At 66.3% G+C, this 57540-nt stretch carries 51 protein-coding genes (1 of these 51 only partly in view); 25 read left to right on the top strand and 26 right to left on the bottom strand.

The genetic code is table 11. The features are described 5' to 3' along the window. Window positions 1-327, bottom strand: partial view of an alpha/beta hydrolase gene (locus tag QN358_RS09685; protein WP_323512216.1) — the start only. Its footprint begins 708 nt before the window's first position; 327 of the gene's 1035 nt are visible here — the first part of the coding sequence; its start codon is at window positions 325-327; its stop codon lies beyond the left edge, outside the window. Window positions 328-444: 117 nt separating this feature from the next. Between QN358_RS09685 and QN358_RS09680 the strand changes: the two genes are divergently transcribed. Continuing rightward, window positions 445-1389 carry a hypothetical protein gene (locus tag QN358_RS09680; RefSeq protein WP_323512215.1) on the top strand — a complete coding sequence of 315 codons (945 nt, stop codon included), beginning with the start codon at window positions 445-447 and terminating at the stop codon, window positions 1387-1389. Window positions 1390-1413: 24 nt separating this feature from the next. On the opposite strand, the gene QN358_RS09675 is transcribed toward QN358_RS09680, so the two are convergent. The 5 genes from QN358_RS09675 to QN358_RS09655 all read right to left on the bottom strand — a co-directional run bounded on the left by QN358_RS09675 (window position 1414) and on the right by QN358_RS09655 (window position 6875). Then, complete coding sequence (locus QN358_RS09675) at window positions 1414-2241, bottom strand: 2-phospho-L-lactate guanylyltransferase (RefSeq protein ID WP_161580427.1); 828 nt, start codon at window positions 2239-2241, stop codon at window positions 1414-1416. Further along, window positions 2238-3032, bottom strand: coding sequence for a coenzyme F420-0:L-glutamate ligase (gene cofE, locus QN358_RS09670; protein ID WP_136642429.1), 795 nt, complete (start codon window positions 3030-3032; stop codon window positions 2238-2240). The genes QN358_RS09675 and cofE overlap by 4 nt, the downstream gene beginning before the upstream one ends. Then, window positions 3032-4033: a TIGR03557 family F420-dependent LLM class oxidoreductase gene (locus QN358_RS09665; protein ID WP_136642430.1), complete on the bottom strand. Its 1002-nt coding sequence runs from the start codon at window positions 4031-4033 to the stop codon at window positions 3032-3034. Before QN358_RS09665 ends, cofE begins: the two co-directional genes overlap by 1 nt. A 101-nt stretch (window positions 4034-4134) precedes the next feature. Then, complete coding sequence (coaD, locus tag QN358_RS09660; RefSeq protein ID WP_136642431.1) at window positions 4135-4620, bottom strand: pantetheine-phosphate adenylyltransferase; 486 nt, start codon at window positions 4618-4620, stop codon at window positions 4135-4137. A gap of 29 nt (window positions 4621-4649) precedes the next feature. After that, complete coding sequence (locus QN358_RS09655; protein ID WP_136642432.1) at window positions 4650-6875, bottom strand: ATP-dependent DNA helicase RecG; 2226 nt, start codon at window positions 6873-6875, stop codon at window positions 4650-4652. A 127-nt stretch (window positions 6876-7002) separates the two neighbouring features. Between QN358_RS09655 and QN358_RS09650 the strand changes: the two genes are divergently transcribed. The 3 genes from QN358_RS09650 (at window position 7003) to QN358_RS09640 (ending at window position 10023) form a co-directional block, all read left to right on the top strand. Further along, window positions 7003-7632 carry an RsmD family RNA methyltransferase gene (locus tag QN358_RS09650; RefSeq protein ID WP_136642433.1) on the top strand — a complete coding sequence of 210 codons (630 nt, stop codon included), beginning with the start codon at window positions 7003-7005 and terminating at the stop codon, window positions 7630-7632. Between the two features lie 151 nt (window positions 7633-7783). Next, window positions 7784-8431: a TetR/AcrR family transcriptional regulator gene (locus QN358_RS09645; protein ID WP_136642434.1), complete on the top strand. Its 648-nt coding sequence runs from the start codon at window positions 7784-7786 to the stop codon at window positions 8429-8431. Next, complete coding sequence (locus QN358_RS09640) at window positions 8428-10023, top strand: MDR family MFS transporter (RefSeq protein ID WP_323512214.1); 1596 nt, start codon at window positions 8428-8430, stop codon at window positions 10021-10023. The genes QN358_RS09645 and QN358_RS09640 overlap by 4 nt, the downstream gene beginning before the upstream one ends. 99 nt (window positions 10024-10122) lie before the next feature. Here the strand turns inward: QN358_RS09640 and QN358_RS09635 are convergent, their stop codons facing one another. Together QN358_RS09635 and QN358_RS09630 are read right to left on the bottom strand one after the other, a co-directional pair. Further along, the gene (locus QN358_RS09635) at window positions 10123-10452 is read right to left on the bottom strand and encodes an ATP-dependent DNA ligase (RefSeq protein ID WP_323512213.1); all 330 of its coding nucleotides are present in this window, start codon (window positions 10450-10452) and stop codon (window positions 10123-10125) included. Window positions 10453-10558: 106 nt separating this feature from the next. Beyond that, window positions 10559-11686, bottom strand: a complete 1128-nt coding sequence (locus QN358_RS09630) for a thiamine-phosphate kinase (RefSeq protein WP_323512212.1) — start codon at window positions 11684-11686, stop codon at window positions 10559-10561. A gap of 23 nt (window positions 11687-11709) precedes the next feature. Between QN358_RS09630 and QN358_RS09625 the strand changes: the two genes are divergently transcribed. Both QN358_RS09625 and QN358_RS09620 read left to right on the top strand, forming a co-directional pair. After that, a complete protein-coding gene (locus QN358_RS09625) occupies window positions 11710-12369 on the top strand; it encodes a DUF3515 family protein (protein WP_323512211.1) in 660 nt (219 codons plus the stop codon). Window positions 12370-12398: 29 nt separating this feature from the next. After that, entirely contained in the window at window positions 12399-12938 is a 540-nt protein-coding gene (locus QN358_RS09620) for a DUF2809 domain-containing protein (RefSeq protein ID WP_323512210.1), read from the top strand. A gap of 86 nt (window positions 12939-13024) precedes the next feature. On the opposite strand, the gene QN358_RS09615 is transcribed toward QN358_RS09620, so the two are convergent. Then, entirely contained in the window at window positions 13025-15064 is a 2040-nt protein-coding gene (locus QN358_RS09615; protein ID WP_323512209.1) for a M3 family metallopeptidase, read from the bottom strand. A 142-nt stretch (window positions 15065-15206) separates the two neighbouring features. Here QN358_RS09615 and QN358_RS09610 point away from each other — a divergent pair, with 142 nt between their 5' ends. Continuing rightward, window positions 15207-16040, top strand: coding sequence for an aldo/keto reductase (locus tag QN358_RS09610; RefSeq protein ID WP_136642439.1), 834 nt, complete (start codon window positions 15207-15209; stop codon window positions 16038-16040). Between the two features lie 89 nt (window positions 16041-16129). Here QN358_RS09610 and QN358_RS09605 read toward each other — a convergent pair whose 3' ends face one another. From QN358_RS09605 to QN358_RS09570, 8 genes are all read right to left on the bottom strand, one after another. Next, window positions 16130-17215, bottom strand: coding sequence for a D-alanine--D-alanine ligase family protein (locus QN358_RS09605; protein WP_136642440.1), 1086 nt, complete (start codon window positions 17213-17215; stop codon window positions 16130-16132). Continuing rightward, entirely contained in the window at window positions 17118-18287 is a 1170-nt protein-coding gene (locus QN358_RS09600) for an NAD(P)H-dependent glycerol-3-phosphate dehydrogenase (RefSeq protein WP_323512208.1), read from the bottom strand. The genes QN358_RS09605 and QN358_RS09600 overlap by 98 nt, the downstream gene beginning before the upstream one ends. Then, on the bottom strand, window positions 18287-19015 hold the full coding sequence (locus QN358_RS09595) for a lysophospholipid acyltransferase family protein (RefSeq protein WP_323512207.1): 729 nt from the start codon (window positions 19013-19015) through the stop codon (window positions 18287-18289). The genes QN358_RS09600 and QN358_RS09595 overlap by 1 nt, the downstream gene beginning before the upstream one ends. Before the next feature lie 10 nt (window positions 19016-19025). Further along, entirely contained in the window at window positions 19026-20426 is a 1401-nt protein-coding gene (gene murA, locus QN358_RS09590; protein ID WP_136642443.1) for a UDP-N-acetylglucosamine 1-carboxyvinyltransferase, read from the bottom strand. 11 nt (window positions 20427-20437) lie between these two features. Next, entirely contained in the window at window positions 20438-21034 is a 597-nt protein-coding gene (leuD, locus tag QN358_RS09585) for a 3-isopropylmalate dehydratase small subunit (protein WP_323512206.1), read from the bottom strand. Window positions 21035-21037: 3 nt separating this feature from the next. Continuing rightward, window positions 21038-22543: a 3-isopropylmalate dehydratase large subunit gene (leuC, locus tag QN358_RS09580; RefSeq protein ID WP_323512204.1), complete on the bottom strand. Its 1506-nt coding sequence runs from the start codon at window positions 22541-22543 to the stop codon at window positions 21038-21040. Window positions 22544-22663: 120 nt separating this feature from the next. Beyond that, window positions 22664-23362 (bottom strand): PadR family transcriptional regulator, encoded by a 699-nt coding sequence (locus QN358_RS09575; RefSeq protein ID WP_136642446.1) that lies wholly within the window; start codon window positions 23360-23362, stop codon window positions 22664-22666. Then, complete coding sequence (locus QN358_RS09570; protein ID WP_136642447.1) at window positions 23359-24258, bottom strand: DUF4097 family beta strand repeat-containing protein; 900 nt, start codon at window positions 24256-24258, stop codon at window positions 23359-23361. Before QN358_RS09570 ends, QN358_RS09575 begins: the two co-directional genes overlap by 4 nt. Window positions 24259-24569: 311 nt before the next feature. On the opposite strand from QN358_RS09570, the gene QN358_RS09565 reads away from it, so the two are divergent. From QN358_RS09565 to QN358_RS09550, 4 genes are all read left to right on the top strand, one after another. Next, window positions 24570-25910, top strand: a complete 1341-nt coding sequence (locus tag QN358_RS09565; RefSeq protein ID WP_136642448.1) for an LPXTG cell wall anchor domain-containing protein — start codon at window positions 24570-24572, stop codon at window positions 25908-25910. Window positions 25911-25955: 45 nt separating this feature from the next. After that, the gene (locus tag QN358_RS09560; RefSeq protein ID WP_323512203.1) at window positions 25956-26885 is read left to right on the top strand and encodes a ferritin-like domain-containing protein; all 930 of its coding nucleotides are present in this window, start codon (window positions 25956-25958) and stop codon (window positions 26883-26885) included. A 105-nt stretch (window positions 26886-26990) separates the two neighbouring features. After that, window positions 26991-28043, top strand: a complete 1053-nt coding sequence (locus QN358_RS09555) for an ATP-dependent DNA ligase (RefSeq protein ID WP_323512202.1) — start codon at window positions 26991-26993, stop codon at window positions 28041-28043. A gap of 49 nt (window positions 28044-28092) precedes the next feature. Continuing rightward, window positions 28093-29364: an acyltransferase gene (locus QN358_RS09550; protein WP_323512201.1), complete on the top strand. Its 1272-nt coding sequence runs from the start codon at window positions 28093-28095 to the stop codon at window positions 29362-29364. A gap of 16 nt (window positions 29365-29380) precedes the next feature. On the opposite strand, the gene ligD is transcribed toward QN358_RS09550, so the two are convergent. Further along, the gene (gene ligD / locus QN358_RS09545; protein ID WP_323512200.1) at window positions 29381-30412 is read right to left on the bottom strand and encodes a non-homologous end-joining DNA ligase; all 1032 of its coding nucleotides are present in this window, start codon (window positions 30410-30412) and stop codon (window positions 29381-29383) included. Window positions 30413-30607: 195 nt separating this feature from the next. Further along, window positions 30608-35212, bottom strand: a complete 4605-nt coding sequence (locus tag QN358_RS09540; protein WP_323512199.1) for an ExeM/NucH family extracellular endonuclease — start codon at window positions 35210-35212, stop codon at window positions 30608-30610. Between the two features lie 394 nt (window positions 35213-35606). On the opposite strand from QN358_RS09540, the gene QN358_RS09535 reads away from it, so the two are divergent. Continuing rightward, window positions 35607-36548, top strand: coding sequence for a helix-turn-helix transcriptional regulator (locus QN358_RS09535; RefSeq protein ID WP_323512198.1), 942 nt, complete (start codon window positions 35607-35609; stop codon window positions 36546-36548). Here QN358_RS09535 and QN358_RS09530 read toward each other — a convergent pair. Next, on the bottom strand, window positions 36490-36903 hold the full coding sequence (locus tag QN358_RS09530; RefSeq protein ID WP_323512197.1) for a hypothetical protein: 414 nt from the start codon (window positions 36901-36903) through the stop codon (window positions 36490-36492). The genes QN358_RS09535 and QN358_RS09530 overlap by 59 nt on opposite strands. Window positions 36904-37218: 315 nt before the next feature. Here QN358_RS09530 and QN358_RS09525 point away from each other — a divergent pair, with 315 nt between their 5' ends. After that, window positions 37219-37971 carry an HAD family hydrolase gene (locus QN358_RS09525; protein WP_323512196.1) on the top strand — a complete coding sequence of 251 codons (753 nt, stop codon included), beginning with the start codon at window positions 37219-37221 and terminating at the stop codon, window positions 37969-37971. On the opposite strand, the gene QN358_RS09520 is transcribed toward QN358_RS09525, so the two are convergent. Together QN358_RS09520 and QN358_RS09515 are read right to left on the bottom strand one after the other, a co-directional pair. Further along, window positions 37929-38963 carry a dipeptide ABC transporter ATP-binding protein gene (locus QN358_RS09520; protein ID WP_323512195.1) on the bottom strand — a complete coding sequence of 345 codons (1035 nt, stop codon included), beginning with the start codon at window positions 38961-38963 and terminating at the stop codon, window positions 37929-37931. The two genes, QN358_RS09525 and QN358_RS09520, sit on opposite strands and share 43 nt — an antisense overlap. After that, entirely contained in the window at window positions 38947-39954 is a 1008-nt protein-coding gene (locus tag QN358_RS09515) for an ABC transporter ATP-binding protein (RefSeq protein WP_323512194.1), read from the bottom strand. Before QN358_RS09515 ends, QN358_RS09520 begins: the two co-directional genes overlap by 17 nt. A gap of 149 nt (window positions 39955-40103) precedes the next feature. On the opposite strand from QN358_RS09515, the gene QN358_RS09510 reads away from it, so the two are divergent. From QN358_RS09510 to QN358_RS09480, 7 genes are read left to right on the top strand one after another with little or no spacing between them, the layout of a single operon-like run. Then, window positions 40104-41312, top strand: coding sequence for a dipeptidase (locus QN358_RS09510; protein WP_323512193.1), 1209 nt, complete (start codon window positions 40104-40106; stop codon window positions 41310-41312). Next, a complete protein-coding gene (locus QN358_RS09505; RefSeq protein ID WP_323512192.1) occupies window positions 41312-42928 on the top strand; it encodes an ABC transporter substrate-binding protein in 1617 nt (538 codons plus the stop codon). The genes QN358_RS09510 and QN358_RS09505 overlap by 1 nt, the downstream gene beginning before the upstream one ends. 41 nt (window positions 42929-42969) lie before the next feature. After that, window positions 42970-43932 (top strand): ABC transporter permease, encoded by a 963-nt coding sequence (locus tag QN358_RS09500; protein ID WP_323512190.1) that lies wholly within the window; start codon window positions 42970-42972, stop codon window positions 43930-43932. Further along, a complete protein-coding gene (locus tag QN358_RS09495) occupies window positions 43929-44843 on the top strand; it encodes an ABC transporter permease (protein ID WP_323512189.1) in 915 nt (304 codons plus the stop codon). The genes QN358_RS09500 and QN358_RS09495 overlap by 4 nt, the downstream gene beginning before the upstream one ends. A 29-nt stretch (window positions 44844-44872) precedes the next feature. Further along, window positions 44873-46084, top strand: a complete 1212-nt coding sequence (locus tag QN358_RS09490) for a Xaa-Pro peptidase family protein (RefSeq protein WP_323512188.1) — start codon at window positions 44873-44875, stop codon at window positions 46082-46084. A gap of 50 nt (window positions 46085-46134) precedes the next feature. After that, window positions 46135-47052: an alpha/beta hydrolase gene (locus QN358_RS09485; protein WP_323512187.1), complete on the top strand. Its 918-nt coding sequence runs from the start codon at window positions 46135-46137 to the stop codon at window positions 47050-47052. A 2-nt stretch (window positions 47053-47054) separates the two neighbouring features. Then, window positions 47055-48128, top strand: a complete 1074-nt coding sequence (locus QN358_RS09480) for an Lrp/AsnC family transcriptional regulator (RefSeq protein WP_323512186.1) — start codon at window positions 47055-47057, stop codon at window positions 48126-48128. Between the two features lie 18 nt (window positions 48129-48146). Here the strand turns inward: QN358_RS09480 and QN358_RS09475 are convergent, their stop codons facing one another. From QN358_RS09475 to QN358_RS09460, 4 genes are all read right to left on the bottom strand, one after another. Next, window positions 48147-49160 (bottom strand): adenosine deaminase, encoded by a 1014-nt coding sequence (locus QN358_RS09475; protein WP_323512185.1) that lies wholly within the window; start codon window positions 49158-49160, stop codon window positions 48147-48149. Between the two features lie 4 nt (window positions 49161-49164). Further along, the gene (locus tag QN358_RS09470) at window positions 49165-50589 is read right to left on the bottom strand and encodes an amidohydrolase (RefSeq protein ID WP_323512184.1); all 1425 of its coding nucleotides are present in this window, start codon (window positions 50587-50589) and stop codon (window positions 49165-49167) included. Next, on the bottom strand, window positions 50586-51983 hold the full coding sequence (locus QN358_RS09465) for an NtaA/DmoA family FMN-dependent monooxygenase (protein ID WP_323512183.1): 1398 nt from the start codon (window positions 51981-51983) through the stop codon (window positions 50586-50588). Before QN358_RS09465 ends, QN358_RS09470 begins: the two co-directional genes overlap by 4 nt. 82 nt (window positions 51984-52065) lie before the next feature. Continuing rightward, on the bottom strand, window positions 52066-52668 hold the full coding sequence (locus QN358_RS09460) for a TetR/AcrR family transcriptional regulator (protein WP_323512182.1): 603 nt from the start codon (window positions 52666-52668) through the stop codon (window positions 52066-52068). Window positions 52669-52835: 167 nt separating this feature from the next. On the opposite strand from QN358_RS09460, the gene QN358_RS09455 reads away from it, so the two are divergent. Genes QN358_RS09455 through QN358_RS09435 form a run of 5 tightly spaced genes read left to right on the top strand, consistent with a single transcriptional unit; the run spans window position 52836 to window position 57478 of the window. Then, on the top strand, window positions 52836-53978 hold the full coding sequence (locus tag QN358_RS09455) for an ABC transporter substrate-binding protein (protein ID WP_323512181.1): 1143 nt from the start codon (window positions 52836-52838) through the stop codon (window positions 53976-53978). A gap of 45 nt (window positions 53979-54023) precedes the next feature. Continuing rightward, the gene (locus tag QN358_RS09450) at window positions 54024-54866 is read left to right on the top strand and encodes an ABC transporter ATP-binding protein (RefSeq protein ID WP_136642469.1); all 843 of its coding nucleotides are present in this window, start codon (window positions 54024-54026) and stop codon (window positions 54864-54866) included. Then, a complete protein-coding gene (locus QN358_RS09445; protein ID WP_323512180.1) occupies window positions 54859-55758 on the top strand; it encodes an ABC transporter permease in 900 nt (299 codons plus the stop codon). The genes QN358_RS09450 and QN358_RS09445 overlap by 8 nt, the downstream gene beginning before the upstream one ends. After that, window positions 55758-56651, top strand: coding sequence for an ABC transporter permease (locus QN358_RS09440; protein WP_323512179.1), 894 nt, complete (start codon window positions 55758-55760; stop codon window positions 56649-56651). The genes QN358_RS09445 and QN358_RS09440 overlap by 1 nt, the downstream gene beginning before the upstream one ends. 41 nt (window positions 56652-56692) lie before the next feature. Continuing rightward, on the top strand, window positions 56693-57478 hold the full coding sequence (locus QN358_RS09435) for a nucleoside phosphorylase (protein WP_136642472.1): 786 nt from the start codon (window positions 56693-56695) through the stop codon (window positions 57476-57478). The last annotated feature ends 62 nt before the right edge of the window (window positions 57479-57540 follow it).

The following is a 57540-nucleotide window of genomic DNA, read 5'->3' as shown; positions in this document are numbered from 1 at the left end:
GCCGGGCAGGTCGGGGATGACGAGGTCGCCGAGATCGAGCCCGGCGCGGCGGGCGGCCTGCAGCAGCGGGGTGAAGGTCGACCAGGATCCGGCGGCTCCGTGCAGCAGCACGAGGGCGGTTCGCGGCAGCGCGGCGGGCGGCAGCGAGGTGGGCGGTGCGGGAAGGCTGGGCGCGACAGATCCGGTACGAGGTACCAGAGTCGCAGGTGTCGCGGTGTGCCGCACCGTGACAGCGCCAGCACCGGTGGCGATGACGGAGGTCTTGAGGCCGAAACATCCGGGGTCGGCCACAATACCGAATGGCGCGTACCCCCTGTCGCCCGTCATCACTGTCACTCCCTCTCTTCGCAGCGGAAACCTCTTGGGTTTGCCTTTCCCGCCCCGCCTTACAGTCGCGCGCCCATCGAGGGGGCGGCTGGTGAGGTGGGTTCGTACGATGGGAGGGTGAGCGAAGCAGAGCGGTTCCAAGAGGCCGTGCAGTTGGAGGAACGGGCGCAGTTGGAGGAACGGGCGCAGTTGGAGGAACGGGCGCAGTTCGAGCAGAGGGTGCGGCGGGCATCCGGAGACCTGACGGGCGCCGGGAGCGCGGCGGAAGCCGAGCGAGTGCTCCGGGAACTGCTGCCCGATCTGGTGCGCGAGCTTCAGTTCGACCGCGCGGCCGGGAGTTTCGGGGCGTGGGGGCTGTCGACGGTGATCGACGAGAACCTCGGGGTGCCCGTGATCGGGCGGGCGCTGTTCGAGGCGCTGCACGCGCTGGCCGGGGTGGGTGCAGCGTGGCCGGTGGGCAACGCCGGGCTGCTGCACGTGTACGGGTACCTGCTGTCGACGGTTCAGACTCCGTACGGGTTGAAGCGCGAGCGGTGGCTGAGCGTCGAGCTGGGGCGGGCGCTCGGGCAGCCGGGCGGGTTTCTGGGGCCTCTCACTGCATCGGCAGACACGAATACGACGCTGCCGTCGGTCGGTGCGAGTGCGGGTGCAGGTGCGGGTGCAGCTGAGAGTGCAGGTGCTGGGAAGAGTGCGACGGCGGGCGGGGTGGATGCTCCGCGGGGGCTCGTGGCCGGCATAACATCGGCCGTGCATCCGGTGCTCACGGCTCCCGGGCACCAGTCTGCAGCACAAGCGTTCATCGACGAGCTGGCCGGCGAGGAGCGCGAGGATGTGGCGCGGGCCGTTCTCGTATCGGCGGCCGGATGCCAAGCGGTGGTCTACGGCATCACGACGGGGTCGACGATGCGAGTGATCACGGCGTTTCCGATCGCGGCTTCGACGTCGGTCGCTGAGTGGATCGAGCGATTCACCGCAGAACCTCCGCGCCTGCGGTTCAACGCAGTGGGCCACGAGCTGCCGGCGCGCTCGGCGCTTGCCGAACGGGTCGTGACGCGCCTCTGATCAGAAACTGCAGCGGGGCGCGGGTCAGAGGGCCGCATCGGTCACGCGACCGAGCAGCTCGGCCGTGCGGGGCCCAAGTGCACCCGACGCCACAGCGGCCACGTCGGCCGGGGTGTCGACGTCGCGGCGGAGGCTCGACGTGAGTGGCACGTCGAGCGGCACGAGCCCAGCCGCCGAATGACGGGCCGCCGAGGCGCCACCGAACAGAGGCCGCAGTGGTTCGCCCGGGCGAGCCGCAATCGTGGTGGTTCCGGTGCCGTCGGCGTCGGCGACGAAGGAGCGCGGATGCCCGGCCGCGCGACCGAGCGCGTCGACGACGTCGGCCGTGTCGAGCGTGGGCAGGTCGGCGGTCATCACGGCGACCCCGGCCGCGGGCCAGCTCCCTCGAGCGAAACGCAGTCCGTCGGCGATGGCGGCGTTGAGACCCGAACCAGCGTCGGGAATCACCTCGACGCGCAGAGGGGACTCTTCAGCGCCCCGACCGAACGCCCCGCCGGCATCGCGCGCACCGGCGCGAAGCGGAAGAGGTATTGCGTCGATCACGGCGCCACGGCCGAGCGCCTTGGCCGAGCCGGACTCGGCGTCGCGCCCGCTGCCCTTACCACCGCCACGCACGGGCGCCGCGTCGAGCCCCGCCAGGGCCGCCGCCGAGGCGGGGTCGTTCGTGACGATGACGACGGCGAGAACATCCGGGGCCCGCAGAATGGCGTCGACAGTGTCGAGCGCAAAGGCGAGCGCCAGGTCACGGCGCTCTGCGACGCTAAGGGGAAAGCTTGCGAGGCGCGACTTCGACTCGTTCGAGCCTTTGACGGGCACGACGACGACCCAGCGGAGGGCAGCGAAGGCTGTCACTGGCTCGCGGCCAGCCCGGCGAGGTATCCGGCCTCGTAGCCGTCGGCGAAGCCCTGCGCGAGGGCTTCGTCGGTGCCGAGCCGAAACATGTCGGTGGGCCCGGTGCGGTTCAGGGCGCGCGCCGGGGTGTCGAGCGACTCGGTGACGAAGTGCGCGAGCCCACGCACGAGCGCCACGGGAACACCCGTCGCCTTGCCCTTGACGAGGTCTGCGGCGGCCGCGATCTCGTCGCCGACAGCCATCTGGGTCACCTGCAGCGTCTGGCCGAAAGTGTCGACGCCGCCACGCAGGTCGTCGACCACCGAGACCCCGGCCGAGCCGATGGCGGCGTCGGTCTGGCCTTCTCGCCAGGCGCGGCCCAAGGTGTCAGAGACGACGATTCCGAGGCGCACGCCGAACCTCTGGCGAAGAGCGGTGGCGAGGCGACGGGCCGACGCGTCGGGGTCGATGGGCAGCAGCAGCACGGTTCCCGCGGGGGTGTTGCTGGCGTCGACTCCGGCCGCGGCCTGAACGATGCCCTGGCGATTCTCGACGATGCGGGTGATGCCGCCCGGATGCTCGCGGGTGGCCACCACGCGCACGGTTTCGGCGGTGATGGCGTCTTCGCGGTCATCCGCTCGCACAGACCTGCCCTCGGCCTTGGAGACGATCTTGCTGGTCACGACAAGAATGTCGCCGTCGGCTGGAGCAACGTCGCCCGCTGCCACGGCATCGCCGATGATGACGTCGAGCGCGTCTCCCGCGCTGATCTCGTCTATGCCCTCAACGGCATATATCGATACCGAGCCCATCAACGCACCACCTTCGGCAGTACGTCGCGCCCGAAGGTCTCGATCCATTCTGCTTGGTTGCGCCCCACATTATGCAGGTAGATGCGATCGAACCCGAGGTCGGCGAATCGCTGGATGTACGCCCTGTGCTCATCGGGTTCACTCGACACCAGCAGCCGCCCCTCGAAGTCTTCGGGGCGAACCATCTTGGCCATCTGCTCGAACTCGAACGGTGAACGGATGTCGGCCTTCGCGAACCGCATGCCGCCATTCGGCCACTCGACCAGCGCGTTCGTGAGCGCTTCTTCATAGGTGGGCGCCCACGAGAGGTGCAACTGGAGCACCTTCGGCATACCGGCGGGGTCTTTGCCCACCTCGCGAGCGCCGTCGGCGAACCGGCTGAACAGCCCGGCGATCTTCTCGATGGGTGCGCCGACGGTGATGAGGCCGTCTGCGTGACGACCGGCTCGGCGCGCCGTCACCGGGCCCGAGGTTGCGACGAGAATCTCGGGAGCGACGAGCGGCATGGTCCAGAGCCGGGTCGACTCGAGAGTGAAGTAGTCGCCGCGGTGTTTGACGTCGCGGCCGGCGAGCGAGGCAGTGAACAGTTTGCTGATGATGTCGACGGCCTCGAACATCCGGTTGATGCGTTCGGGGGCCTCTGGCCAGTACTGGCCGACGATGTGCTCGTTCAGCGCTTCTCCCGAGCCGAGGCCGAGCCAGTGCCGGCCGGGGTACATCGCGCCCATCGTCGCACTCGCCTGCGCGATCATCGCCGGGTGCCAGCGAAACGTCGGAGCAGTGACTCCGGGGCCGAAATCGCCTGACGTTCGCTCGCCGAGCGCGGTGAGAACGTTCCAGACGAATGAGCTCTGGCCCTGCTGGGGCACCCACGGTTGAAAGTGATCGGTCGCCATGGTGCCCGAGAAACCGTGCTTCTCGGCGAGAGCGGCGAGCGCCACGGCCTCTGTCGGGTGAAACTGTTCGAGCATGGCGGCGTAGCCGATCGACAGTTCACTCATACGTCAATCCTGCCATCCCGTCGCACAGTGACGCCCCGGCAGCCCTACAGCACTGCAACCTGCCAGCCCCGCCACGCGGCAGCATGGAAACCGATCCGCCCTCAGGCGTGCGACGCCAGAAACTCAGCGACCGCAGCGGGAACGTACGGCGACACGTCTCCGCCGAGCCCCGCCACCTGCCGCACCAACGAACTCGACACGTGCGCGTGCGCCGGGTCGGGCAGCAGAAACACGGTCTCAACCCCGGCGAGGTTACGGTTCACGATCGCCATCGGTGTCTCGTACGCCACATCGACCTGCGAGCGAATGCCCTTGACCAGCACTGTCGCCCCCACCTCGACGCAGTAGTCGACCAGCAGCCCCATGCTCCATGACGTGACGACGATGTTCGACGGCAACCCCCCGTCGGCGATGGCCTTCTGAATGAGCACCACCCGCTGGGCAATGGGCAGCAGCGCGGTCTTCCCGGGGTTGTGCACCACGACCACGTGCACCTCGTCGAAGATGCCGGCTGCGCGGGCAATCACATCGAGGTGCCCGAGGGTCACCGGATCGAAGGAACCTGGGACAACCGCAATGGTGCTCATGCCCTCAGGCTACCAACCCCGGCCGACCACTAACTCTTCGCGAGAAACGCACGGTCACTCTCATCGAGGCGTCGCGCCAGTGCGGCACGCAGCTCCGGATGCCCGGCCAACCCCGTGTCGTCTGCGAGTACCTCTGCTGCCGCCTGCCTCGCCTCACCGATGAGGTCGCCGTCGCTCACCACACGAAGCAGCCGCAGCGACGACCGCCCGCCCGATTGGCTGCTGCCGAGCACATCGCCCTCGCGGCGAAGTTCGAGGTCGATCTGCGCGAGCTCGAACCCATCGAGCGTCGACGCCACGGCTTCGACCCGCTCGCGGGCGAGCGTCTCGGGTTCGGCGTAGGTCACGAGCAGGCAGAGCCCCGGAACACCGCCGCGACCGACCCGGCCCCGCAGCTGGTGCAGTTGCGAGACGCCGAAGCGGTCAGCATCCATCACCACCATCGTCGACGCATTGGGCACGTCGACACCGACCTCGATGACGGTCGTTGCCACCAGAACGTCGATCTCACCGGCGGCGAAGGCGAGCATGGTGTGCTCTTTCTCCTCGCTCGTCATGCGGCCGTGCAGTGGCTCGATGCGACGGCCGGCCAGCATGGGGTTGGCGCGGATCTCGGTGAGCATTCCGAGCACCGTGGTCAGCGGCCGGGCGGGGCCCTCTTCGCCGTCGACCGGCTCGAGCTCGTCGGCCGGCTCGGCGACGCTCGGCTCGATGGCCGGGCACACCACGAAGGCCTGCCGGCCCTGCTCGAGCTCTTCGGCGGTTCGCTGCCAGATGCGATTCACCCAGCCGGGCTTGTCTGTGAGCGGCACGACGAAGCTCGAGATGCCCTGGCGACCGGCGGGCAGCTCGCTGATGGTACTGATGTCGAGGTCGCCGAACACCGTCATCGCCACCGTGCGCGGGATGGGCGTGGCCGTGAGCACCAACACGTGCGGCGGCTGAGCGCCCTTCGCCCGCAGCGCCTCGCGCTGTTCGACACCGAATCGGTGCTGCTCATCGACGACGACCAGCCCGAGATCGTAGAACTGAACGTTGTCGCTCAGCAGCGCGTGTGTTCCGACGACGATCTTCGCCTGCCCCGACACCATACGAAGAAGCGCCTTGCGGCGCTGGGCCACCGGCGACTGGCCGGTGTGCAGCGTGGGAACCAGCTCGGCCGCGAGGTCGGGGCCCAGCACCTTCACGATGGAGCGGAGGTGCTGCGAGGCGAGCACCTCCGTCGGCGCGAGCAACGCCGACTGGCCGCCCGAGTCGGCTACCGCGAGCATCGCCCGCAGCGCCACGAGTGTCTTGCCCGAGCCCACCTCACCCTGCACCAGCCGGTTCATCGGCTCGGGCTTCGCGAGGTCGGCCGTGATCTCGCTGCCGACCAGCGACTGGTCGCCAGTGAGGGTGAACGCGAGAGCGCGATCGAACCGCTCGAGGTAGCCACCCTTCTTCGCGACCCGTGGCAACGCCTTCTGGGCGTGGGCGGCCTGGCGCTGCTGAAGCAGCGCCGTCTGCAGAACGAACGCCTCCTGAAACTTCAGGGCGTCTCTCGCACGCCGCCAATCGCTGTCTTTCTCCGGCCGATGGATGCCCTCCAGCGCGGCCTCGAACGACTCGAGCCCGCGCTCTGCCCTGACTGCTGCGGGCACCGGATCTCCGATGTCGCCGAGCGCATCGAGCACCAGCGCCATCGACTTCTGGATCTGCCAGCTCGCCATCGACCCGCTCGCCGGGTAGATGGGAATGGGCATCTCCGCGAACTTCTTGGCCTCTGCAGTGCCAGTGTCGAGCGACAAGTCGTTGAAGAGCTCGTAGTCGGGGTGAGCCAGCTGCAGGGCGCCGCGGTACTCCCCCACCTTGCCGGTGAAGATGCCCCGCACGCCCGGCCGGAGCTCGTTCGAGCGCCACGCCTGGTTGAAGAAGGTGAGCGTGAGAATGCCGTGGCCGTCGGAGATCGACACCTCGAGAATCGACCCACGCCGCGCCTTCATGGGCCTCTCCCGCACGGTGCGCACCTCGGCCACGATGGTGACCGATTCGTTCAGGGGCAGTTCGCCGAGCGCGGTGAGCTCGCCCCGGCGGGCGTACCGGCGCGGGTAGTGCGCGAGCATGTCGGCGACGGTGACGATGCCGAAGGCCTTCTGCAGAGCACCCGCCGTGCGGCCGCCGAGCACGCCCGCGACTTTGGCGTCGAGCGGTGAACCCGCGCCGGTGCCGATGATGACGACCGGGCGGCTCGTCGAAGGCACGGGAGACGCGTTCATATGCCCGATTGTAGGCGCGGGCACTGACACCGCGCAGGCGGTGGCCGAGCATCCATCGCCTGACAGCACGCTAGGGTGCTGGAATGCGCACAACGACCACTCCCCTTCTCGCCGCCGGGGTCACCCGATGACCCGCATCATCGCCGGGTTCGCCGGCTCGCAGCGGCTGGCCGTGCCGCCCGCCGGCACGCGCCCCACCAGCGATCGTGTGCGGGAGGCCGTCTTCTCGGCGCTCGACTCCCGCGGCATTCTCGGGGGCTCGTCGGTGCTCGACCTGTACGCCGGCTCTGGCGCGCTCGCGCTCGAAGCCGTGAGCCGGGGCGCCGCCGAAGCATCGATCGTCGAGCGAGCGCCCGCGGCTGTTCGCGTGATCAAGGCGAACGTGGCGCTGGTTCAGAAGGCCGCGATGGCCACGCGGCCCACTCCGCGCGGCGGCCCGAACGCGCCGGCCAAGCGCGGCGTCGGCAGGCCGCCGAGCGCGAGCCCGCGCATCCATGTGGCAACCCAGTCGGTGGTGGCCTTTCTCGGCCAGACCGTCTCGACGTTCGACGTGGTCTTCATCGACCCGCCCTACGACCTCAGCGAGGCGGAGATCACCGAGGCGCTCACGCTGCTCGCTCCGCACCTGACACCCGGTGCCGATGTGGTGCTCGAGCGCAGCTCCCGCTCGCCCGAGCCGGCGCTGCCGGCGAGCCTGATTCTCGACCGCCGCAAAGACTACGGGGAGACGGTGCTGTACTGGATCACGCCCAGCTGAGTCGAACAGCCGGGAATGGTGGGCGTGCCGGGCCTGCAATCGCGCCGAGTTTTCGGTGAAATTGCAGGCTAAGCAAAATTACATTGTCGCAAATTTGCAGTACAGCAACATTGCAGTTGCGAAACTTTGCACATTGCGCAACAATTGACCCATGACAGTATCTCCCCCGTTGGGCCTTCGCGACAAGAAGCGCGCAGAGACACGGGCCAACCTCGAGCGGGCCGCCGTCGAGCTCGTCGCACGCGACGGCCTCGCTGCCGCAACGGTCGACGCCATCAGCGAAGCGGCCGACGTGTCGTCGCGCACCTTCTTCAACTACTTCGACAGCAAAGAAGACGCCATTCTCGGCCTTCGCGATGCTGTGCTGACCGAAGAAGTCGTCGCTCTGCACATCGCCCGCTACGACGGGGCCGACCTCGTCGAGTCGATCATGAAGCTGGTGTTCGGGGTCATCGGCCCCACGATTGCCAACTCCGACCTGCACGCCATGCGAATGGAGATCGTTCAGGCGCACCCCGAACTCCTCGGCCGTCACATCGCGCAGTTCACCCGCATGGCCGGTCAGATGACGGCGGCCATCCAGACACTCGTGAGGGCCGACAAGACATTCGCTTCCGACGTCGAATCGGCCGCCGATGCCGATCTCGCCGCCTCAGCCGAGCTGCTGCTCGCGCTCTGCAGCGGGGCGGCCCGCGTCGTGATCAAAGAGTGGGTGGCTGCCGGCAGCACGGCAGACCCAGAACAGATTGAAACACGAGCGATCTCGCTCGTCAGAGAGGTAACGAAGAAAATCCAATGACCACCACAATTTCGCCCAAAGCCGTGGCAACTCCTGCGGCCGACCCGGCAGCCAAACGCAACATCCTGCTGGTTTTCGCCGGCCTGATGGTGACGATGCTTCTGGCATCGCTGGATCAGACCATCTTCAGCACCGCGCTGCCGACGATCGTCGGCGAGCTCAACGGGGTTCAGTACATGCTGTGGGTCACCACCGCGTACATCCTCGCGTCGACGATCATGTTGCCGGTGTACGGCAAGCTCGGCGACCTCATCGGCCGCAAGGGCCTGTTCATCGCCGCGATCAGCCTCTTCATCGTCGGCTCTGTCGTGGGCGGCCTGGCACCCGACATGGGCCAGCTCATCGTTGGTCGCGCCATTCAGGGCCTGGGCGGCGGTGGCCTCATGATTCTGTCGCAGGCCATCATCGCTGACGTCGTACCGGCCCGCGAGCGCGGCAAGTACATGGGCATCATGGGCGGCGTGTTCGCACTCTCATCGGTTGCCGGCCCCCTTCTCGGTGGATGGTTCACCGAAGGGCCCGGGTGGCGTTGGGGCTTCTGGATGAACATTCCCCTGGGCATCCTCGCTATCCTCTCGGCAGTCATGTTTCTGCACCTGCCGAAAGGTGGGCAGCAGAAACCGCGCATCGACTTCCCCGGAATGGTGCTGCTCGCACTCGCGTCGACCGGCCTCGTGCTGACCACGACCTGGGGCGGAAACACCTACGCCTGGGATTCGCCCACCATCATCGGCCTCATCGCCGGCACTGTGGTGGCCGCGATCGCCTTCATCATGGTCGAGCGCCGGGCCGTAGAACCGATCATGCCGCCGCACCTGTTCAAAGACCGTAACTTCAACCTCACCACGATCGCCGGTCTCATCATCGGTATCGCGATGTTCGGTGCCCTCGCCTACCTGCCGACCTACATGCAGATGGTCACCGGCGCCACGGCCACCCAGGCCGGGCTGCTGCTCATCCCGCTGATGGCGGGACTGTTGATCACCTCGATCGGCTCGGGCCAGCTGGTGAGCCGCACCGGTCACTACAAGTTCCTGCCCATCGTCGGAACGATCATCACCGCGGTGGCCCTCGGGTTGCTGTCGACCATGACCGCTGGAATGCCGGTCTGGATCATCTGCGCCTACCTTGCCATCATGGGCATCGGGCTCGGCATGTGCATGCAGATTCTGATTCTCATCGTTCAGAACTCGTTCCCGCAGCGTGAAGTGGGTACGGCGACCGCGTCGAACAACTATTTTCGCCAGATCGGGGCCTCGCTCGGTTCGGCCGTTGTCGGTTCGCTGTTCGTCGCCAAGTTGACGTCGCTGCTGAGCGAGCGGATGCCCGCCGGAGCCGGCAACGCAGGTGGCAGCAACTCGTTCACGCCTGACCTCGTTCGAGGCCTGCCGTCGGCTGTGCGGGACATCATCGTGGGCGCCTACAACGACGCTCTGACGCCGGTGTTCCTTTACATGGTTCCGCTGGTGCTGGTGGCGACCGTGCTGCTGGTGTTCGTGAAAGAGAAGCCGCTGGCCACGACCATCGAGCGCGACCCGGTGCCACTGGCACAGTCGCTCGAGTTCGACGGCGTCGGTTCAGCAGAGCGGTAACGCAGTACCTCGTGTGGGGGCGGCAGGCTTTCGGGCCGGCTGCCCCCTCACGCGCGTTGGCCGCACTGGAAGAGGTGCGTGCTGGGGTCTCGCTCGGAGTCAGTGCTGGGGGTCTGGCTCGGGCAGCAGTTGCAGGCCGACCGTCGTGCTGGCGCCGAGCATGAGCGCCTCTATCCATGCACGGTTCAGGGAGGGCTCTTTGCTGCCGTAGAACCTGAACTGCAGCGGAATCGAAGGATGCATCCACAGCGAGCCGTGCCCGGCACCCGAATCGAGGCCGGAGGCGTACTGCATGGTGAACGATTCGCCGCGCCGGAGTTTCGTCACGATGACAACACGGAGGTGAGCGAGAACTCGGTCGTCGAAGTCGATGTCGGTTCCGGGGCTCCCGTAGATCAGCTTGCCCATCGTGCGTGTGGCTCCGTTCACCTGCGTCGATGCTGCGACGGTCTTGCGCTTCGTTCGCGCGGCATCCAGAAATTGTAGCGGGCACGCTGGCTGGTTGTCGCGCTGTGGTGGGGGTAGCCGACGGCGCTCAGCCGGTGGCGCCGTTCCAGTCGCTGAACGGATCCCAGCCGCCGGGCCGCACATACGCCTCGCCGCCAACAGTGACAAGTGGATGCCCGGGTGTGCGCTCGGTGACCACACCGATCATCCGGAAGCCTTCTGGCAGGGCCGCGCCGGATGAGAACGTCGCGAGCATGGCGTGATCTTCTCCTCCACAGAGCACAAAGTCACGCGCTTGTGCACCGACCACGGGGTCGAGCGCACGAAGTGACTCTGCTTCGGCTTCGATGGCGTCATGCAGAAACTCAATCGACACCCCACTGGCCAGCGCGATGCGCCCCGCGTCGAGAATCAGGCCGTCAGACACATCGAGCATCGCGGTCGCCCCGGCGGTTCCCGCGCGGCGCCCGGCGTCGAGGGGCGAGGTGGGCGCGAGCTGGGCCTCCACCAGTTCGGGGTGCTGCTCGCGCAGCTTCCGTCCGAGTTCGGCGTCTGGCTGAGCCTGGGGTTCGGGCAATTGCTCAGATGCTGGCGGGGCCGTTTTGTCGGGGCGCGTGGGGAGCACGCTCGTGCCCTCGGCGAACAGCAACCAGATGCCCGCGCCGGCACGGCCGAGTTCGCCGGCGACCGCCACCGTGTCCCCCACGGCGGCTCCCGATCGCACAACAGGCTTACGGCCCTCAAGCGAACCGAAGGCGGTGACGGCCAGCGTCAGCGTGTTCGACACCGAGAGATCACCACCCACCACGCCGGTGCCCGGCGCGTGCGCCGCGCAGGCATCTCGGAGGCCGTCAGCGATACCTTCGAGCGTGGCGACAGGGGTGTCGAGCGGGGCCGCGATCGCAACGACGAGGGCAGAGGGAACGGCTCCCATCGCCGCAACATCGGCGAGATTGGTGATCGCCGCCTTCCAGCCCAGGTCGTGCGGGGTCGACCACGCGAGACGAAAGTCGGGCCCGTGAATCATCATGTCAGTGGTGACGACGAACCGGGCATCCGGTGCCGCCACGACCGCGGCGTCGTCACCCGGGCCGAGCAGAGCGCCCGAAGCCGCGGGCAACCGCGGGAAGATGCGCTTCAAGGCCTCAACCTCGCCGACCGACGAGAGAGTATCGGTCGGCGGTGAAAGCTGAAGGTCTGCCCCGTGAGTACTCATTTCTAAACGGTAGCCTGTCGGTGATGTTCACCCGCAAACGCCTCCTGGTTCCTGGCGCCCTTCTGGCCGGTCTTCTCGCCGTCGTCGTCACCGGCTGCACACCCACCGTCGCGCTCGACCCGGCGGCCAACGCCACCGATCCGGGCTGCGCCGAAGTGATGGTGCGCCTGCCCGACTCGGTCGCGAGCGAGAGCCTCCGCCAGACGAACGCGCAGGCGACAGCCGCGTGGGGCTCGCCCGCCTCGATACTCCTGCGCTGCGGGGTGCAACCGTATGGCCCCACAACGCTGCCCTGCGACACCATCTCGGGCATCGACTGGATCGAAGACGACTCGCAGGCCCCGTCGTACACCTTCACCACGTTCGGTCGCACACCCGCGACGCAGGTCATCGTCGACTCCAACGCCGTCTCGGCTGTGACGGCCCTCGTCGATCTGCAGAGCGCCTTCGCGGCCACCCCCCAGACCAATAAGTGCGTCGACGCCAACGACGTGCTCGGCGCCGGCGGCACCCCCATCGGCTCCTCCACCGGCACTGCGGCGCCCACCCCGGCGCCGACCGCCGGCAGCACTGGCACTGGCACTGGCACTGGCACTGGCACCACAACAGTGCCCACCCCGGCGCCCACCGACACGACAGCGCCCTTCATCATCGAGACCACGCCCCCGGCCGCTGCGGGCTGATCCTGCACACTCGACCGCCGAGGCGGAGGATGCGTCGCACCGCGCTTGCCATTGCCGCCGCGGCCACCGTCGCCGCGGGACTCATCGTGCATTACAACGCCGCGGAATGGCTCGCATCGGGGTCGCTCGGCTCGGGCTGGTTCGGTTCGGGCTGGTTCGGTTCGGGCTGGTTCGGTTCGGGCTGGTTCGGTTCGGGCTGGTTCGGCAGCGGCTGGATCGGCGGTAGATCGAGCACGTGGGCGTGGATCCTCGACGCCAGCGGTGATGCACTTTACGCAGCGCTCATCTACTTGCTCCTCGCGCTGATCCTGACCGTCAGACAGAGCCCGAGGCTTCTCGCCGCAGGTCTCGCCCTGGCATTCTGCTGGATCATCGAGTTTCTGCAGCTCACCGACCTACCGGCGCGAATCGACGCCGCCTTCCCGCCCGCCGCACTCGTGCTCGGCAGCACCTTCGCGCCGACCGACCTCGCCGCCTACGCCGTCGGCGTCACCCTCGCCCTGCTCGCCGATGTCGCCGTCTCAACCCTGGCCGGGCATCCTCTCCTCCACGCACGCCGCCCCCACTGACACCGCCTCACCGCCCCGCCGCATCCATCGGCGATCGGCCATCGAGAGGGCAGGGCGGCGAGCGGCGGGCGGGAGAGGTGAGGACGTCAGGGGGTCAGGCCTCGACGGGCGAGGAGGGGCGCGATGTCGGCGTCGCGTCCGCGGAAGTCGCGGTAGGCCTCAAGCGGGTCGCGGGAGCCGCCGACGCCGAGCAGGCGCTGACGGAAGCGGTCACCGTTGGCGCGCGTGAGGCCGCCGTTCTCGGTGAACCACTCCACAGTGTCAGCGTCGAGCACCTCGCTCCAGATGTAGGAATAGTAGCCGGCGTCGTATCCGCCTGAGAACGTGTGCGCGAAGTATGTGCTCGAGTACCGCGGCGGAACAGCCGGGTTGCCGAGCCCGAAACCGGCAAGCGCCGCAGCCTCGAAGGCCGCCACATCCTCGACCGCATCGCCCGCCCCGAGCCGGTGCCACGCCTGGTCGAGCAGCGCCGCAGCGAGGTACTCAGAGGTGGCGAACCCCTCGTTGAACCCCGCCGACGCCTGCACCTTCGCCACGAGTTCGGCCGGCATGGGCTCGCCGGTGAGGTGGTGCACCGCGTAGTTCGCCAGAACCTCGGGCCAGAGCATCCACATCTCATTGACCTGGCTCGGAAACTCGACGAAATCGCGAAACACGCTTGTTCCCGAGAACTTCGGGTAGGTCACGCGTGCGAACAACCCGTGCAGAGCGTGCCCGAACTCGTGGAAGAACGTGTTCACCTCGTCGAACGTGAGCAGCGTGGGTGTGCCCTCGGCGGGCTTGGGAACATTGAGGTTGTTGGTGACGATCACCGGATGCCCGAGCAGGGCACTCTGCGACACCAACGAGTTCATCCAGGCCCCGCCGCGCTTCGAGTCGCGCGTGTAGAGGTCGAGCACGTAGAGCCCCACCGCCGAACCGCCTTCGTCGTGCACCTCGAACACGCGCGCCTCGGGGTGGTACGCCCGCAGGTCGGCGCGTTCGGTGAAGGTCACTCCGTAGAGCCTGTTCGCCGCGAAGAAGACCCCGTCGCGGAGCACCCGCTCGGCCTCGAAGTAGGGCCGCATCTCGGCGGTGTCGACGTCGAACCGAGCCTTGCGCAGCTTCTCGGTGAGGTACGCCCAATCCCACGCCTCGACAACGTATTCGCCACCGAATAGGCGCTGTAGCGCGGCCTGCTCGACACGGGTATTGCGGGCCGCCGGCGGTGCGAGCCGGCGCAGCAGGGCATCCACAGCCGCAGGCGTTGCGGCCGTCTCATCTGACGTAACGAAGGCCGCGTGCGATTCGAAACCGAGCAGGCCCGCCCGCAGAGCGCGCAGCCGGGTGATTTCGAGCACCAGGTCGCGGTTGTCGAACTCACCCCCGCGGTTACCCCGCGACCGTGACGCGGTGAAGAGTCGTTCGCGCACACGTCTGTCGGTGAGTGACGCGAGGTACGGATGCCCGGTCGGCAGCACGAGCGTCACCACCCACTTGCCCGGCAGCCCCCGCTCTGCCGCAGCCTCCGCAGCAGCGGAGATCTCGCCCGCACCGAGCCCCTCGAGCTCGGTCACGTCATCGATGACCAGGGCCAGCGCGTTGGTCTCGGCCAGCAGGTTCTTCTCGAACTTCGTCGTGAGCTCAGAGAGCCGCCGGTTGTACTCCCGCAGCTGCTGTTTCTGGGCGTCGCCCAACCCGGCGCCGGCTTGCGTGAACTCAGCGAGGTAACGCTCGACGAGGTACCGCGACTCTGCGTCGAGGCCGCCGGCACCACCGAACTCCGCTGACGCCCGCACCGCCTTGATGCGCGCGAACAGCCGCGAGTCGAGTCGCAGCGCGTCTGCGTGGGCGGCGAGCTTCGGCGCCAACTCTTCTTCGAGTGCGTTCGTCGTGTCGTTGCTGTCGGCCGACGCCTTATTGAAGAACACGGTCGCGACGCGTGATAGCATCTGGCCGCTCCGCTCGAGCGGAATCAGCGTATTGGCGAAGGTGGGGGCATCCGGTGCCGTCACTATCGCCTCGACCTCGGCGAGATGCTCGGCCATGCCCCGCTCGAACGCAGGCCGGTAGTGTTCATCGGTGATCGCCCCGAAATCGGGCAGTTGGTAGAGCAGAGTGCTCGGCTCGAAGAACGGGTTCGTCATGGGCCCAGCCTATGGCCGAGCACAGCAGAGGATATGGCTGCCGGGTTGCACAGCCCTGGCTGCGAGTTCCCCGCCTCGGGCCGAATTCGCAAGCCCCGCGCCGCAGTTCGTGTCGACGGCCGACAGGGAATAGCGTTGACGTATGACAGTTCCCAACGTGACCCTCAACAACGGCGTGCAGATTCCCCAGCTCGGGTTCGGCGTCTTTCAGATCAAACCCGACGAGACAAAGGCTGCGACCCTGGCGGCGCTCGAAGTTGGCTACCGCCACATCGACACCGCCGAGATGTACGGCAACGAGAAAGAGGTCGGCGAGGCCGTTGCGGCCTCCGGCATTGCGCGCGAAGACATCTTCGTCACGAGCAAGCTCAACAACGGCTTCCACGAGCGCGACGCTGCGCTGAAAGCGTTCGACGGCACCCTCGAGGCGCTCGGTTTCGACTACCTCGACCTGTTCCTCATCCACTGGCCGCTACCCGCCGTGGGTGACTACGTCGAAACGTGGAAGGCCATGCAGGAGATGCTCGCCAGCGGCCGCGTCAAGTCAGTCGGTGTCTCGAACTTTCAGCAGCACCATCTCGAGCGCCTCTTCGCCGAGACCGACATCGTTCCTGTTGTGAACCAGATCGAAGTGCACCCGTACCTGACACAGGATGCCCTGCGCGAGTTCGGCGTTGCAAACGGTATCGCCACCGAAGCCTGGTCGCCCATCGCCCAGGGCAAGGTGCTCGACGACCCCGCCATCGTGGCCATCGCCGACCGCATCGGCAAGTCGACCGCCCAGGTCACCCTGCGCTGGCACATCCAGCGCGGCGACATCGTCTTTCCGAAGTCGGTGACTCGTTCACGCGTCGAAGAGAACTTCGCCCTGTTCGACTTCGAGCTCACCGAAGCCGACATCTCCGCCATCACCGCTCTGAACCGCGACGAGCGCACGGGCCCCAACCCCGACGAGTTCAACTACATCCCCAGCTGACCTCGCCGTACGCTCCCCCTGCCCGCCCCTCGCTCCCCTTCCACCTCATCGTGGCCGGGGGGCAGGGGTCAGGGGGTCAGCAGGGCGGGCTACTCGAGGGCCAGTGCGATGAGCTCGTCGATGATCTCGGGGTAGGTGACGCCCGAGGCGATCCAGCACGCGGGAAACATCGAGATCGGGGTGAACCCCGGCATCGTGTTGATCTCGTTCACCACGAACCCGGTGGGCGTCAGAAAGAAGTCGACCCGCGCGAGCCCCGCGCCGCCGATCGCGTCGAACGCCCGCACGGCCAGTGACTGCATCTCGCCGAGCTCCTCTGCCGTGAGGTCGGCCGGGCACACCAATTCGATGCCCGCTGCTCCCAGGTATTTCGCGTCGAAGTCGTAGAACTCGCGGCCCGTCATGACCACCTCGCCGGCAACGGATGCCCGGGCAGGCCCCCCGGCGCGGCCCCCCAGTACCCCGCACTCGACTTCACGCCCGACGATGCCCTCTTCGATCAGCACTCGGTCGTCTTCGGTCAGCGCCCCCGCCATGGCAGCCGAGAGCTCTGACCAGTCTTTGACCTTGCTCACACCGACCGACGACCCCGCGCGGGCCGGTTTCACGAACACGGGCAGGGTGAGCTCGCTCACGAGCTCGGAGACAGCAGCGGGCGCCGAAGCCCACTGCCTGGCCGTCACCGTGTGCCACGGAGCAACGGCAATACCGGCCTGGGCGAGAACCGTCTTGGTGAAGTGTTTGTCCATGCCGAGCGCCGACGCGAGCACTCCGTCGCCCACATACGGCAGCCCCACGAGTTCGAGCAGCCCCTGAATGGTTCCGTCTTCTCCGTACGGGCCGTGCAGGATGGGGAACACCACGTCGACCTGGCCGAGCGAGCGCGACTGGCCCCGGGCATCCAGAACCGTGAGCTCACGCGACGAAGCACTCTCGGGCCACCGCACGCGCGAACCGTTGTCGAGCACCACGGGCAGCTTCTGCGGGTCGAGTGCGAACTTCGCCGCGTTGTCGTCTTCGAGCACGAACGCGCCGTCGGCCGTGATGCCGATGGGAATCACGTCGTACCGCGACCGGTCAATCGCTTGGAGAACCCCGCCGGCCGTTGCGCAGCTGATCGAATGCTCGCTGGAACGGCCGCCGAAGAGCAGAGCCACCACGGTTTTGTCTGCCATCGTTCGGCCTTTCGCCCTGGGGTTCGAGTGAGTCTGTTGTGAGATGAGGTGCAATATCTCGCGGGTTCAGCGTACCGGCAAGCACTTGGCTGACCTGTTGCACGATGGGCATGTCGACCCCGCGCGCTGCCGCGAGGGTGAGAATCGGCGCGACAGACGACAGACCCTCCGCGGTCTGGTGCATGCGCTCGACCACGTCGCTGAAGCTGTAGCCCTGGCCGAGCAGCCGCCCGGCGGTGTTGTTGCGTGACAGCGGCGAGCTCGCGGTCGCGATGAGGTCGCCGAGCCCGGCCAGCCCCGACATCGTCTCGGGCCGCCCGCCGTACGCCACAGCGAAATCGGTCATCTCGGCGAGGCCGCGCGTGATGATCGAGGCCTTTGTGTTCTCGCCATAGCCCACGCCGTCGACGATTCCGATGGCCACCGCGATGAGGTTCTTCAGCACTCCCCCGAACTCGGTGCCGATGACGTCGGTGTTGACGAACGAACGAAAGTAGCGATTGCTCGCGACCATGGCGACCGACTCGGCCGTGCCGAGACTCGCCGACGACACGACGGCGGCCGTGGGCTGTTCCCGGGCGATCTCGAGTGCGAGGTTGGGGCCGGATGCCACGGCGAGCCGGTCGCGATCGATACCGAGGCCCAGCTCGAGCACCTCACTCATGCGGAGGCCTGTGCCCTTCTCTACGCCCTTCATCAGGCTCACCACCACGGTGTCCGGCCCGATCAGCGGCGCCAGAGCAGCGAGGTTCGAGCGCAGCGTCTGGCTCGGAATCGACACGAACACCATCGACGACTGCCCCACCGCATCGGCGAGGTCGGCGGTCGCCCGGATGCTCTGCGGCAGGTTCACGCCCGGCAGGTAGTCGCTGTTGCGCTTGCCCTCGGTTATCTCGCGGGCGAGTTCGGGGCGGCGTGCCCACAGTGTGACGTCGCTGCCCCCGTCGGCCAGGATCTTGGCGAACGTCGTACCCCAACTCCCCGCCCCCAGAACGGTGACGGCGCACGTCGGAACAGCGACCAGCCCCCGCTTGCCCCGCGCCACGCGGGCAACTCGTTCCGTACGTGCCATTACAGTGCCCCGTACTCGGTCTGCGAATGCTCTGCCGGGTTCCACCGCTCGGGCGGCGCGGTTTCGCCGCGCAGGTCTTCGAGTAGCTTCGTGATGGCATCCATCACGAGCCCGGTCGCTTCGAGTAGCGCGGCCTGGCTGAGCGCACCACCGCGAAATCGGTCGAGGTCGACGGCGGGGCCGTACTTGATGTGAATCGTCTTGCGCGGAAACAGGCTGATCTTCTTGCTCCATCGCGGCAGCACCGCCTGCGTGCCCCAGTGGGCGACAGGGATGATAGGCAACTCATTCTCGAGCGCAATACGCACCGCGCCGCTCTTGCCGCGCATGGGCCAGAGCCCGGGGTCGCGCGTCAGCGTGCCCTCGGGGTACACGATGACGCCCTCTCCCATCGCCGTGAGGTCGTGGGCCGCCGTCAGCGGGTTGTTACCGTGCGTGCGCCCGGAACGCTCGACCGGGATCTGTCGAATCTGCCGCAGCGCCCAGCCGAGCACGGGCACGCTGAACAGCGATGCCTTCGCGAGAAACCGGGGCACCCGCCCCAGCCGCCACACCGACCAGCCGATGACGACCGGGTCGATGTCGCTGTAATGGTTGGGGGTCAGCACAAACGACCCGGTGCGGGGCAGGTGGTGGGCATCCTGAACCTCAAGCCGACAGAGCGCCGCGATCACCGGAATCACCGGTGCGGCGAGCAGCCGAAACGACAGTGTCTTTTCTGAAGGCACCGTGTGGCCGTTACGCCGCGAAGGAGAAGTCGGCTCCCAGCTTCTGCAGTTTGCCGGCGAAGTCGCCGTAGCCACGGCTGATGAGGCCCACGTTGCTGACCCGCGACTGACCTTGGGCGGTGAGTGCCGCGATGAGGTGGCTGAAGCCACCGCGCAGGTCGGGAACCTCGATGTCGGCACCGTGCAGCTTGGTGGGGCCCGTGATGACCGCCGCCTGCTCGAGCGCGCGGCGAGGTACCCGGCGGTAGCCGCCTTCGAGGCCGTTCTTGTGCACCTCGATGTCGGCGCCCATCTCAACGAGCGCCTCGGTGAAGCCGAAGCGGTCTTCGTAGACCGTCTCGTGCACGATGGAGGTGCCCACGGCCTGCGTGAGCGCGACGATAAGCGGCTGCTGCCAGTCGGTCATGAAGCCCGGGTGAACGTCGGTCTCGATGACGACGGGCTTGAGGTCGCCGCCCGGGTGGTAGAAGCGAATGCCGTCTTCTTCGATGTCGAACGCCCCGCCGATCTTGCGGAACACGTTCAGAAACGTCATCATCTCCTGCTGCTTGGCACCCACGCAGAAAATGTCGCCCTTGGTCGCGAGGGCAGCGGATGCCCAGCTCGCGGCCTCGTTACGGTCGAACAGCGCCCGGTGGTCGTAGCCCTTCAGGCTGTCGACACCTTCGATGAGAATGACACGGTTGGGCTCGATTGAGATGATCGCACCCATCTTCTGCAGAACAGCGATGAGATCCATGATCTCGGGCTCGATGGCCGCGTTCTTCAGCTCGGTGATGCCTTTTGCGCGAACCCCGGTGAGCAGAACCTGCTCGGTGGCTCCGACGCTCGGGTAGGGCAGCTCGATGTTGGCACCGGTCAGGCCGTTGGGAGCGGTGATGTTGATGCCGCTCGGCAGCTTGTCGACCACGGCACCGAAGGCGCGAAGCGCGTCGAGGTGAAAGTCGATGGGGCGGTCGCCGATGCGGCAACCGCCGAGGTCGGGAATGAACGCGTGGCCGAGGCGGTGCAGCAGCGGCCCGCAGAACAGGATGGGGATGCGGCTCGAACCCGACAGCGCGTCGATCTCGGCGCTCTGGGCGATGGCCACATTGGCGGGGTCGAACACGAGGATGCCCGATTCGGGGCTGCCCGTGATCTCGACGCCGTGAATCTCGAGCAGTCGCGACACCACGTGCACGTCGCTGATGTCGGGCACGTCGCGGAGCACGCTTTTCGTATCGCCGAGCAACGACGCGACCATGGCTTTGGTGACCAGGTTCTTCGCCCCGCGCACGTCGATACGGCCGCGGAGCGGCCGGCCACCGTTCACGATGATCGTGTCGGAGAGGAGGCCGACGTGAGCCGCTGCCTTCTGGGCATCGAGCTTCTGGGCTTCGTGCTTCTGAGTATCTTGGAGGATGGTGTTCATAGAGGTGCTGCCTACTTCACTGGGAGGGTCTTCGGCCGCCAACTGTGTCTGCGGCTTTCGAATTCTGTGATCTGCGCTTCACTTCGCAGTGTGAGCCCGATGTCGTCGAGACCTTCGAGCAGCCTCCACCGAGTGTAATCGTCGATCTCGAAAGGCAGCGTGAGGTCGCCGATCGAAACGGTCTTGGTCGTCAGGTCGACACTGATGTCACGGCCCGGCTCGGCGTCGATGGCCGCCGAGACCTTCTCGATGTCGGCCTCGGTGAGTTCGGCCGCGAGCAGGCCCTGCTTGCCTGAGTTGCCGCGAAAGATGTCGCCGAACCGAGAGCTCAGAACCGCCTGGAACCCGTAGTCGCGAAGCGCCCACACGGCGTGTTCGCGCGACGAGCCGGTACCGAAGTCGGGGCCCGCCACCAACACTTTCGCGCCGACGAATTCGGGCGCGTTGAGCACAAAATCGGGGTCTTGGCGCCATCCGTAGAACAGGGCGTCTTCGAAGCCCGTCTTGGTGACACGCTTCAGGAAGACGGCCGGGATGATCTGGTCGGTGTCGACGTTCGACCGCGCGAGCGGCATGGCGACCCCGGTGATGATCGATACTGCGTGCATGACTCAGACCGCCTTCGGAGTGGTTGCAGAACCGGCTGCGGCGAGTTCGCCGGCTGAAAGTTTGCCGGCCGCGAGTTCGCCGCCGGGTTCACCCTGCTCGAGATCCCACGGGCTCGACAGCGTGCCGCGAATCGCCGTGGCCGCAGCGACCAGCGGTGACACCAGGTGGGTGCGCCCGCCCTTGCCCTGGCGGCCCTCGAAGTTGCGGTTCGATGTGGATGCACACCTCTCGCCCGGCGCGAGCTGGTCGGGGTTCATTCCGAGGCACATCGAGCACCCGGCGAAGCGCCACTCGGCCCCGAACGCTTCGACGATCTTGTCGATGCCCTCGGCTTCGGCCTCGATGCGTACCCGCGCGGAGCCCGGAACCACCATGACCCGCACATTCTCGGCCTTCTTCTGGCCCTTGATGACCGAGGCGAACGCGCGCAGGTCTTCGATGCGGCTGTTGGTACACGAGCCCATGAACACCGCGTCGACCGCGATCTCCTTCATGGGCGTATTGGCCGTGAGCGCCATGTACTCGAGCGCGCGCTCGGCAGTGGCGCGGTCATTGGCATCGACGATCAGCGACGGGTCGGGCACGTTTTCGCTGAGCGAGACACCCTGGCCCGGGTTGGTGCCCCAGGTCACGAACGGCTCGAGCTCGTCGGCGTTCAAGAACACCTCGGCGTCGAACACCGCGGTGTCGTCGGTCTCGAGCGTCTTCCAGTACTCGAGCGCCTCGACCCAGTCGTCGCCGGCAGGCGCGTGCGGCCGACCCTCGAGGTAGTCGAACGTGATCTGGTCGGGCGCCACCATTCCCGCACGGGCACCGGCCTCGATCGACATGTTGCAGATGGTCATACGCCCCTCCATGGAGAGAGCCCGGATGGCCGACCCACGGTACTCGAGCACGTAGCCCTGCCCGCCACCGGTGCCGATCTTCGCGATCACTGCGAGAATGATGTCTTTGGCCGTGACACCCGGGCGAAGCGTGCCCTCGACGGTGATGGCCATGGTCTTGAACGGCTTCAACGGCAGAGTCTGCGTGGCGAGAACGTGCTCAACCTCGCTGGTGCCGATGCCGAATGCCATGGCACCGAAAGCGCCGTGGGTGGAGGTGTGTGAGTCGCCGCAGACCACGGTGATACCGGGCATGGTGAGACCGAGCTGAGGGCCCACCACGTGAACGATGCCCTGCTCCACGTCGCCCAGGGAATGCAGCCGAATTCCGAACTCTTTCGCGTTCGTACGCAGCGTGTCGATCTGTGTACGGCTCGTCAGGTCGGCGATCGGCCTGTTGATGGCAAGAGTGGGGGTGTTGTGATCTTCGGTGGCGATGGTGAGGTCGGGGCGGCGAACCGGGCGCCCGGCCACCCTCAAGCCGTCGAAGGCCTGGGGGCTGGTGACCTCGTGCACGAGGTGGAGGTCGATGTAGAGAAGGTCAGGGGTGCCGTCTTCGCCTTTGACGACCAGATGGTCGTCCCACACCTTCTCGGCAAGGGTTCGGCCCCTGGGTTCTGACATGTTTCCACCTTTGAAATGCTCGGGTAACTATCCGCTCATTCTAACCGCGTGGCTTCGAATTGATTCCCGTGCACACACAGACGCACCTTTTCACACGACTGCGCTCGAGACGGGGCGGGCTCAGCCGCCCAGGTTCGAGCGCAGTGTGGCGCGGGCGTGCCGCAGGTCTTCGGTGAAGGCGCGCACGGCCTCGGCGGAGACGGAACCGGTGGCCGCGTGGGTGCGCAGGTCGGTGCGCACCGCGGAACGGAATGCAGTGAGCGCGACTTCTGCCTCTCGCACCGCGTCACCGCTGGCGCTGCGCCGCTGCTCGGCAGTGGGTGCTGCTGCGGGGGTGCCGGTCGCCGCCGGCGCAGCCTCTTCGCCTGAGCTTGTATCGGTCTGACCCTCGGTCGACTCCGTGTTGCCCGTGGTGTGGCCACTCCGGGGGTCTGCGGAGTCGCGCGCAGCCGACGCAAGGTCGGCCCGCAGGCTCTTCATGGCCGCCGTGACGCCGGCACGAACGCCGTCGGCGAGCAGGCGCACCGAATCGGTGACGCTGTCTTCGATCGAATCGAGTTCGGCCCGGCGAGCAGCGAGCTCGGCGCGCCCTGCATCAGTGATGACGTACGTGGTCTTGCGGCCGTCAGACGACTTGGTGACCAAGCCTTCTTCTTCGAGCTTCGACAGCCGCGGGTAGATGGTGCCGGCGCTCGGGCTGTAGGTGCCGCCGAAGCGTTCGCTCAGCGACTGCATCAGTTCGTAGCCGTGAAACGGATGCTCGCTCAGCAGATTCAGGATGTACAGCCGAAGGTGTCCGTGGCCGAAGACGGGGTTCACGCGGAGGCCTCCGATTCGGCAGGCGCGGTGCTTTCGGCAGGCGCGGCGTTCTCGGCGGGAACGTCAGACGCTGCGGCGCCGCCAGAGTCGGCCTGGGCATCCGCACGCCTGATGGTGGTGATGTCACCCGACACCGAATTGGCGCGCACCTCGACGAATCGGCCGTCGAGCGAGCCGGTCGTGAAGTTGTTGCCGCGGCCGCGGGTGGAACGAAAGGTCGAGCCGTCGAGGTTCAGTACGCCCGAAACCGTGTTGACGTTGAAGCGAGCGCCGAAGCCGGGGTCGAGCCGCACCGTGAAGTCACCCGACACGGTGTTGTTGGTCAGCACATCTACCTCACCGTCGAGGTCGAGAAAGACCGCGGCCGAAACACCATCGGCCGAGAACGTGGGAACCGTTCCGCTCACCGTGATGTCGCCGGTCACTGTGCGCGCCGCCACCGAACCCCTGTGCCCGCTCACCGACAGCTCGCCGTTCACCGAGTTGAGTTCGAGCGAACCCGTCATCGAGTCGACCACGACATCGCCCGACACCGTGCTGATGCGGGCGTCGGTGGTGAGACCCGAGACCAGTGCTGAGGCAGACACGACACCCATCTTCACCGCAACGTCACGCGGAACGAGGAGGCTGATGTCAGCCTGGGCCGAGCCGCGGAAGGAGGCGAAGACGTCGATGAAGTTGTCCCATCGCAACTGCGGATGATCGATTTCGAGCTGATCACCCGTGATCGACACCTTGAGGTCTTTGCCTGAAACGCCGTGTACCTCCACACGCGCACCCGGCTCATCGTGGCCGATGATGTCGATCTTGCCCGCGATGAGGCTGATCTTCACCGAGCGCACGAGTTCGAGATCGATGATTTTGGGCCCGTTCACGAGCCATTTCTCCAGCGCCATGCCGATTCCTCTCGATGCCCGCGCCGCCTGTTGCATGTCGCACGGTGCCGTTCGCGATATATCGCGTCTGACACTGATGACGTTACGCTCGCGCGATGCTCTCTGTCAAGCTATATCGCGTTTGAGTAGGGCCACAAGCTGCTCACAAGCCGCACAGTGGTGCAACATCGGGCGCAGCATAGCGCATACCGACAGAAGCTTGGCTGCAGAAAAAACACGTGACATGTGAATACGCTGTGCGCTACATTCATCTCGATGCCGCCGTCGCAGGGGGCGCTTCTTCCTTTGTCGCTTACAAACCAGGAGCCCCCATGCGAGGTAATTCCCTACCCCAGCGCGCCACAACACGCGCCAGAGCACGAACGGTCGGCCAGCGATTGGCGATCTTCGGCACGGCAGCAGCCGTCGTCGTCGCTCCCGCGCTCGCACTGGCACCGGCCGCCTTTGCGGCAGACCCGTTCGTCGTCACGTCGCCGACCAACGGCCAGATCAACGTCGCCATCAGTGGCTCGACCGTCACCTTCACTGGCACCGGCCTTGCCGACGGCGACACCGTGCAGGTGTTGTACGCCGCCGCCGGCAGCGCGACCCTCGACACCCCGGCGGTCAACTCGGGCACCATGGCCGGCGACAACCCCGGCGACTGGAGTGCGAACGCAAACTTCGAGAAGTACGCGCCCAACGTCAGCACAATCAATGTGATCGTCGAAGAGGTCACTGACAACGACGCGGCAACGGTGGTCGCATCCGTGCCACTGACATTCACCACCAAGACCGCGCCGGTCACCGTCGTGCCAGCCTTCACGGTCACCTCCCCCACGGTTGGCGAGACCGTCACCACCTCCACCCCCACCTTCAAGGGCACCGGCACACCGGGCAGCCTCGTCGAGATCGACTACAACGGCCGCGGCGGTAAAGACGCGGTTGCCGGAACCGGCACCATCGATGCGCTGGGCACGTTCTCGATCGTCACCGATTTCAGCCAGCTGGAGCCCGGTGCAGGAACCGCCACCTCTGACGGCGTCAACACCGGAGTTCGGGTGCTCGTGTTCAACACCGACGCCCAGGGCAAGCCGATTCCCGGTGCTGGTCGCCAGGCCGTGGTGTTCTTCTTCGCGACCGCACCGGTACCGCTGATTCCGTTGAGCATCGTGCTCAATCCGAGCACTGAGACGGTCAGCCAGAGCGCTGCTGCCGGTGTGAGCGTTGCCGCAACCGGTTTCAACACGTCAGAAGAAGTGACCGTCGCGGTCACCGACCCGTCGGGTGCCCCCGTCGTGCTCGGCGGAACCCGTGCCGACCACCTCTTCGCCAGTGACACCGACGGCAGCTACACCGACACCCTGGTACTGGCCGCGAATGCCCCCACCGGCGTCTACTCGGTCGTTCTGACGGGTGCGCTCACCGGCCGTACGATCACGGGCACCTTCACTGCGACGGCTGACCCGGTGGCAACTCCCACCCCCACCGCCACGGCTCCTGCTGTGTCGACCGGTTCGAACAGCAGCTCGACCGGCACCGGCACATCGACTGGCACCGGCACCCTCGCCAACACCGGTCTTGACGGTATTGGTATCGGCTCGCTCGCCGGCGTGCTCCTCCTTGTGGGTGGCGGCCTTGTGTTGGCTCGTCGTCGCAAAGCAACCATCTAGTCACCTCGCACGTTCACCTGCAACGAAAATACTCTGGAGCTGAAAATGTTCGACGAATCATTCATCAAAAACGCCATCGCCCGAAGCGCTGAGACCAAACTCGACCGGCGCAAGCTGCTGGCGGCTGCCGGTATCGGCGGACTCGGACTCGGGGCCTCGCTTCTGGCCCCCACGGCGGCCAACGCGGCTGCGTCAACCGGCATCAGCGACGGCACCATCTTGAACTTCGCGCTGAACCTCGAATACCTCGAGGCCGAGTTCTACCTGCGCGCCGTGACCGGTTCGGGCCTGCCGAACAGCCTCACCGGCGGCAAGGGCACTCTCGGCGGCGTCAGCGGCGGCCGCGCCGTCGACTTCAAGATTCCGGCCGTGGCCGCCTACGCCAAGGAGATCGCTGCCGATGAGAAGGCTCACGTCGCCTTTCTTCGCGGTGCGCTCGGCTCAGCTGCTGTCGCCCGCCCCGCGATCGACATCAACGCTGCATTCACGGCTGCGGCAACCGCTGCCGGCGTGATCACCGCAGGCCAGACGTTCGACCCGTACGCAAGCGACATCAACTTTCTGATCGGCGCATTCGTCTTCGAAGACGTCGGAGTCACGGCATACAAGGGTGCGGCACCGCTCATCACCAACGCGACGTACCTCGAAGCCGCGGCCGGCATCCTCTCGGTCGAGGCCTACCACGCCGGCATCATCCGCACCTCGCTCTACAACCAGGGCGTCGACGTTCAGGGCATCGTGAACAAGATCTCGGCCGCTCGCGACAGCCTCGATGGCCCCACGAGCGACGACCAGGGCATCACTGTGAACGGTGTTGCGAACCTGGTGCCGACCGACAAGAACGGCATCACGTACAGCCGCACGCCCGGCCAGGTTCTCAACATCGTCTACCTGAACTCGGCATCGGTCAGCAAGGGCGGGTTCTTCCCGGCCGGGCTGAACGGCGACCTCACCACGAGTGCGGCGTCGAACTAGGGCTCACAACCAACTGATCGAAAGGCCCTCGCCTCACGGCGGGGGCCTTTCCTCTGCCTGGTCACACCCCTGTTGCGCCGCGTTCTGCTGCGGCATGATCGATGCATGATGCCCTCCGCTGCCGACCCCATCGCCCCCATGCTCGCCAAAGCCGTCGACGCCGTGCCCGAGCAGGGCGGCAAGCTGGGCGCCCTCAGCTACGAACCGAAGTGGGACGGGTTCAGGGCCATCGTCTACTTCGACGGCGAGACGGTCGAGATCGGCAGTCGCGGGTCGAAGATGCTCACCCGGTACTTTCCCGAACTCGTCGAGGCCTTCACCCGGCTGCTGCCGGGGCCGTGCGTGCTCGACGGCGAGATCGTGGTGCGCTCGGGCGAAAAGGGGCACGAGAAGCTCGACTGGGAGGCGTTGTCGCAGCGCATCCATCCTGCTGCGAGCCGGGTCGCGACGCTCTCGGTGGCGACTCCGGCGATGTTCGTGGCGTTCGACCTGCTCGGCGCGGGTGACGAGAGCTACCTCGAGCGACCGTTCGGCGAGCGCCGGGCCGCACTCGACGAGCTGGTGGGTGGGCTCGGGCATCCGGTGCACCTCAGCCAGACCACCACCGACCCGGCACTCGCTGCCCGCTGGCTGGTCGAATTCGAGGGCGCGGGCCTTGACGGCGTGGTGGCGAAGCCGCTCGCCGCAGCGTACGCGCCCAACAAGCGGGTGATGCTCAAAGTGAAGCACCACCGAACCGCCGACGTGGTGGTGCTGGGCTACCGGATGCACACCAGCGGTACTGGCGTCGGCTCACTGCTGCTCGGGCTGTACACCGCCGACGGCGCCCTGGCGAACGTGGGCGGAATCTCGGCATTCACCGACGTGCGCCGCCGCGAGCTCATCGACGAGCTCGCTCCACTCGTCACGCGCGACGCGAAGGGCGACCCGGTGCGCGGCGCGACCGAGCGCAGCCGCTTCTCCGGCAGCAAAGACGTGTCGTTCGTGCGACTCGACCCGACGCTCGTGGTGGAGGTGCGCTACGACCAGATGGAAGGGCAGCGATTTCGGCACACGGCCCAGTTCGACCGCTGGCGGCCCGACCGCGACGCCCGCTCGTGCACCTTCGAGCAGCTCGAGCGCCCGGTGAGCTACGACCTCAACGAGGTGCTGGCCTGAGCGCGAGTTCCTTTCTCTGACAGTTGCTCACTGACGATAAGATCGGCGCATGAGTTCTGCCACAACGACGACGTCGTCGATCGACCTCTCGAAGCGCGACCTGACGCTCGACATCGCGCGGGTGTTCTGCGTTCTGTTGGTGGTCGTCATCCATCTGCTCATGGTGGGTGTGGGCTTCGGCCCGGGTGGCGACCTGATCGTGTCTCGCCCCCTCGAAGACCAGGCGTGGTTCGCGCCGGTCACGTGGGCCGGCCAGATCATGCCGCTCTTCTTCGTGGTGGGCGGGTTCGCGAGCCTCACGGCGTGGCGCAGTTTGCAGCGGCGCGGCGGCACTGCCGCCGACTACGTGCGCACCCGGGTGCTGCGGCTGGCCCAGCCGGCGTTGCCGCTGTTCCTCTTCTATGTGGTGGTGATCGCCGGAGCCCGCGCCATCGGCATCGACCCGCAGCTGCTCGACGTGGTCGTTGTCGGCGCCGGCCTGCCGCTCTGGTTTCTCGCCGCCTACACGCTCTGCCAGGCACTCGTACCCACGATGGCGGGCCTGCACGCCCGCGCACCGGGGCGCACACTCGTGGTACTGCTCGCCGGCGCCGTGCTGGTGGATGCCCTGCGGTACACCCTGCACGCCGACGGAGTCGGCCTGGTCAACCTCGTGTTCGTCTGGCTGCTGGTTCAGCAGCTGGGCTTCTGGTACGCCGACGGGTGGTTCAGGGCGCGCCGCGCCTGGCAGTTGATCGCTATTGCAGCGCTCAGCTACGCGGCACTCGTTCCGCTCACGCAGCTCGGCCCGTACAGCACCGACATGCTCACGAACCTGAACCCGCCCACGCTGCCACTGGTTCTGCTCGCGCTGGGGCAGGCGTGCATCCTGTGCCTGATTCGCCCGGCACTCGCGGCGCTCATGAACACGCACGCTGCCCGTGCCTTCGTGTTCGTGATCGGGTCGCGGCTGATGACCATCTACCTGTGGCACCTGCCGCTGATCATCGCGCTGTCGGGGGTGACGCTGCTCATCCCGGGTGCCAGCCCGCCGCCCGGCAGCACGGCGTGGTGGTGGTCGCGGCCCGTGTTCTTCGTCATCGTGATGCTGGCGCTCATCGGGCTGTCATTCATCGTGGGGCGGTGGGAGGTACCACGCGAGGTGGGGGCACGGCCGCCCGGCACCGTGGTGGCGCTGGCCGCCGCCCTGACGTTCGTGCCGGCGTTCTGTGTCATGCAGTGGTCTCTCGACCTGCCGTTCGCGGTACTCGGGGCCGTGTTCTTCGGGGCGGCAGTGCTGATGCTCGGCCGCTGGCCGGGCCGGGTGAGGGCGGCGTTGTAAGCCCCAGAGGGGCGGGTCAGGCGGGCGACGCGGGCTTCTTCGCGCGGCTCGGCTGCACGCGGGGCGGCTCGCCGGGCATCTTCGGGAAGTCGGGCGGGAAGGGCAGCTCGCCGAGACCGGCGTCGAGGTCGCGCTGCCACCAGCCGAGCAACACGTCGAGGGTGCCGGGGTGCGCGTGCATGTCGGCCCAGGGGTCGCCGAGCATCCGGAGCCGTTCGGGAACAGTTCGAATGGTGAACGCGGTGGGGTCGGCGCTCTCGAGTTCGCTCCAGTCGAGCGGCGTCGACACGGCAGCATTCGGCAGGGCGCGCGGGCTGTACGCGCCGGCCATGGTGCGGTCGCGGTTGGCCTGGTTGAAGTCGACGAAGATGCGGGTGCCGCGCTCCTCTTTCCACCACGCCGTGGTCACCCGGTCGGGCATGCGCCGCTCGAGTTCGCGGGCCGCCGCGATGACCGCGTGCCGCACCTCGAGAAACTCGTGCGTGGGCGCGATGGGCGCGAACACGTGCAGCCCGCGGTTTCCGGATGTCTTCACGAACGCCTCGAGACCGGCCTCGGCGAGCACCTTCCGCAGTTCGATCGCGGGCCCGACGGCATCGCCGAAGTCGGTTCCCGGCTGGGGGTCGAGGTCGATGCGCAACTGGTCGGGAAAGTCGCTGGTCTCGGCCCGCGACGCCCACGGATGAAACACCACAGTGTTCATCTGCACCGCCCACACCGCGGCGGCGGGCTCGTCGATGACGAGCTGCGGATGCGTGCGCGCACTCGGGTAGACAACCATCACCGAGCGCACAAAATCTGGCGCCCCCTTGGGCGGGTTCTTCGAGAAGAACTGTTCGCCATCGATGCCCTCGGGGAAGCGTTGCAGCGAAACCGGGCGATCGCCGTTCGCCCGAACAAAGGCCTCCCCCACGTCGATGATGTATCGCGCGAGGTCGAGCTTGGTGAGGCCGAGGTCGGGCCAGAGCACGCGGCTCGGGCTCGAGAGCCGTACCGAGCGCTCGCCGTCGGGGCCGTCGACGGTGAGAACGGTTGCTTCGCTTGCCACGGCGGCTGCCTCATCTCAGGTTGGTCTTCGATCGGAACGTTTGGGGTCTGCATTGGCGTCTGACGACCCATCCTAGGCAGAGCCCCTTCGTGCGTCTACGGCTTGCCGAGACGCGCGAAGCGCCGACCCCCGAGAAGGAGGCCGGCGCTTCGCTGGTGCCGCAAGCGGCGGGGTGCTACCGGAGGCGGTCAGCCCCTACTCGGAGTCGACGCTCTCGGTAGCGCTCCGCCGACGGCGAGCGAGAACCAGGCCCGCGCCCGCGAGCAACAGCAGCGCGCTCAGCAGCAGGGCCGGAAGCGCCGCGTTACCCGTGTTCGCCAGATCGGAACCCGAACCAGACCCGGGGGTGCCCGCGCCGGGAAGTGCCGCACCCGGCTGCCCGGGCGCCGGCGTCTCGGGCGTGGTCGGGGTGGTCGGGTCGGGCGTCACCACGGCACCGACCGTGATCGGCACCCGCACGGTGGTTCCCGACTCGGCCGCGACGATCACGAGGGTCGCATCGGCCGGCACGTCGCTCGGCACGGCGAAGGCTACCGTCGAGACGCCGCCGGAGACCGGCGAGACCACCGGCGCGGCAGCACTCCCCTCGAACGACGCGCTCACAGAGGTGTTCAGCGGGCTGCCGAGCGAGGTCAGGTCGAGCTTCGAGAGGGTGAGCGCTGCGGTCGTTCCCGCGGCCAGGGCCGAGGTGGGAACGTCGGTCACTGACACACCGCGGCGGTCGAACGCCGGTGAGACCGGGCTCTGGGTGGTGAGGTAGTTGATCCACGCATCACGGTCGATGAGGCCCGAGTCACGGGTGTTCGCACCGGCGGTGAACTCTCGAAAGTTGTCGCCGCCCTGCAGCAGGAAGCTGAACGAACCGATGCGATACCCCTTCGCGGGGTCGATCGGCACGCCGCCGACGGTGATTCCCGTGATGTGGTCTCCCTGGGCCCGCGCGGCGTCGTAGGTGTAGTCGACGTTGTTGCTGAGACCCAGCGCCAGGTACGGCCGCGAAGGTACCGCACCCGCCGCGTCGGTCTGCCACTGCTGCTCGAGAATCGTCTTGAACTGGGCGCCTGTGAGCGTCGTCGTCCAGAGGTTGTTCACGAACGGCAGCACCGCGTTGGCCTCGGCGTAGGTGACCACGCCGTTGCCCTCGCCCACCGGAGATGAGGCGTAGAGCAGGTCGCTGCGGAGCCCGCCCGGGTTGACCACGCCGATCTCGGCGCCGCCGAAGGTGGGGTCGCTGAGGCTCGACACGAGTGAATCGGCCACGAGGTTGCCGAGCGTCGATTCGGAGCCCCGGTCATCCCGAGTCGTACCATTCGTGTATGCGGTGGTGATGTCAGCCGTGATGGTGCCGATGGGCTGGTTGCCGATGACCGCGGCCTTCGCCAGCGCCGCATCGACGATGCTCTTCACCTCGGCGACCCGCGGGTAGGCAGCGACGAGATCGGCATCGGCCGTGGTCACTCGCGGCACATTCTTCGCCGTGTACGTCACCACCGCGTCACTGGTCTTGTCGACACTCAGGATGATCTGGCCGATGTTCTCGCCGTAGCTGCCGGTCTGCAGCACGGGGCGGGTCGCGGTGGCCGAACCGGGCACCGCCGCATCCCATGCGTACTGCTTGTGGGTGTGGCCCGTGAAGATGGCGGCCACGTCGGGAGTCGTCTGGGTGACGATCTTTGCAAAAGCGGTGTCGGTAAGCGCCAGCTCTTGTGCCAGCGTCGCTCCGTCGGGCGTACCCGCAGAGGCACCCTCGTGGTACTCGGCGATGAAGACGTCGGCCGCGTCAGCTGCTTTCAGCTGGGTGACGACACGGTTCACCGCGTCGACGGGGTCACCGAAGTCGAGCGTCGAGATGCCGCCAGGCGACACCAGGGTGGGGGTCTCTTCGGTGACCGCACCGACCACGGCAACACGCACGCCGTTCACGGTGAACACCTTGTACTGCTGCAGTGCGGGGGTCGTGGTTCCTTTCAGGTACACGTTCGCACCGAGGTAGTCCCAGTCGGCCGCGTCGGTGACGCGCCCGGTCAGGTCGGCGAAGCCCTGGTCGAACTCGTGGTTGCCCACGGCCGAGGCCGTGAGCCCCAGGGTATTCAGCACGTCGATGGTCGGCTGGTCTTTCTGCGACGACGAGGCGAACAGCGAGGCACCGATGTTGTCGCCGTCAGAGAGGAACAGCGTACTGGCGTCGCCCTGCTCTGCCTTCAGCTTCTCGATCGTGCCCGCGAACTTCACCGTATTACTGTCGATGCGCCCGTGAAAGTCGTTGATGTTCAGCAGGTTGATGTCGACCACGTTCGAACCCGTGAGGTTCAGGCCCACCAGAAGCGGGTCGTGGTCGCTCGAGCGGTACGCGTTCGGCTGGTAGAAGTCGGTCGCGTTGTAGTTGAAACGGCTGTACTCGAGTGCGATCGATTCGACAGAGTTGATGTTCCACACGTCTACGCCGGTCACCGCGGCGGTGGCGGCGCTTGACGCGAAGATGTGGTCGAGTGAGCCCGTGGCCCCGTCGAACGCATACGTCTGCTTGCCGGTGGTGCTGCCGAGGTCGGTGTACCCGGCCTCGGTCAGAACCGCGATCGGGTCTTCTTTCAGGTAGGCGTTGAAATCACCGTCGAGAAGTACACGGTCGATTCCGGTTGAGGCCTTCAGGGTGTCGGCAAAGCCGACGAGCGCCTTCGCCTGCTTCACGCGTGAGGCGTTGGATGCCCCCTGCCCGTCACCCGTATCGGCGTCGGCCCCCGTGCCGGAACCCTTCGACTTGAAGTGGTTCACGATGGCGAGAAAACGTGACTCGTCTGCGCCGGAGACGAGCGTGAACGCCTGCGCGAGCGGCTGGCGCGCGTTGGCGAACGCCGGGTCGTCGAGGATCACCGACGAGCCGACGGTCGACACGACCGCGGGCTTGTAGATGAACGCTGTGCGAATGACGTCTTCGCTCGCGGGCACGGCGGCCGGCGAAGCGACGAACGCCCAGGTGCCCGCACCGGCGGCGCTGTTCAGCGCTGCGGTGAGCGTCGACAGAGCGGCGTCACGGTTCTCACCGAAACGAGCCGAGTTCTCGATCTCCTCGAGCGAGACGACATCGGCACCCAGAGCGTTGATCGCCGAGACGATCTTGGCCTGCTGGCGAGCGAGGTCGTCGGCGTTCGCGGCGCCTCGCGCGTCGCATCCACTGTTCACCGTGGTGGGGTTGCCGTCACGGTCGGTGTAATAGGTGCAGCCTGTCAGCGAATCGCCCGTGGTAGTGAAGTAGTTCAGCACGTTGAACGACGCCATGGTCACGTCTCCGCCCACGTCGGCGGGCGAAGCGGTGCGGGTGTTCGTGAAGGTCGCGGGCTGAACCGTGGCCTGATTCGCGGCGGTGAGTTGCTCGGTGGGCTGCAGGTTCCAGGTGCCGAACCGGTAGTCGAGCACAACCGGTGCCGTGAAGTTCACCCCGGCGCCGATGCGAACCGGGTTCGTCACCGACAGGTACGGCAGGGGAAGCGACTTGTTGGCGGCCGAGTTGAAATTGAGGCTTGCTCCGTCGTCGAGCGTGATACTTCGGGCGAGGTTCGAGGCGACGAGGGCGGTGTACTCGGCACTGCCGGGAGCCACGACCGCGGTGGGCGTCTCGAGCGGCGAGGTGCCGCCGACGAGCACAACCGAACCGTAGTAGTTCGTGTCGTAGTTGTCGGTGACCGTGTAGTCGCCTGCCGGTGCGATGAGCATGCCCTCGAGCGACTCACGCTGGGCGGCGTCTGTCGGTACGGCGACGGCCGCGGGGGTGGGAGCCGTGACGGTGTCGCTCAGAACACTGAGTCCGCCCGCAGCGACGTTCAGCTCGGTGAGGCCGGAGAACTCGGCGACAGTGCCTGTCACCTCGACGAACGAGCCCACGGCGGCGGCAGCCACGGTCGCTGCGGAGAACACGAAGAGTCCATCAGAACGGGTGTGCGTCGACAGGTCGACGGCTCCCCCGGTGCCCGGAGTCTGAATGTAGTAGCCGTTGAACCCGCCTGTGGGGTAGCTGGCCGTCACGACGCCGCGCGCGGTGACCGTCTGGCCGACGAGCGGGCTGGTGTCGGTGCTGCCCTGAATGTCGGCGACCGCAACGGGCACGCCCGGTACCACCGGGGGCACAGGGTCGGGGTCTGGAACGCCAGTCGTGCCGCCGTCGGAGGCCGCGTTCTGCGGGGTGGGCGCGCCGGCCGTGAAGTCGGCTCTGTTGTTGTCGGTGTCGACACCGTTCGTGCGGGCGATCGAGGTGGTCACGGATGCCGCAACCGATGCCTGGCCCTCGAAGGTGTTCGACGTGCCGTAGCCGAGCACGTCGACCACAGCCGCGTCTGCCGCGACCGCGCCGGTGGCCGGTGTCGGCAGCGCGGTGGTCTGGGCTGCGAGAAAGAGGGTTCCGCCACCGCCGGCGAACGACACTCCGAACGTGGCATCGGGCGCGGGAAGCGCCTGGCCGTTGGCCGCATTCGCTGTGCCACCGATGAGGTAGTGCCCCTTCGCCGCGATGCTGCCCGTCAGCGGGAGAACACCGGTGGGGTTCGCGGTGCCCGTCGCCGAACGATACTGCAGCGACATCGTCGAGAGATCGACAGCAGCGCCGGTGGGGTTGTAGAGCTCGACGAACTTGTTGAGGTAGCTCGCTCCTGAACTGCCGCCATTGAGGTACGCCTCACTGATGACAACGCCTGTTGCAGAGGTGTTCGCTGTGGCCGGGGACACAACGAACGGTGCCACCACGACAGTGGAGGCCGCAAGAAGCGAAACGAACGCGAGTCGGGCTCGTTTTCGGAGGGTCTGGTGCATGAAAGAGATCTCCTCGAGTGCGGTGGGTCGACGCGCCACCTGCGCACCAACGACACCAAGCCTGCAAAAGTTATGTGAAGCGCGGGTTACGAAAAGAGATTTCTCGAACATTTTGCTCCCGAACGGGGGGTAATCAACTTTATGTACGCAAACTAAAAGCCCAGATCAAACGTGATTCTGGAGCAATTGTGCCTGCCTTGATAACGATTTGGTCTCAATGAGAACTTTCACAGACTACGAGGCGCGGCGAACTGAGTGTTTCGTCGGTATAACGAATGCGTTTCTCCCCCGAACGAGTCGTTCGAGAACGCACAAGGGTGCGTTATATTGGCGACATACTCGGTTGCCCCGGACCTCGGCCACCTCCGCTTTCATCGCACAGACGGAAACCGACATGGCTGCTGCAACCCGTTCCACGTGGGCCCTCTCGGGCGCCGCGGCGCTCGACGGCACTGAGAGCGCTCTCACTGCCGACAGACCGAGTGAGTTTCGCTCGCGTGGGCTCAAGCAGGTGTACGGCGATGTGATCGTCTGCCATTCGCTGCTCACACCCTTCACCATGGCAGCGCGGGCCGACGACTCGGTCGGCGACCAGCACTACGTGAGCGTCGTTTTCGTGCATGCCGGGCACTACGTTCTGCGCGGCCCCGACACTGAGTTGCACTTCGAAGCCGGTTCGGCCGGGTACATGTCGGGCTGGACACGAGTGGCGGCCGACAACCTTGCCACCTCGCGGGTCACGCGCGTCTCGGTGCGCCGCGAACAGCTGAGCGCTGCTGGCATCACCGTTGCGGGCGAATTCGGGGCGTTCGAGCAGCCGCTGTCGATGCAGGCCCCCACACTGTCGTTCGTCATGGCCCTGCTCCGCTCCCCCGCGGTCGATGACGACGACTCTGCCACGCCGATCGAAACCGTTCTCACCCAGCTCATCATCGGCATGTTCTCTGAGAGCCGGCGCATCTCCCTGAACTCCGAACAATTTCAACTGAGCCTTCGCACCCGGGCCATTTCGCTCATCTACAACCAGTCGTCTGACCCATCGCTGACTCCTGCCGGAGTCGCCGCCCAACTCAATGTGTCGCTGAGGCACCTGCAACGCTGTTTCACCGGCACGAACCAGACCATCTCAGAGACCATCCGGGCGAGGAGACTCCAGGTCGCGCTGGCAGAGCTCGCCGCCAACCCACTTCGCAGCATCTCGATGAGTGAGATCGCACGCCAGGCGGGATTCTCGAGCATGAAGGAGTTTCGCTACGCCGTGAAGACCCGCTCGGGGGTCACACCCCGCGAGCTGAGGGCGGCAGGGGCGACTCCGGCCCGGATGCAGCAGGGTTGAGTACAACCGAGAGTTCGGAGCCCGCCACACCACTGTCTACGATGGCGACGTCGGCCAGCAGAATTCGCCCCCGAAGCGCTTCGCGCCACACCTGCAGGCGCATTGAGCGTGCACTACCCGCGGGCAGCGAGCCCGCGTTCACCACCACTTCGTCGTACACCAGCACCACATAAGGGATAACCCTGTTGTCGAATCTCCGCAGCATCAGCCGGGCCTCGATCTCACCGCCCCAGACGCTCTTCTCAGTGAGGATGAGCCGCAGAAGGTCTTGGTGAATCACTGGTCCGAGAACGATCGGGCCACCAACGAGGCGATTCGAAGGTCGAACGCCTCCGTTGCCGCGTGACCGCCTCATTGCGCCCTCGTCCTGACCGCCTCTCGGCATTGGTGTGGGCTGACCACGTCGACGAGCCCCCTGAGTCTGGATCGAAGTTGTGAGCATTTTAGCGGATGACACGCACCAGCCCCGAATAACTTCGCGAATGTGCCCAGATGAACGGATATCTGTCACCGAGCGTCTCTTTCGTAGGTGTTGCAGGCTGATTCTAAGCGTAGGCGATCAGCTGCACGTCACCCAATTGGGGGGTCAGGGATTGACAGTAAATGGTTTTTTCCGACGCTCCGCGGCGTCTCGCGACAGCTCAGGTCACGGTGCATCAGACTTGTCACCGTGGCTCATTTCTCGCAGATTCTCGTACTCGACTTCGACGGCACCGTATGCCTCGGCGACGGCCCGGTATTCGTTTACGCCCGGCTGATCGACGAAGCTCTGGCCAGCAGCTCCGGCGGGCATCCGGTCGGCCTGGTCGGAGACGTCGTAGCCCGGTTTCTGGGGGCTGGCGAGGAGGCAGACCAAGAACCGAACGAAATGGTGTCGGCCGCGCTCGAGCTCGTGGGCAGCAGCGCCGACGGCTATGCCGCAGCAGAGAAGTTCGCCCGTTCACTCGGTATCACCGATGCCCAGCTCTCGGCCGCCTACACGGGCAGCCGCCGGGATCTCGCCGCTGGGCTCGTTGAAACGCACGCACCGGCCGGCCTCGGCGCGCTTCTCGGCTCGCTGCCCGAGCGAGTACAGGTCGTGCTGGTCACCAACGCACCCGATGCCGGCGTTCACCAGCAGCTCACCACGCTCGAACTGGCCGAGTACTTCGACGACGTGATCACCTCGGCTGGCAAACCCGCCGGCATGCCTGCCGTGCTCGCCGCCCTTCTCGAAGCGCACCAGCTCACTGACCACCCCGAGCGACTTCTGAGCGTCGGCGACATCTGGCAGAACGACCTCGAGCCGGCCGCACGACTGGGCGCCGAGACGGCGCTCATCGAGCGTCTCGCAGCGCCCGGCGCTCGGCCAACGTATCGGGCCGAGACCATCGAAGAGCTCTACCCTGCGATCACGGCCTGGGCGAGCGCGTCTTCGGCGTGATGGCATGACACGTCTCGCGCGCCCAGCGTGCGAAGCAGCGGCTCGAGCGTTCGGCACTCGTCGGTGGCCATCCAGCACCGAGGGTTGAATCGGCAGCCGGCCGGCGGGTTGACCGGCGACGGCGGCTCGCCGCCCAGAATGCGTCGGCGGGCGAGCTTGCCGCGGTCTGATCGACTGTGCGAGGGCGTGGCCGAAAGCAATGCCTGGGTGTAGGGATGCGCGGGGCTGGCGTAGACCGTGTCGGTGTCGCCGATCTCGGCGATGCGCCCCAGGTACATCACCGCCACCCGGTCGGCGAGATGACGCACCACCGAGAGGTCGTGCGCGATGAACAGGATGGCGACGCCCAGCCGCGCCTGCAGGTCTGCAAGCAGGTTGATCACCTGCGCCTGAACCGAGACATCGAGCGCCGAGACAGCCTCGTCGCACACCAGCACGTCGGGGTCGAGCGCGAGCGCCCGGGCGATGCCGATGCGCTGCCGCTGGCCACCCGAGAACTGGTGGGGGTACCGATTCACCATGTCGGGTGCGAGCCCCACCAGGCCGAGCAGCTCCGCCACCCGCGCACGCCGGTCGGCGGCATTCGCCGACCGGGTGGCCGCCATCGGCTCGGCGATGATGTCACCCACAGTCATACGCGGGTCAAGCGACGTGTACGGGTCTTGGAAGATCATCTGAACGCCGCGCCGCAACAGCCGCCGGTCGCTCATACGACCGCGCGTCACATCGGTGCCGTGGTAGACGAGGCTCCCTCCGTCGGGCTTTTCGAGCCCGACGAGCATGCGGGCGAGCGTCGACTTGCCGCAGCCCGACTCACCCACGATTCCCAGCACCTCCCCCGCGTGCAGCTGCAGGCTCACCCCGTCGACCGCCGAAACCCGGGTGGGGTGCAGCCTCGAACCTGAGGTGAAGGTGCGGCGCAGGTCGGTTGCTTCGAGCACGAGCCGGCGGGCCTGGCCCGGCACAGCAGCAGTATCAGCTGACGAGTTCATGGAGCATCTCCTCTGAGCGGTGGCAGGCGGAGGCCCGGCCGAGAGCCACCTCGACGAGCGGCGGGCGGGCAGTGCTGCAGATGTCGATGGCCATGTGGCAGCGGGGATTGAACGAGCATCCACTCGGCGTAGCGGCCGGGTTCGGCGGCGAACCGGGAATGGTCAGCAGGCGCTCGCCTTTCACCGCCGCCTCGGGCACGGAGCGCAGCAGCGCCTGGGTGTACGGGTGGGCCGGCAGGTCGAGCACAGTGTCAGCATCGCCCTGTTCGACGATGCGCCCGGCGTACATGACGGCCAGTCGGTCGGCGACCTCCATCACGACGCCGAGGTCGTGGGTGATCAGCAGAATGCCCATGCCGAGCTGGTCGCGAAGCCCCCCGAGCAGATCGAGAATCTGGGCCTGCACCGTGACGTCGAGCGCGGTGGTGGGTTCGTCAGCGATCAGCATCTCGGGCTCGAGGGCGATGGCCATTGCGATGAGAATACGCTGGCGCATACCGCCCGAGAACTGGTGCGGGTAGTCGTCGACCCGGGAGCCCGGCGCCGGAATGCCCACCAGCGCGAGCAATTCGATGGCGCTCGCGCGGGCCTGCTTGCGGGTGGCCTTGCGGTGAACGATGAACAGCTCACCGATCTGCCGGCCGATGGTCATCACCGGGTTCAGGGCCGAGAGCGCGTCTTGCAGCACGAGGCTCATGCGTTCGCCCCGCATCAGCCGCCGCTGTTCTTCGCTGAGGCTCAGGATGTTCGTGCCGCTCACGCTCAGAACGCTGGCGTCGACCCGGGTGTACTCATCGGTCAGCCCCATGATGGCCCGCGCCGTCACAGACTTTCCCGAACCGGACTCGCCCAGCAGGGCGACGAACTCACCGCGGGCCACGTCTAAGTCGATGTTTCGCACCGCCGTCACCTCTCGCCCACCGCCGGTGAAGGTGACAGAGAGGTCGCGCACGGTGAGCGCTGCTGCGAGGGGGTTCACAAGTTTTTCCACGCTTCCATCTTCATCGACGTCGGTTACCGAATTGTTTCAGGCAAAATAAATCTACGCCGAAACACGTCATGTGCATTGACTTTTGTGCCGATATTAAACAGATTGTGATGCAGAACGCCGAACTACCACCACCTATAAGGAGATTTCGCGTGCTAGAACCAGCCCCGGGCTACACCGGTTACACCGCGTACGACTACCTCGAGAAGGGCGTCGACTACCACGCTTTCGAGTACGCCGAGCAGATCGGCCGGGTGCCGGCCTACGCCGGCCTCGACCTGAACGAAGAAGAGAAGCTGCGCACCACCACGCTTCTCGCAAACGAGACGGTCATCTCGCTGCACGATCACGTGCAGGTGTTCCCGAAGAACATGGGCGAGGTGAAAGACAGCATCCGTTTCGGCCGCGAACCCACGGGCTACGCGGGTCTGTCGCGCTCGGGGCTCACCGCCGTGTTCGACAACGGCATGGATGGCACCTGCTGCATCTCGAGCGAAGCCGGCTGGAAGTACCAAGACGTACTGTTCGACCTCGGTGTGCGCATGGCCGACCTCGCTCACCAGGACTACGTGATCAAGGGCGAGACCCTGAAAGACATCCAGTACGCGAAAGACAACGGCAAGATCGCCCACGTCTTCGCTCTCGAGGCCTCGACCATGATCGAGAACGAGGTCGACCGCCTCGACGTGCTGTACGGCTTCGGCGTACGCCAGATGGGCATCGCCTACTCCGAGGCGAACATGCTGGGTTCGGGGCTGAAAGAGCGCGGCGACGGCGGTCTCACCTTCTTCGGCGAGCGCGCGGTGGCTCGCATGAACAAGCTCGGCATCGCCATCGACATTTCGCACAGTGGTGACCGCACCTGCGTCGACACCATCAAGGCATCCACCAAGCCGGTGTTCATCACGCACGCCGGTGCCCGGGGCCTCTGGCCCACGAACCGCATGAAGACCGATGAGACCATCATCGAGTGCGCGAAGCGCGGCGGAGTCATCGGCATCGAAGCGGCACCGCACACCACTCTGTCGCCCGATCACCCCCTGCACTCGCTCGACTCGGTCATGGACCACTTCGAATACTGCGTGAACCTGGTGGGCCTCGAGCACGTCAGCTTCGGCCCCGACACCCTGTTCGGCGACCACGTGGGCCTGCACAACGCGTTCTCGAGCAACCTGTCGCTCGGCCAGGCCCACGGCGGGGTCACCTTCGAACAGGTCGAGTACGTCGACGGCCTCGAGAACCCGGCAGAAGAGTTCTACAACATCATTGGCTGGCTCGTGAAGCACGGCTACTCAGACGACGAGATCCGCGCCGTCGTCGGGGGCAACACCATGCGGGTCCTAGAGGAGGTATGGGTTTAATGCGTAAACGAAATCTGTCGATCGCGGTGGCTGCAGCGGCTGCCCTGATCGCGCTGAGCGCCTGTGCGCCCTCGGCTCCGCCCGCGTCGACGAGCACCGCCGCCACGGCCGGCAGCGACACGCTCACCATCGCCACGACCACCGACGTGGTCAACTACAACCCCCTGATCGGCAACAGCCGCAGCGACTACTGGGTCACGAACCTGATGTACCCGCACCTGCTGAGCATCGCCGACGACGGAAAAAAGGAGCCGCAGGTCGCCACCAAGTGGGGCTACGTCAACGACACCACGGGGTTCTACGACCTGCGCAGCGACATGAAGTGGAGCGACGGCACCCCGCTGACCGCTGCCGACGTGGCGTGGACCATGAACGCCGTGAAGAAAGACGCGCCCTCCGGCACGTTCTACGGGCAGATGGCCAACTTCGTCTCGGCCACCGCCGTCTCTGACACCCGTGTGGAGATCGCGCTCTCGAAGCCAGACTCCTCGATCGTCGAGGAGATCGGGTTCTGGGGCAATGTCGTACCGAAGCACGTGTTCGAGAAAGCGGCCTCTGTGGCCAAATTCGCGAACGACGGCACCGACGGCGGCTGGGTCAGCGCAGGCCCGTACACCCTGAAGACGGTTCAGGTGGGCCAGAGCTACTCGATGGACAGGGTCGACTCGTACCCGCTCGTCGAGGGCGGCGTGCCCATCGCGGCCAAGGTCGTCTACCGCGTCTTCCCCGACATCAACACCGAGATTCTCGCCCTGCAGAGCGGTGAGGTCGACGCCATCGCGAACGCGCTGCCGCCGGCGCAGGTGGCGCAGCTGAAGAGCTCGTCGGGCATCACGGTCGAAGAGGTCGGCGGCCTCGGCTACGCCCACATGACGTACAACATGAAGAACGCCGACCTGGCGAAGCTGCAGGTGCGCCAGGCACTCGCAGCCTCGGTCGACTACGACGCCATCCGAAAGGTGGTGTTGCAGGACCAGGCCGTGTCGACGGGCTCCAGCCCGCTCATGCCCGTGCTCAGCGACTACTACGACAAGACGCTCACCGAGTACACGTTCGACACCGACAAGGCACGGCAGCTGATGCAACAGGCCGGCTACACCGCCGACTCGAGCGGCAACTTCCCTGTGGCGTTCAAGTTCATCTACTCGCTGCAAGACAGCGTGACCAGCCAGTGGGCGCAGTTGGTGAAAGACGGTGCCGCGAAAGCGGGGATCACGATCAACCTCGTGGGAACCGAGCGCAACACCTACCTCGCCGCCACGGCGAAGGGCGACTACGACATCTACGCGGGCAACTTCGCCATCATGGATGACCCGGTCACCAACTTCACGCTGGCCTACCTGCCCGGTGGCGCGATCAACTACAGCTTGGTCGACGACCCAGCGCTGAACGATCTCATCGCCCAGGGAACCGTGGCGACCGATACCGCGAGCAAGGTGGCCATCATGCAGAAAGCCGCGAAGATCGTGCACGACCAGGTCTACGACAACGTGATGTACACGCAGAACCTGTTCTTCGCGCACAGCTCGAAGTGGGAGGGCTTCGTAACGAAGCCCAGCGAACTGCTGTCGATCGTGAACCCCCTCTCGGTCGCGAGCGCCCACAAGGTCGGCTGACCCTCTCCACCGTTTCACCCACGTACGAAAGGGTCGCCCGCGTGTCTCGACTTTCATTCATCCTCCGGCGCCTCGGCAGAAGTGTCTTCACGATCTGGTTCGCCGTGACCGTGACATTCCTTCTGTTGCGGCTGCTTCCCGGAGACCCGGCGCTGGCCATCGCCAGCCCGAATATGACAGACGACGCGCGGGCGGCCCTGCTCACCCAGTACGGTCTCGACAAACCGCTGATCGCGCAGTACGGCATCTACCTGTTCGAACTCGTGCGGGGCAACTTCGGCACCTCGTTCACTCAGTCGATTCCCGTGATGAACGTGCTGCTCCAGCGACTGCCGTGGACCCTGCTGCTGACCTTCACCGCCCTGCTGCTCACGGTGCTGGTCGGCATTCCCCTCGGCGTGCTCGCGGCCTCGAAGAAGGGCCGCTTCATCGACAAGTTCGTGCAGATCGTGGGGGTGACGGGTCAGTCGATCTTTGTTCCAAGCATCGGCGTGCTGCTGCTGTTCGTCTTCGGGCTGCACCTGCGCTGGCTGCCCATCGGCGGCGCGTACGACACCAATGCGTACGGGATGGCGTGGTACGGCAGCGTGATCAGTCATCTCATTCTGCCGGCCGTCTCACTCATGCTCATCCAGCTCGGATCGTACGTGCTCACCATGCGCTCGACCCTCATCGAGGCGCTCGGCGAAGACTACGTCACGCTCGCCAGGGCGAACGGGCTGCCCTACCGGCGTATTCTCTGGAAGCACGCGCTCAGGAACGCTCTGCTGCCCACCACCACCCTCATCGGGCTGCAGCTCGGCTTTCTGGTGGGCGGCGCCGTGCTCACCGAGACCGTCTTCGCATACCCCGGCATCGGCCGCGGAATCTACGAGGCGGTCACCCAGCTCGACTTCCCCGTTCTGCAGGGCGCCTTTCTGCTGCTCGCCGTCACCGTCGTGGTGGCGAACATGCTCACCGACATCGTCTACGGCTTTCTCGACCCCCGGGTGAAAACATCATGACCTCTCTTGATCCACTGCTGGCCGGCGCCACAACGGGCACGGCCGTACTCGCTGAACCGATCGCCGACAGCAACGGCCGGGCCAGCCGGGCGACCTGGCGGGTGTTCCGGCGGGATCCGCTCGGGATGGGTTCGCTGGTCATCCTCGCCCTGCTGGTACTCGTGGCTCTCGCCGCGCCCCTCATCGCCACGTACCCGGCGAGCTACGGTACCGACGTACTGAAAGCACCGAGCCTCCCCAACCTGTTCGGTACCGACTCCCTCGGCCGCGACGTGTTCGGCGAGGTGATCTGGGGCACTCAGCAGAGCCTTCTGGTCGCCGTCTCCGCCTCGTTCATCGCCATCGTGGTGGGCACCCTCGTGGCCGTTCTCGGCGCCTACTTTCGCCGACTCGACGGCTTCATCAGCATCATCGTCGACCTCACGCTCTCGCTGCCGGTGCTGCCACTGATGATTCTCATCGCGGCTCTCATCGGCCCGAGTACCACCACCATCATCGGTGTCGTCGCCGCGTTCTCCTGGCCAGAGGTCACCCGGCTCGTGCGGTCGCAGGCGCTCACTGTCGTGAATCTGCCCTACGTCGACGCGGCCCGGCTGATGACCACCTCGCCGTTCTGGATCATCTCCCGCCACATCGTTCCCGCGGTCGCCCCGGTGATTGTGGTGTCGGTGGTGGTCACCGCTTCGCGCGCTGTGCTGTCGGCGGCCGGCCTCGCCTTTCTCGGGCTCGGCGACCCGACGGTGTGGTCGTGGGGGCGCATCCTCTACGAGGCACAGCAGTCGGGTGCCATGTCGAGCGCCTGGTGGCTCACCCTGATTCCCTCCATCGCCATTCTGCTGCTGGTGCTCTCGGCCACGCTGCTCTCGATCGCGTACAACGACGCCCGCAACCCGCGCAACCGCGCCCGGTAGAACGGCACGCGAGCAAGAAACGGATGCCCATGACCCTGACCAACGCCTTCCCCAGCCGCACCCCCTTCGCTGCGCGCCTCGCCCCCGAGTTCTTCGACCGGGTGCAGGCGCGCCTGCTGCCGTCTCTCGAGGCCGAGTCTCTCGACGCCGTGCTCACCGACGACCCCGAAGACGTGGCGTACCTCACCGGTTTCTTCCACCACCCGTGCGAACGGCCGGTGGCCGTGTGGCTGGCCGCCGACGGCCAGAGCATTCTCATGACGCCGACACTCGAACGGGAGAACGCAGAACGCCAGCAGGCACGGGCCGACCAGCTCGTCTCGTATGCCGAGTTTCCCGGTGTCGAGGCTCCGTTCACGTCGCTCGCCCGGGCCGTCGTCGGCGCTCCCCGCCGGGTCGGATTCAGTACCCACATGACCCACGAGCGCCTCACCGCGGCCATGCTGGCGCTGCCCGGCTGCGAGTTCGTGCCCACGACGCTCATCACCGTGGCGCGGTACGTGAAGTTCGACGAAGAGATCGCCCTGCACCGCGAGGCCGCCCGCATCACCGACGTGATGCTCGAGGCCGGTGTCGAGCATCTGACGGAGGCGATCAGTCGCCGTGGCACCCTGCCGAGCGAGGCCGAACTCGCCGCCCACGTCACTTCGACCGGAGTGAAGACCATGTACCGCGAACACGATGACGTGGTCGTCGTCTCTCCCCTCGCGGGCGGCCTCGTCTATGCCGGTGCGAACTCGGCCTTCCCGCACGGACTGCCTTCCGGCTACCGGCTGCAGCCCGGCGACACCTTCATGCTGTCGCTCGGCTGCGCGGTGGGCGGCCGCTTCGTCGAGGGTGAGCGCACCTTCGTACTCGGAGAGCCGACGGATGACCAGAGGCGCTACCACGACACCGTTCGCCTGGCGCAGAAGATCGGCGGCGAGGCCATCAGGCCGGGGGCAGAGTGTCGCGCGGCCAACACGACCTGCCTGGCTGTCATCGAAGACGCGGGCCTCGGCCGATACCTGCGGCACCGCCAGGGGCACGGAATCGGCCTCGGCATGCACGAGCCGCCGTGGCTCGAGGCCGGTGACGCGACCCTGCTCGAACCCGGCATGGTGGTGTCGAACGAACCCGGCATCTACATTCCGGGTCACGCCGGCTACCGCATCAGCGACAGCATGCTCGTCACCGAACACGGATCAGAGCCCCTCACCTCGTTCGGGCGCGACCTGGAGCACTGCACCATCGCCCTGTGACCACCCGTCCCACACGCTTCGCATGCACCAAACGTAAGGAAAGAGCATCCATGACCGACCAGACCGTCTCGCCCGAATTCGCGAAGGCGACCACCACTGCCCAGCGGGTTCTCATCAACGGCAACGAACTCGCCGTCGAGGTTCTCGGCCCTGAGGGCGCGCCCGTCATCATCACCCACCACGGAGCTCCCGGGCTCGGCTCGCGCGCAGAGCCCCGCGCCAGCTTCGGCCGGCTCGCCGACGAGTACCGGGTCGTGGTGTTCGATGCACGCGGGTCGGGCGAGAGCGAGGGCAGTGGCGAGTTCAGCCATGAACAGTGGGCGGCCGACATCGACGCGCTGCGGCAGTGGGTGGGCGCCGAGAAGATCGTGATGGCCGGCGGTTCGTACGGCGGTTTCATGTCGATGGAGTACGCCGTGCGCTACCCCGAGCACGTCACAGCGGTGGTGCTGCGCGACACCTCGCCCGACAATGGCAACGCCCATCTGGCCCGCGAGAATGCGCTCGCCAGCGACCGCGTGAGCGTCGACATGGAGAAGTTCGACCGCATCGACGAGGGCCGCGTGCGAGACAACGACGACCTGTACGACTGCTGGCTCGAGATTCTGCCGCTCTACGATTTCGCCTACGATCCGGCCGCCGCCGCTCGCAAAGCCGCTGCCACGCCATACCGCTACCGGGCTCACAACTATGCGTTCTCACAGAATCTGCCGAACTATGACCTCAAGCCGCAGTTGGCCGAACTCGACGTACCGCTGCTCATTACAGTAGGGAGACACGACTGGATCACTCCGGTGTCGTGCAGCGAGACCATCGCCGGGTTGGTGGCCGGTTCAGAATTGGTGGTGTTCGAGAAATCGGGGCATTCACCGCAGATCGAAGAGGTCGACGAGTGGACGCAGACGGTTCGCGCATTCCTTCACCGAGTGGCGCCTCCGTCGGCGCTGAGAGCGCTGGCCGGAGAATAAGCGTGCTCGACACGCTCGACGACCTCGATCGCCGCATCGTGGTCGCCATGCAGAACGACGGCCGGGCCAGCTGGCGGGCCATTGCCGAAGTCGTCGACTCGTCGACCGCCACGGTGGCCCGGCGCGGCCAGCACCTCATCTCGGCGGGCGTCATCAAAGTGGCGGTAGTACCGTCGCTCGGTGCTACGGGCGATGTCTCGACCTTTCTCATTCGCATCACCTGCCAGCCCGGCATGCAGATTCTGGTGGCGGCCGAACTCGTGACCCATGCCGATGTGCGATTCGTCACGATTGTCACTGGCGGCTACGACATCTTCGCCGAGCTCGCGGTCTCAGGCGGGGCAACCCACTACCCGCAACTCGTCGAAGAACTCCAGTCGATCACCGGCATCGAACGCTGGCGCAGCGACCTCATCATGCACATCTACAAGGTGTCGTTCGACTGGGGGCGGCAGCTGTTCGCCGACACGCTGCGGTTACCTGCCGTCGAGCATCCGGCAGACACCCGCACCGCAGGCACCCCAGGCACCCCCAGCACCACCGACCTGCAGATCGTCGAGCCCACGCCCTGCAGCCCCGCTCACTTCGACAGCGCCGACTGGAAGATTCTCGACCTGCTGCGCGACGACGGCCGGGTCACCTTTCAGGCCATCGCTGACAGCCTCGGCATGAACGAGTCGAGTGTTCGCCGCCGGTTCGAACGACTGAAGGCGGCCGAGTGCATCGACATTCTCACGCTGGTACCGGCCCCTGCCCTGGGCATGGGCGCCGAGACGCTCATGACCGTGAAGGTCTCACCCGCGCGAATGGATGCCGTGGCCCGAGAACTCGCGCAGCACCCCGCCGTGCGCTACCTGGCTGCGACGCTCGACGAGAATGCCCTGTTCTGCGAGATCATCATGCCGTCGACCAACGACCTGTACACCTTCATCACCTCGACGCTCTCACAACTCGACGGCGTGGAAGGGTGGACTGCCTCGATGGAACTGCTTTTTCTGAAGCGTGGGTTCATCGAGACGCCCTGGTGGCGCGGGCAGGTCTCGTACCCCGAGCTGGGCGCTGCAGCCAGCGCGTAGCGGGCGAACCTACGACCCCTACGCCCCCTGCGCCGCGCTCCACGCCGCGATCTCGCCGCGCAACTCGGCCTTGCGTTCGTCGCTCGCGAATGACGCCGTGACCGAGTTGCCGGCGAGCATCACCATGGTGGACAGGTCGAAGTCGAAGGCCTGCTGCACCGCCACATAGTTGTCGCCGATGTACCCACCGAAGTACGACGGGTCGTCGCTGTTCACGGTGACGAGGAGCCCCGCGTCGAGCATGCGGGGCAACGGATGCTCGGCCATCGTGTCGACTCCCCGCAGCCGCACGGTCGAGAGCGGGCACACTGTCAGCGGAATCTGGCGTTCCCGCAGCGCCTCGACGAGCGCCGGGTCTTCGAGGCTCCGAATGCCGTGGTCGAGCCGCTCGATGCCGAGCACCTCGAGGGCCGGCCACACGTACTCGGGGCCGCCCTCTTCGCCGGCGTGCGCCACCGCGTGAAGGCCCAGCTCGCGCGCCCGGCGGTACACCCGTTCGAACAGCTCGGGCGGGTAGCCGACCTCGGTGGAGTCGAGCCCCACCCCGATGAGGTCACCCGCGCGGTGGGCCACCGACTCGAGAGTCTCGAGGGCCTTCTCGACGGGAAGATCGCGCAAGAAGCAGAGAATCAGCCCGCCCGTGATGCCCCACTCGAGGTTCGCCTCGGCGAGCGCGTCACGCAGCCCGTCGATGACGGTGTCGACCGCCACCCCGCGGCTCGTGTGCGCCTGCGGGTCGAAGAACATCTCGACGTGCCGCACCCCCTGCGCGTGGGCTCTGGCGAGGTAGGCCCGTGCGAGGTCGGCGAAGTCGGCCCTCGTTCGCAGCACGATGCTGCACGCGAAGTACAGGTCGAGAAACGACTGCAGATCGGTGAACTCGAGCCGCTCACGAAGCTCGTCGACACTGTCGAACGGAAGCGAGATGCCGTTGCGCTCGGCGAGCGCGAACACCATCTCGGGTTCGAGGGTGCCTTCGATGTGCAGGTGCAGCTCGGCTTTGGGCAGGGCGAGAAGGTCGGGAATGGTCACGGCTTCAGTCTTTCATGCTGGTCGGGGCAGGGGCTGGTGCTGCGGCTTGTGCAGCGAACACGCCGCCGGGTTCATCCACGCCGGCCAGGTATGCCGACCGTCGTTCGAACAGCCCCGGCACCACGGCCCGGGCGCGGTCGATGACGTCTCGCAGGTCTGCCGAGAGCAGCTCGCCGCCCTCGACGACCACCCGGCCGTCGACCATCGTGAGGTCGACATCGCTGCCGCGAACGGCGTGCACCAGGTTGTGGTGCAGGTTCGCGTAGATGCCGTCACCGATCAGCGGAGTCATGCGCGGGGTATCGGTGCGCACCGCGATGAGGTCTGCCTTCTTGCCCGGTTCGAGCGACCCGATCTCGTGCGAGAGGCCGAGGGCGCGGGCACCACCCGTGGTGGCCATCTGCAGCACGGCCCAGCTGTCCATCGCCGCAGCATCCATCTTTCGCAGCTTGCCGAGCAGCGACGCCACCTTCATCTCCTCGAACATGTCGAGGTTGTTGTTCTCCTTCTCGCCGTCGGTACCGATGCCCACGGCGACACCGGCCGCCAGGTACTCCGCCACCGGCGCCATGCCGCTCGCCAGCTTCATGTTGCTCACCGGGTTGTGCGACACCCCGACACCGCGGCGCGCGATCAGCTCGATCTCACTGTCGTCGAGCCACACCGCGTGCGCCAGCATGGTCTTCGGCACATCGAAGAAGCCGAGCTTCTCGAGGGCGAACATGGGCCTCGACCCATACCGACTGTCGAACTCAGCGAGTTCGATCTCCGACTCACTGCAGTGCGTGTAGAACCCGGTGTTGTATTTCTTCGCCAGCGCGATGGCGCGCTGCTGCCCGGCCCCGTCGGCGTAGAACAGGTGCTCGAGCCCGACCCACGGGTAGATGCGGCCGCCGGCGCCTCCCGACCACTCGTCGAGCATCGCCTCGTTGTCGTCGAGCGTGTCGAAGTAGTCGTGTTGCGGATGCTCGCCCACATAGTTCACCGTCACCAACCGGTTTCCGAGCACCTCGGCCGCCCGCGCGCTGCCCTGCATGTAGCGCCACATGTCGACCACGGTGGTGGTGCCAGAGAGTAGCCCTTCGGCGTAGCAGAGCCACGATGCAGCCTCGGCTTCGGCCGGTTGCAGCACGCGGTGCATCGGGTCGATGTGCAGGCGCAGCCACTCCCACACGGGCAGGTGCTCTGCGGTACCCCGCAGAACCCCGGAGTGGTGGTGCGAGTTCACCAGGCCGGGCATGATGAGCCGGTCATCCAGCCTCGTCACCTCGGCACCGGGGTACTGGGCCATCAGATCGGATGCCGGGCCCACCGCCTCGATGACCGAACCCCGTACGAGCACCGCACCATCGGCGATGATCTCGTTCGAGGCGTTCATCGTCACCACGAAGTCGGCGACCAGCAGGCGGTCGCCGGGCTGGCTGGTCACTCGGCGCTCGTCACGCTGAACTTCGTACCGGGGTGGTCGGCCGACAGGTGCGCGCCCGGCCGACCCAGAACCTGTTCGCGCAGCGTTCCCGTACCGGCCGCTGCCGGCATGCGACCGCGCCGACGGAGTTCGGGCACGACGAGCCGCGCGAAGTCTTCGAGGTCGGCGGGCGCGAAGATGGGTTCGAGCAGAAACCCGTCGAGCCCGGTCTCGTCGACGAGGCGCTCGAGTTCGTCGGCCACCTCGATGGGGTCGCCCACGAGCTGCAGGCCACGCGTGCCGCGCCCGCGCAGCTGGTCGAGAATCTCACGCACGGTGAGAGCGGGTTCGCCGTTCTTGCCCATGAAGCGGTCGATGTTGCTCTGGCCCATCTGCCCGATGGGCCCGCCGTCGTCGTGCAGCTGGGTGAGGTCACGGTCTGGGTCGAGCGCGAGCAGGTCGATTCCGGTGTTGCCGGCGTAGAGCACGGCCACGACCTCATCGGTCTGCAGATCGTCGAACTCTTTGCGCTGGGCGGCGGCGAGTTCGCTGGTCTCGGCAACCGTCACGGTGAGGCCCACCATGATCTTCACCGACTCGGGGTCGCGCCCAAGGGCGGCCGCCTGGGCACGAATGTCGGCGACGTTCGCCTTCGTGGCCGCGATCGTCGTGCCCTGCACGAACACGCACTCGGCGTTGCGGGCAGCGTACGCCCGGCCCCTGGCCGAGGTGCCGGCCTGAAACAGAACGGGGGTGCGCTGGGGCGACGGGTCGACCGTGAAGTACCCCGTCGAACGAAAGTGCTGGCCCTCGAACGTGATGCGGTGCAGCTTCGAGCGATCAACCAGCACCTGGCTCTCTTTGTCGCCGATGAAGGCGTCGTCTTCCCACGAGCCCTCCCAGAGCGTCATGGCAAGGTCGACGTACTCGTCAGCCTGGTCGTAACGGTCGTCGTGCGCCTTCATCGTGCTGTGGCCGAAGAGCTCGGCCACCGTGTTCGCCGAGGCACCCGTGACAATGTTCCAGCCGATGCGGCCGCCCGTGAGGTGGTCGAGGGTGGCGAAGCGCCGGGCGGTCTGCACCGGATGATCGAGGCCGGTCGACGACGTCACCACGAAGCCGAGGCGTTCGGTCGCCTGCGCCAGCACGGGAATCAGTAGCGCCGGGTCGATGCCGGGAAAGTTGATGCCGCCGCGGGCGGCAAGCTCCGGCAGGTCACCGTCGATCGACGGAAAACCGAAGCCGTCGGCGAAGAAGAGAAAGTCGAAACCCGCCTGATCGAGCAGCTGGGCCATGTGGATCCAGAAATCGAGTTCGTGGTACCGCAGCGAATCGCTTCGCGGGTGCGGCCAGCTGAGGGTGCCGCCGACCTGAGGGCCAGCGACTTCGAAAACACCTAAATGGATCTGTTTCATGCTCCCAGTGAACCAAATGGTTCACGGAGCCGCAGGCGACGAAACGAAACTTTTACATGCACGGGCGCGCCGAAACAGATTCTTAATATGCCGCCGACCTCAGGCGCCCGACCAGGGCCGCGGTCGACTCCCGTGCCGCCCGGTCGACAAGCGCGGCGTCGCCCACGCTGAGCAAGGTGGCCTGCAGCCCCCGCCAGAGCGCAACGATCTCGTGCGCGAAGACGAGCGAGCGCTCGGGGTCGACCCCTTCGTGCTCGAACGCCTTCGCCACGTGGGTGACCCACTCGGTACCGATGTCGCCCAGAAGCTCGGTGAACTGCTGGCGACGAAAGCCGGCCTGGCCGAAGATCTCGAAGAACAGTCGATGAAACGGCAGATTCACGGGGTCAGAAATCGTGCACCACGCATCGGTTAGACGCTGCTCGAGGGCAACACTGGTGTCGTCGATGGCGGGAATGATGGCACGCATCGTGGGAAAGCGCCGTTCAGCGCCCTCGAGCGCTGCGACGATCACATTCTCGCGAGTGCCGAAGTAGTACAGCAGCATGCGGTTGTTCGAGCCCGCAGCCGCGGCGAGCTCGCGCAAGGTGAGTTGGCTGATCCCATTCTCGAGAACGTGGTCGACCACCCTCACGAGCAGGGCCTCCCGACGGGCCGCATGGCTCGGCTGCGATGGGTCAGTCATACCCATGACGTTACTGATTCGTGCGCCCGGCGACCGAAGGCAACGCCGCCGAAATGCGGCGGTAACATTCGCGAAGTAGCGTTTCGCTTCAGTAGTGAAGTCGACTTCTCACAGCGTTTGGGGTCGACACACTGACATTGCACGCCACCGCAGACTTGGGAGTTCACATGAATGCCTTCACCACCCCGCCCATCCTGAACAAACCGTTCGACAGACGCGGCTTTCTGCGCATCGGCGGCCTGAGTGCGCTGGCCATCGGCGGCACGGCCGTTCTGGCTGCCTGCAGCACCGGTTCTTCGACCTCGGGTTCGACCACCGCTGCCAGCGCCGGCGCCACCGCCGCAGCCGGAAGTCTCGGCACCATCGCTCTGCAGCTCTCGTGGATCAAGAACATCGAGTTCGGCGGCGAGTACTATGCCACCGAGAAGGGCTACTACACCGGTGCAGGATTCGCCGGCGTGACCCTGCTCGCGGGCGGCGGCCAGACCGGCGCAGAAGAGACCCTGCTCTCTGGCCAGTCGCTCGTCGGCCTCTCTGGCCCCTCGATCACCGGCCCCTCGGTTCTGCAGGGCGCACCGCTGAAGATCATCGGCTCGACGTACCAGAAGAACCCGTTCTGCCTGATGTCTCTGGCCGAGAAGACCCCCATCCGCACCATCGCCGACCTCAAGGGCAAGAAGATCGGCGTTCAGTCGGGCGGCAACCAGACCACGTTCGAGGGCTTCTTGAAGGCCAACGGCATGACCACGGCCGACGTGACGCTCGTCACCACGCAGTACGACATCGCTCCGCTCGAGACCGGCGCCTACGACGCCCACATGTCGTACATCACGAATGAGCCCATTCTGGCGAAGAAAGACGGCTTCACGCCCGTCATTCTGGGCTTCGCCGACAACGGCCTGCCGTTCGTCGCCGAGACGTTCACTGTGACGCAAGACTCCATCGACACAAAGCGCGACCTTCTCAAGGCATTCCTCGTCGCCGAGATCAAGGGCTGGAGCGACGCCGTGAAAGACCCCGCCGGCAACGCTGCGTACGCTGTGAACACGTACGGAAAAGACCAGAAGCTCGACCTCGACGAGCAGACTCAAGAGGCCACCGCCCAGAACTCACTGATTCTGACGGCCGATGTCAACAAGAACGGTCTGTTCACCATGACCGACGAGCTGATCGCCGAGAACATCACGTCGCTCGCCGCCATGGGCACGGTCATCACCGCCGACCAGCTCTTCGACATGAGCCTGATCAAAGAGGTCTACGCCGAGCACCCCGAGCTCATCCAGTCCTTCACCATCCCCACCGCGTCTTAATCGCCGCACCTTCTGTCGGTCTTCGATAAGAGAAACTAGAACACCATGGTCACTTCCCCTTCGAGCCTGCTCACGGCTGCCACCAGCGACCCGGCCGGAAGGCCGGATCTCGCCACGGGCATCAACATCCAAGGCCTGACCAAGACGTTCCAGCTGGGCCGCAAATCGGTTCAGGCTCTGTCGGAGATCAACCTGGGCACGAAGAAAGACTCGTTCCTCACGCTTCTCGGCCCGTCAGGGTGCGGAAAATCAACGATTCTCCGCATCCTGGCCGGGCTCGAGAAGCCGAGTTCGGGCGTTGTCGTGGTGAACGGTAAGTCGGCAGCCGAGATTCAGCGCGGCCATGAGACCGGCATCGCGTTTCAGGACTCAGCTCTTCTGCCGTGGCGCTCGGTCGCCAAGAACATTCGCCTGCCGCTCGAAGTGGCCGGCATCACCCCCGCACCCGGTCTGATCGACGACCTGATCAAGCTCGTCGGGCTGACCGGCTTCGAGAACGCCAAGCCCGCCCAGCTCTCCGGCGGCATGCGCCAGCGTGTCTCGATCGCCCGCTGCCTCGCAGTGCAACCCACCATCATGCTGCTCGACGAACCGTTCGGAGCCCTCGACGACATGACGCGCCAGCGCATGAACGTCGAGCTGCTGCGCATCTGGGGAGAGAAGCCTGCCACGACACTCATGGTCACCCACGGCATCAGCGAGGCTGTCTTTCTCTCTGACGTGGTCGCCGTGATGAGTTCGCGGCCCGGCCGTATCGCCCAGGTCGTCGAGATCGACCTGCCGCGCCCGCGCCTGCCCGAGCTCACCCGCACCCCCGAATTCCACGCCTACGTCGACCAGATCTCAGAGATTCTGTTCGGTGCCCACGGAACGGTCGTCGATGACTGACGTACAGCACGACATCGAGATCGAACTCGGTGAGAGCATCGCGATCGACGCAGAAACCGCGCGCGGCCCCGCACGGCGGTCGTTCCTCGGATCGATGCAGTCGGTTCGGTCGATGCCGCCGTGGGTGGGCGCCGTCGTCGGCGTGATCGTCATCCTGTTGGCCTGGCAGTTCATCTCGGTGACCTTCTTCTCGCTCACCCAGTCGGTTCCGCAGCCGTTCAACGTGTTCGTGCAACTCTTCACCGACCTGACCGACGGCGTGTACTGGAACGCCATCGCCCAGACCGGCATGTCGGCGCTCTGGGGCTTTCTCTGGGGCAACCTGATCGCCTTCTTCCTGGCGTTCATCGTGCTGCTGATTCCGTGGCTCGAGGGCCTCTCGACGCAGCTGGCTGTCGTCTGCTCGTGCATCCCGCTCACCGCCATCGCGCCGATCGTCACGCTGCTCTCCCCCGCGGGCGGGCGCTCGACCTCGATCTTCCTCGCGGCACTCAGCGTGATCTTCACCACCGTGATCGGCACGATCCTGGGGCTGAACGCGGCAAGCGAGACACAGCTCGATGTCATCAAGGCATACGGCGGCTCTCGCCTCACCCAGCTCTTCAAGGTGCGCCTCATCGCTGCCGTGCCGAGCATTCTGGCGGCTCTCAAGCTGGCCGCACCGGCCGCGTTTCTCGGTGCCGTGCTCGGGGAGTACTTTCTCGTCGGAGTCGATTCGGGTATCGGTATCCTCCTGCTGGCCGCCCAGGCCACGGCCGCCTCGGTCAAACTCTGGGCAATCGCACTGATCTGCGGCGGCGTCGCTGGTCTGGCCTACTTCGTCATCGGCCGCATCGGCCGCCTGGCGACACCATGGTCGGCCGGAGACGCACGCGCAGGGGAAGGCTTCTGATGGCCACCGCAGCACCCACCCACGCCCCCACGCTCTCGCGCGCCGTGATCAGCCCCCAGACGGCCTCGACGCTGCGCTATGTGGGGCGGCGGCTCGTTACCACCGTGCTGACGATTGTGATCAGCGCGGTGATCCTCGGCCTGCTCTGGAACCTCGCTATCGTTCTTCTGCACGCCAACCCGTTCATCGCCAAGACCCCGGCGGATGTCTTCAACTACCTCTTCGTCGACTCGGCCAAGAGCAAGACCACGGCGGCCGAGAATCGTGATGTGCTCGCCGGCCTGCTCGGCGTGACACTCGGCCACGCCGCCATCGGCTTTGTGTTCGGGGTGGGCGCGTCAGTCGTCATCTCGGTGCTGTTCACGCTGATTCGGCCGATCGAGTTCATGTTCATGCCGCTTGCGATGCTGCTCCGCACGGTTCCGCTGCTCGCGATGGCGCCCGTCATCTTTCTGGTCTTCGGCAACGGCCTCGTCACGGCAGCGTTCATCGGCGGTGTCGTGGTGTTCTTCCCGCTGCTCGTGAACCTGACGCTGGGCTTTCGATCGGTGAGCTCGCAGTCGGTCGACCTCATCAAGGTCTATGGCGGCAGCCGCTGGACCATCATGCGCAAGGTCGCCATTCCCACCGCCCTGCCCTACTTCTTCGCCTCGATGCGCATCGCCGTTCCCGGCGCCATCACCGGGGCCATGCTCTACGAGTGGCTGTTCACCTACGAAGGCCTCGGCGCTGCCATCACCACCGCGAAGTCGCAGTCGCAGTACGGGCAGATCTGGGCCATCGTGGTGCTCATCACACTCGTCTCGATTCTGCTGTACACGGTAGCCACATTCGTCGAGACGGCCGTGCTGGCCAAGTGGGGCCCCAACGCGGGCAAGTCGACCGGCAAGTAGAGACCGCCGCATGGCATCCGTTCGACCACCGAAAGAGCACCATGACCACCATCATTGACAAGTCTCAGGCGGGCGTGAACGCGCGCCAGTACCACATCGGTATCGCTCCCGGCGAGGTGGGCACCATTGCCCTGCTCCCCGGCGATCCGTTTCGGGTGCCGCTGATCGCCGAGTTTCTGACCGACGTCACCGAGGTCGCCCACAACCGTGAGCACCGAACGATGACCGGCTGGTACAAGGGCAAGTTCATCACTGCTACCTCGACGGGCATGGGATGCCCGTCGACGGCCATTGCGGTCGAAGAACTCGCCCGGGTGGGCGTCACCTCCTTCATTCGCGTGGGCAGTTCGGCCGCCCTGCAGCCCGGCATCAACCCGGGCGACCTGCTGGTGAGCGAGGGCACACTCCGCAACGACGGAACAACCGCGGCCTACGCGCACCCCGGTTTTCCGGCCGTGCCCGACCTCGAACTGACCATCGCGCTCAAGAACGCCGCCGATGCCCTGGCTGGCGCGGGCTCGAACGGGTCGGCCGCCGACTTCGCCGTGCTCTCGGGCATCAATTGCTCAGACGACGCCTTCTACGCCGAGACGCCCGAATGGATCAGCCAGCTCAACTCGCTCGGCATTCTGAACGTCGAGATGGAGAGCTCGGCCCTGTTCGTGGTGGCGCGACTTCGAAAGCTGCGAGCCGGCATGATCTGCGCGTGCTCGTCGAACCTCGTCGACGGAACCAGCCTGTACGACCACGACGCCGGCAAGCTGATGACCGGTTGGCAGAAGAGCATCGAGGCCGCCCTCGACGCCGCGGTGGCGCTCGACCTCTGAGTCGGTTCGTTTCTCCACTCGCACCGCACCGCCCCTCCCCGCCCTGTCTCGTATACACATCT

This window comes from Subtercola sp. RTI3 (genome assembly GCF_035018625.1).
Taxonomy (GTDB): Bacteria; Actinomycetota; Actinomycetes; order Actinomycetales; family Microbacteriaceae; genus Subtercola; species Subtercola vilae.
This window is presented reverse-complemented; position numbering and strand designations above follow the sequence as displayed.

What these genes read in the sequence shown, in the direction of transcription:
- QN358_RS09610 (WP_136642439.1), top strand. Translation starts at nt 15,207, where the DNA reads ATGACAGTTCCCAACGTGACCCTCAACAACGGCGTGCAGATTCCCCAG.
- QN358_RS09455 (WP_323512181.1), top strand. Translation starts at nt 52,836, where the DNA reads ATGAATGCCTTCACCACCCCGCCCATCCTGAACAAACCGTTCGACAGA.
- QN358_RS09440 (WP_323512179.1), top strand. Translation starts at nt 55,758, where the DNA reads ATGGCCACCGCAGCACCCACCCACGCCCCCACGCTCTCGCGCGCCGTG.
- QN358_RS09600 (WP_323512208.1), bottom strand. Translation starts at nt 18,287, where the DNA reads ATGGCACGTACGGAACGAGTTGCCCGCGTGGCGCGGGGCAAGCGGGGG.
- QN358_RS09465 (WP_323512183.1), bottom strand. Translation starts at nt 51,983, where the DNA reads ATGAAACAGATCCATTTAGGTGTTTTCGAAGTCGCTGGCCCTCAGGTC.
- QN358_RS09505 (WP_323512192.1), top strand. Translation starts at nt 41,312, where the DNA reads ATGCGTAAACGAAATCTGTCGATCGCGGTGGCTGCAGCGGCTGCCCTG.
- QN358_RS09605 (WP_136642440.1), bottom strand. Translation starts at nt 17,215, where the DNA reads ATGGCAGACAAAACCGTGGTGGCTCTGCTCTTCGGCGGCCGTTCCAGC.
- QN358_RS09655 (WP_136642432.1), bottom strand. Translation starts at nt 6,875, where the DNA reads ATGAACGCGTCTCCCGTGCCTTCGACGAGCCGCCCGGTCGTCATCATC.
- QN358_RS09530 (WP_323512197.1), bottom strand. Translation starts at nt 36,903, where the DNA reads ATGAGGCGGTCACGCGGCAACGGAGGCGTTCGACCTTCGAATCGCCTC.
- QN358_RS09570 (WP_136642447.1), bottom strand. Translation starts at nt 24,258, where the DNA reads ATGGCGCTGGAGAAATGGCTCGTGAACGGGCCCAAAATCATCGATCTC.
- QN358_RS09535 (WP_323512198.1), top strand. Translation starts at nt 35,607, where the DNA reads ATGGCTGCTGCAACCCGTTCCACGTGGGCCCTCTCGGGCGCCGCGGCG.
- QN358_RS09495 (WP_323512189.1), top strand. Translation starts at nt 43,929, where the DNA reads ATGACCTCTCTTGATCCACTGCTGGCCGGCGCCACAACGGGCACGGCC.
- QN358_RS09490 (WP_323512188.1), top strand. Translation starts at nt 44,873, where the DNA reads ATGACCCTGACCAACGCCTTCCCCAGCCGCACCCCCTTCGCTGCGCGC.
- QN358_RS09630 (WP_323512212.1), bottom strand. Translation starts at nt 11,686, where the DNA reads ATGAGTACTCACGGGGCAGACCTTCAGCTTTCACCGCCGACCGATACT.
- coaD (WP_136642431.1), bottom strand. Translation starts at nt 4,620, where the DNA reads ATGAGCACCATTGCGGTTGTCCCAGGTTCCTTCGATCCGGTGACCCTC.
- QN358_RS09435 (WP_136642472.1), top strand. Translation starts at nt 56,693, where the DNA reads ATGACCACCATCATTGACAAGTCTCAGGCGGGCGTGAACGCGCGCCAG.
- QN358_RS09520 (WP_323512195.1), bottom strand. Translation starts at nt 38,963, where the DNA reads ATGAACTCGTCAGCTGATACTGCTGCTGTGCCGGGCCAGGCCCGCCGG.
- QN358_RS09625 (WP_323512211.1), top strand. Translation starts at nt 11,710, where the DNA reads ATGTTCACCCGCAAACGCCTCCTGGTTCCTGGCGCCCTTCTGGCCGGT.
- QN358_RS09445 (WP_323512180.1), top strand. Translation starts at nt 54,859, where the DNA reads ATGACTGACGTACAGCACGACATCGAGATCGAACTCGGTGAGAGCATC.
- leuD (WP_323512206.1), bottom strand. Translation starts at nt 21,034, where the DNA reads ATGCACGCAGTATCGATCATCACCGGGGTCGCCATGCCGCTCGCGCGG.
- leuC (WP_323512204.1), bottom strand. Translation starts at nt 22,543, where the DNA reads ATGTCAGAACCCAGGGGCCGAACCCTTGCCGAGAAGGTGTGGGACGAC.
- QN358_RS09640 (WP_323512214.1), top strand. Translation starts at nt 8,428, where the DNA reads ATGACCACCACAATTTCGCCCAAAGCCGTGGCAACTCCTGCGGCCGAC.
- QN358_RS09565 (WP_136642448.1), top strand. Translation starts at nt 24,570, where the DNA reads ATGCGAGGTAATTCCCTACCCCAGCGCGCCACAACACGCGCCAGAGCA.
- QN358_RS09450 (WP_136642469.1), top strand. Translation starts at nt 54,024, where the DNA reads ATGGTCACTTCCCCTTCGAGCCTGCTCACGGCTGCCACCAGCGACCCG.
- murA (WP_136642443.1), bottom strand. Translation starts at nt 20,426, where the DNA reads ATGAACACCATCCTCCAAGATACTCAGAAGCACGAAGCCCAGAAGCTC.
- QN358_RS09665 (WP_136642430.1), bottom strand. Translation starts at nt 4,033, where the DNA reads ATGAGTGAACTGTCGATCGGCTACGCCGCCATGCTCGAACAGTTTCAC.
- QN358_RS09485 (WP_323512187.1), top strand. Translation starts at nt 46,135, where the DNA reads ATGACCGACCAGACCGTCTCGCCCGAATTCGCGAAGGCGACCACCACT.
- QN358_RS09650 (WP_136642433.1), top strand. Translation starts at nt 7,003, where the DNA reads ATGACCCGCATCATCGCCGGGTTCGCCGGCTCGCAGCGGCTGGCCGTG.
- QN358_RS09620 (WP_323512210.1), top strand. Translation starts at nt 12,399, where the DNA reads ATGCGTCGCACCGCGCTTGCCATTGCCGCCGCGGCCACCGTCGCCGCG.
- QN358_RS09555 (WP_323512202.1), top strand. Translation starts at nt 26,991, where the DNA reads ATGATGCCCTCCGCTGCCGACCCCATCGCCCCCATGCTCGCCAAAGCC.
- QN358_RS09615 (WP_323512209.1), bottom strand. Translation starts at nt 15,064, where the DNA reads ATGACGAACCCGTTCTTCGAGCCGAGCACTCTGCTCTACCAACTGCCC.
- QN358_RS09540 (WP_323512199.1), bottom strand. Translation starts at nt 35,212, where the DNA reads ATGCACCAGACCCTCCGAAAACGAGCCCGACTCGCGTTCGTTTCGCTT.
- cofE (WP_136642429.1), bottom strand. Translation starts at nt 3,032, where the DNA reads ATGGGCTCGGTATCGATATATGCCGTTGAGGGCATAGACGAGATCAGC.
- QN358_RS09645 (WP_136642434.1), top strand. Translation starts at nt 7,784, where the DNA reads ATGACAGTATCTCCCCCGTTGGGCCTTCGCGACAAGAAGCGCGCAGAG.
- QN358_RS09550 (WP_323512201.1), top strand. Translation starts at nt 28,093, where the DNA reads ATGAGTTCTGCCACAACGACGACGTCGTCGATCGACCTCTCGAAGCGC.
- QN358_RS09460 (WP_323512182.1), bottom strand. Translation starts at nt 52,668, where the DNA reads ATGACTGACCCATCGCAGCCGAGCCATGCGGCCCGTCGGGAGGCCCTG.
- QN358_RS09560 (WP_323512203.1), top strand. Translation starts at nt 25,956, where the DNA reads ATGTTCGACGAATCATTCATCAAAAACGCCATCGCCCGAAGCGCTGAG.